The sequence below is a fragment of the Nakamurella flavida genome, assembly GCF_030811475.1.
Lineage (GTDB): Bacteria > Actinomycetota > Actinomycetes > Mycobacteriales > Nakamurellaceae > Nakamurella > Nakamurella flavida.
Genome location: NZ_JAUSQV010000001.1, coordinates 3,131,123 through 3,187,653, shown reverse-complemented (window position 1 = coordinate 3,187,653; position 56,531 = coordinate 3,131,123). Strand labels below are relative to the sequence as shown.

The 56,531-nt window shown below is 72.6% G+C and carries 58 protein-coding genes (2 of these 58 running past the window's edge); 34 read left to right on the top strand and 24 right to left on the bottom strand.

Translation table 11 applies throughout. The annotated features are described in order from the left end of the window. Positions 1–133, bottom strand: the start of a protein-coding gene (locus tag J2S58_RS14080; RefSeq protein ID WP_205257767.1) for a sterol carrier family protein. 239 nt of this gene lie to the left of the window's left edge; only the first 133 of its 372 coding nucleotides appear in the window; the start codon lies at positions 131–133; its stop codon lies beyond the left edge, outside the window. 36 nt (positions 134–169) lie between these two features. Here J2S58_RS14080 and J2S58_RS14075 point away from each other — a divergent pair, with 36 nt between their 5' ends. Beyond that, on the top strand, positions 170–835 hold the full coding sequence (locus J2S58_RS14075; RefSeq protein ID WP_205257766.1) for an alpha/beta hydrolase: 666 nt from the start codon (positions 170–172) through the stop codon (positions 833–835). An 8-nt stretch (positions 836–843) separates the two neighbouring features. On the opposite strand, the gene J2S58_RS14070 is transcribed toward J2S58_RS14075, so the two are convergent. The 7 genes from J2S58_RS14070 to J2S58_RS14040 form a co-directional block, all read right to left on the bottom strand. Beyond that, entirely contained in the window at positions 844–3,450 is a 2,607-nt protein-coding gene (locus tag J2S58_RS14070; RefSeq protein ID WP_205257765.1) for a bifunctional FO biosynthesis protein CofGH, read from the bottom strand. 279 nt (positions 3,451–3,729) lie between these two features. Then, positions 3,730–4,620: a hypothetical protein gene (locus tag J2S58_RS14065; protein ID WP_205257764.1), complete on the bottom strand. Its 891-nt coding sequence runs from the start codon at positions 4,618–4,620 to the stop codon at positions 3,730–3,732. A 38-nt stretch (positions 4,621–4,658) separates the two neighbouring features. After that, positions 4,659–5,390 carry an aspartate/glutamate racemase family protein gene (locus J2S58_RS14060; RefSeq protein WP_205257763.1) on the bottom strand — a complete coding sequence of 244 codons (732 nt, stop codon included), beginning with the start codon at positions 5,388–5,390 and terminating at the stop codon, positions 4,659–4,661. Between the two features lie 31 nt (positions 5,391–5,421). After that, complete coding sequence (gene purL / locus J2S58_RS14055; protein WP_205257762.1) at positions 5,422–7,863, bottom strand: phosphoribosylformylglycinamidine synthase subunit PurL; 2,442 nt, start codon at positions 7,861–7,863, stop codon at positions 5,422–5,424. Beyond that, positions 7,860–8,564, bottom strand: coding sequence for a phosphoribosylformylglycinamidine synthase subunit PurQ (purQ, locus tag J2S58_RS14050; protein WP_205257761.1), 705 nt, complete (start codon positions 8,562–8,564; stop codon positions 7,860–7,862). Before purQ ends, purL begins: the two co-directional genes overlap by 4 nt. Then, positions 8,561–8,854 carry a phosphoribosylformylglycinamidine synthase subunit PurS gene (gene purS, locus J2S58_RS14045; RefSeq protein WP_205257760.1) on the bottom strand — a complete coding sequence of 98 codons (294 nt, stop codon included), beginning with the start codon at positions 8,852–8,854 and terminating at the stop codon, positions 8,561–8,563. Before purS ends, purQ begins: the two co-directional genes overlap by 4 nt. Positions 8,855–8,965: 111 nt before the next feature. Beyond that, positions 8,966–9,730: a TetR/AcrR family transcriptional regulator gene (locus J2S58_RS14040; RefSeq protein ID WP_205257759.1), complete on the bottom strand. Its 765-nt coding sequence runs from the start codon at positions 9,728–9,730 to the stop codon at positions 8,966–8,968. 156 nt (positions 9,731–9,886) lie between these two features. Between J2S58_RS14040 and J2S58_RS14035 the strand changes: the two genes are divergently transcribed. The 10 genes from J2S58_RS14035 (at position 9,887) to J2S58_RS13990 (ending at position 21,180) form a co-directional block, all read left to right on the top strand. After that, the gene (locus J2S58_RS14035; RefSeq protein ID WP_205257758.1) at positions 9,887–10,624 is read left to right on the top strand and encodes a TetR/AcrR family transcriptional regulator C-terminal domain-containing protein; all 738 of its coding nucleotides are present in this window, start codon (positions 9,887–9,889) and stop codon (positions 10,622–10,624) included. Positions 10,625–10,777: 153 nt separating this feature from the next. Further along, the gene (locus J2S58_RS14030) at positions 10,778–11,548 is read left to right on the top strand and encodes a mechanosensitive ion channel family protein (RefSeq protein WP_205257757.1); all 771 of its coding nucleotides are present in this window, start codon (positions 10,778–10,780) and stop codon (positions 11,546–11,548) included. Between the two features lie 138 nt (positions 11,549–11,686). Further along, positions 11,687–12,517, top strand: a complete 831-nt coding sequence (locus J2S58_RS14025; protein WP_205257756.1) for a PRC and DUF2382 domain-containing protein — start codon at positions 11,687–11,689, stop codon at positions 12,515–12,517. 141 nt (positions 12,518–12,658) lie between these two features. Beyond that, on the top strand, positions 12,659–13,096 hold the full coding sequence (locus J2S58_RS14020; protein ID WP_205257749.1) for a YsnF/AvaK domain-containing protein: 438 nt from the start codon (positions 12,659–12,661) through the stop codon (positions 13,094–13,096). A 264-nt stretch (positions 13,097–13,360) separates the two neighbouring features. Next, positions 13,361–13,456 carry a K(+)-transporting ATPase subunit F gene (gene kdpF, locus J2S58_RS14015; RefSeq protein WP_205257748.1) on the top strand — a complete coding sequence of 32 codons (96 nt, stop codon included), beginning with the start codon at positions 13,361–13,363 and terminating at the stop codon, positions 13,454–13,456. Then, positions 13,456–15,138, top strand: a complete 1,683-nt coding sequence (kdpA, locus tag J2S58_RS14010; protein WP_205257747.1) for a potassium-transporting ATPase subunit KdpA — start codon at positions 13,456–13,458, stop codon at positions 15,136–15,138. Before kdpF ends, kdpA begins: the two co-directional genes overlap by 1 nt. Beyond that, the gene (kdpB, locus tag J2S58_RS14005) at positions 15,135–17,240 is read left to right on the top strand and encodes a potassium-transporting ATPase subunit KdpB (RefSeq protein WP_205257746.1); all 2,106 of its coding nucleotides are present in this window, start codon (positions 15,135–15,137) and stop codon (positions 17,238–17,240) included. Before kdpA ends, kdpB begins: the two co-directional genes overlap by 4 nt. Before the next feature lie 4 nt (positions 17,241–17,244). After that, the gene (locus J2S58_RS14000) at positions 17,245–17,889 is read left to right on the top strand and encodes a potassium-transporting ATPase subunit C (protein WP_205257745.1); all 645 of its coding nucleotides are present in this window, start codon (positions 17,245–17,247) and stop codon (positions 17,887–17,889) included. Positions 17,890–17,932: 43 nt separating this feature from the next. Further along, a complete protein-coding gene (locus J2S58_RS13995) occupies positions 17,933–20,500 on the top strand; it encodes a sensor histidine kinase (protein ID WP_205257744.1) in 2,568 nt (855 codons plus the stop codon). Beyond that, positions 20,497–21,180, top strand: coding sequence for a response regulator transcription factor (locus J2S58_RS13990; protein WP_205257743.1), 684 nt, complete (start codon positions 20,497–20,499; stop codon positions 21,178–21,180). The genes J2S58_RS13995 and J2S58_RS13990 overlap by 4 nt, the downstream gene beginning before the upstream one ends. Before the next feature lie 158 nt (positions 21,181–21,338). Here the strand turns inward: J2S58_RS13990 and J2S58_RS13985 are convergent, their stop codons facing one another. Next, a complete protein-coding gene (locus J2S58_RS13985; RefSeq protein ID WP_306828626.1) occupies positions 21,339–21,947 on the bottom strand; it encodes a hypothetical protein in 609 nt (202 codons plus the stop codon). A gap of 95 nt (positions 21,948–22,042) precedes the next feature. Between J2S58_RS13985 and J2S58_RS13980 the strand changes: the two genes are divergently transcribed. Next, on the top strand, positions 22,043–22,564 hold the full coding sequence (locus J2S58_RS13980) for a GNAT family N-acetyltransferase (RefSeq protein WP_205257741.1): 522 nt from the start codon (positions 22,043–22,045) through the stop codon (positions 22,562–22,564). Here the strand turns inward: J2S58_RS13980 and J2S58_RS13975 are convergent. Then, positions 22,546–23,688 carry a hypothetical protein gene (locus J2S58_RS13975; protein ID WP_205257740.1) on the bottom strand — a complete coding sequence of 381 codons (1,143 nt, stop codon included), beginning with the start codon at positions 23,686–23,688 and terminating at the stop codon, positions 22,546–22,548. The two genes, J2S58_RS13980 and J2S58_RS13975, sit on opposite strands and share 19 nt — an antisense overlap. A gap of 141 nt (positions 23,689–23,829) precedes the next feature. Here J2S58_RS13975 and J2S58_RS13970 point away from each other — a divergent pair, with 141 nt between their 5' ends. Beyond that, on the top strand, positions 23,830–23,955 hold the full coding sequence (locus tag J2S58_RS13970) for a hypothetical protein (RefSeq protein ID WP_275889495.1): 126 nt from the start codon (positions 23,830–23,832) through the stop codon (positions 23,953–23,955). Between the two features lie 31 nt (positions 23,956–23,986). Here J2S58_RS13970 and J2S58_RS13965 read toward each other — a convergent pair whose 3' ends face one another. Then, a complete protein-coding gene (locus J2S58_RS13965; RefSeq protein WP_205257739.1) occupies positions 23,987–25,252 on the bottom strand; it encodes an acyltransferase family protein in 1,266 nt (421 codons plus the stop codon). A 73-nt stretch (positions 25,253–25,325) separates the two neighbouring features. Here J2S58_RS13965 and J2S58_RS13960 point away from each other — a divergent pair, with 73 nt between their 5' ends. The 4 genes from J2S58_RS13960 (at position 25,326) to J2S58_RS13945 (ending at position 29,449) form a co-directional block, all read left to right on the top strand. Beyond that, positions 25,326–26,069, top strand: coding sequence for a CPBP family intramembrane glutamic endopeptidase (locus J2S58_RS13960; RefSeq protein WP_205257738.1), 744 nt, complete (start codon positions 25,326–25,328; stop codon positions 26,067–26,069). Positions 26,070–26,527: 458 nt separating this feature from the next. After that, complete coding sequence (locus J2S58_RS13955; protein ID WP_205257737.1) at positions 26,528–27,160, top strand: TetR/AcrR family transcriptional regulator; 633 nt, start codon at positions 26,528–26,530, stop codon at positions 27,158–27,160. A 99-nt stretch (positions 27,161–27,259) separates the two neighbouring features. After that, a complete protein-coding gene (locus tag J2S58_RS13950; protein ID WP_205257736.1) occupies positions 27,260–27,898 on the top strand; it encodes an MBL fold metallo-hydrolase in 639 nt (212 codons plus the stop codon). Between the two features lie 138 nt (positions 27,899–28,036). Beyond that, positions 28,037–29,449, top strand: a complete 1,413-nt coding sequence (locus tag J2S58_RS13945) for an amino acid permease (RefSeq protein ID WP_205257735.1) — start codon at positions 28,037–28,039, stop codon at positions 29,447–29,449. A gap of 47 nt (positions 29,450–29,496) precedes the next feature. Here J2S58_RS13945 and J2S58_RS13940 read toward each other — a convergent pair whose 3' ends face one another. Both J2S58_RS13940 and J2S58_RS13935 read right to left on the bottom strand, forming a co-directional pair. Then, positions 29,497–29,826, bottom strand: coding sequence for a putative quinol monooxygenase (locus tag J2S58_RS13940; protein ID WP_205257734.1), 330 nt, complete (start codon positions 29,824–29,826; stop codon positions 29,497–29,499). A gap of 97 nt (positions 29,827–29,923) precedes the next feature. Continuing rightward, positions 29,924–30,571: a ribulose-phosphate 3-epimerase gene (locus tag J2S58_RS13935; RefSeq protein ID WP_205257733.1), complete on the bottom strand. Its 648-nt coding sequence runs from the start codon at positions 30,569–30,571 to the stop codon at positions 29,924–29,926. Between the two features lie 151 nt (positions 30,572–30,722). Here J2S58_RS13935 and J2S58_RS13930 point away from each other — a divergent pair, with 151 nt between their 5' ends. The 7 genes from J2S58_RS13930 (at position 30,723) to J2S58_RS13900 (ending at position 36,751) form a co-directional block, all read left to right on the top strand. After that, positions 30,723–31,757, top strand: a complete 1,035-nt coding sequence (locus J2S58_RS13930; protein ID WP_205257732.1) for a Gfo/Idh/MocA family protein — start codon at positions 30,723–30,725, stop codon at positions 31,755–31,757. After that, positions 31,751–32,614, top strand: coding sequence for a sugar phosphate isomerase/epimerase family protein (locus J2S58_RS13925; protein ID WP_205257731.1), 864 nt, complete (start codon positions 31,751–31,753; stop codon positions 32,612–32,614). The genes J2S58_RS13930 and J2S58_RS13925 overlap by 7 nt, the downstream gene beginning before the upstream one ends. Then, positions 32,611–33,399, top strand: a complete 789-nt coding sequence (locus tag J2S58_RS13920) for an alpha/beta fold hydrolase (protein WP_205257730.1) — start codon at positions 32,611–32,613, stop codon at positions 33,397–33,399. Before J2S58_RS13925 ends, J2S58_RS13920 begins: the two co-directional genes overlap by 4 nt. 5 nt (positions 33,400–33,404) lie before the next feature. Then, positions 33,405–34,175 (top strand): DeoR/GlpR family DNA-binding transcription regulator, encoded by a 771-nt coding sequence (locus J2S58_RS13915; protein ID WP_205257729.1) that lies wholly within the window; start codon positions 33,405–33,407, stop codon positions 34,173–34,175. Positions 34,176–34,232: 57 nt separating this feature from the next. Then, a complete protein-coding gene (locus tag J2S58_RS13910) occupies positions 34,233–35,087 on the top strand; it encodes an alpha/beta fold hydrolase (RefSeq protein ID WP_205257728.1) in 855 nt (284 codons plus the stop codon). Then, on the top strand, positions 35,080–35,652 hold the full coding sequence (locus J2S58_RS13905) for a TetR-like C-terminal domain-containing protein (protein ID WP_205257727.1): 573 nt from the start codon (positions 35,080–35,082) through the stop codon (positions 35,650–35,652). The genes J2S58_RS13910 and J2S58_RS13905 overlap by 8 nt, the downstream gene beginning before the upstream one ends. Positions 35,653–35,722: 70 nt before the next feature. Continuing rightward, complete coding sequence (locus tag J2S58_RS13900) at positions 35,723–36,751, top strand: PHP domain-containing protein (protein WP_205257726.1); 1,029 nt, start codon at positions 35,723–35,725, stop codon at positions 36,749–36,751. Between the two features lie 4 nt (positions 36,752–36,755). On the opposite strand, the gene J2S58_RS13895 is transcribed toward J2S58_RS13900, so the two are convergent. Beyond that, positions 36,756–37,433, bottom strand: coding sequence for a hypothetical protein (locus J2S58_RS13895; RefSeq protein ID WP_205257725.1), 678 nt, complete (start codon positions 37,431–37,433; stop codon positions 36,756–36,758). Between the two features lie 223 nt (positions 37,434–37,656). Between J2S58_RS13895 and J2S58_RS13890 the strand changes: the two genes are divergently transcribed. Together J2S58_RS13890 and J2S58_RS13885 are read left to right on the top strand one after the other, a co-directional pair. After that, positions 37,657–39,747: a spermine/spermidine synthase domain-containing protein gene (locus J2S58_RS13890; RefSeq protein WP_205257724.1), complete on the top strand. Its 2,091-nt coding sequence runs from the start codon at positions 37,657–37,659 to the stop codon at positions 39,745–39,747. A 32-nt stretch (positions 39,748–39,779) separates the two neighbouring features. Further along, positions 39,780–40,451 (top strand): CatA-like O-acetyltransferase, encoded by a 672-nt coding sequence (locus tag J2S58_RS13885; protein ID WP_205257723.1) that lies wholly within the window; start codon positions 39,780–39,782, stop codon positions 40,449–40,451. On the opposite strand, the gene J2S58_RS13880 is transcribed toward J2S58_RS13885, so the two are convergent. The 4 genes from J2S58_RS13880 to J2S58_RS13865 form a co-directional block, all read right to left on the bottom strand. Further along, positions 40,436–41,203 (bottom strand): SDR family NAD(P)-dependent oxidoreductase, encoded by a 768-nt coding sequence (locus tag J2S58_RS13880; protein WP_205257722.1) that lies wholly within the window; start codon positions 41,201–41,203, stop codon positions 40,436–40,438. The two genes, J2S58_RS13885 and J2S58_RS13880, sit on opposite strands and share 16 nt — an antisense overlap. 126 nt (positions 41,204–41,329) lie before the next feature. Beyond that, on the bottom strand, positions 41,330–42,376 hold the full coding sequence (locus J2S58_RS13875; RefSeq protein WP_205257721.1) for a zinc-dependent alcohol dehydrogenase family protein: 1,047 nt from the start codon (positions 42,374–42,376) through the stop codon (positions 41,330–41,332). A 38-nt stretch (positions 42,377–42,414) separates the two neighbouring features. Then, positions 42,415–43,143: a DsbA family oxidoreductase gene (locus tag J2S58_RS13870; protein ID WP_306828614.1), complete on the bottom strand. Its 729-nt coding sequence runs from the start codon at positions 43,141–43,143 to the stop codon at positions 42,415–42,417. Between the two features lie 26 nt (positions 43,144–43,169). Beyond that, complete coding sequence (locus J2S58_RS13865; RefSeq protein WP_205257720.1) at positions 43,170–44,324, bottom strand: acetyl-CoA C-acetyltransferase; 1,155 nt, start codon at positions 44,322–44,324, stop codon at positions 43,170–43,172. A gap of 263 nt (positions 44,325–44,587) precedes the next feature. Between J2S58_RS13865 and J2S58_RS13860 the strand changes: the two genes are divergently transcribed. From J2S58_RS13860 to J2S58_RS13850, 3 genes are read left to right on the top strand one after another with little or no spacing between them, the layout of a single operon-like run. Then, positions 44,588–45,613 (top strand): 3-oxoacyl-ACP synthase III, encoded by a 1,026-nt coding sequence (locus J2S58_RS13860; protein WP_205257719.1) that lies wholly within the window; start codon positions 44,588–44,590, stop codon positions 45,611–45,613. Then, positions 45,610–48,192 carry an alpha/beta fold hydrolase gene (locus tag J2S58_RS13855; RefSeq protein WP_306828612.1) on the top strand — a complete coding sequence of 861 codons (2,583 nt, stop codon included), beginning with the start codon at positions 45,610–45,612 and terminating at the stop codon, positions 48,190–48,192. The genes J2S58_RS13860 and J2S58_RS13855 overlap by 4 nt, the downstream gene beginning before the upstream one ends. A gap of 13 nt (positions 48,193–48,205) precedes the next feature. Next, entirely contained in the window at positions 48,206–49,171 is a 966-nt protein-coding gene (locus J2S58_RS13850) for an NAD-dependent epimerase/dehydratase family protein (protein ID WP_205257717.1), read from the top strand. Positions 49,172–49,211: 40 nt separating this feature from the next. On the opposite strand, the gene J2S58_RS13845 is transcribed toward J2S58_RS13850, so the two are convergent. Then, a complete protein-coding gene (locus tag J2S58_RS13845) occupies positions 49,212–50,054 on the bottom strand; it encodes a DUF1206 domain-containing protein (protein WP_205257716.1) in 843 nt (280 codons plus the stop codon). A gap of 67 nt (positions 50,055–50,121) precedes the next feature. After that, entirely contained in the window at positions 50,122–50,346 is a 225-nt protein-coding gene (locus J2S58_RS13840; RefSeq protein ID WP_205257715.1) for a hypothetical protein, read from the bottom strand. Positions 50,347–50,371: 25 nt separating this feature from the next. Between J2S58_RS13840 and J2S58_RS13835 the strand changes: the two genes are divergently transcribed. Next, entirely contained in the window at positions 50,372–50,899 is a 528-nt protein-coding gene (locus tag J2S58_RS13835; protein WP_205257714.1) for a CGNR zinc finger domain-containing protein, read from the top strand. 4 nt (positions 50,900–50,903) lie between these two features. Here J2S58_RS13835 and J2S58_RS13830 read toward each other — a convergent pair whose 3' ends face one another. The 4 genes from J2S58_RS13830 to J2S58_RS13815 form a co-directional block, all read right to left on the bottom strand. Continuing rightward, a complete protein-coding gene (locus tag J2S58_RS13830) occupies positions 50,904–51,791 on the bottom strand; it encodes a phosphoribosylaminoimidazolesuccinocarboxamide synthase (RefSeq protein ID WP_306828608.1) in 888 nt (295 codons plus the stop codon). Between the two features lie 246 nt (positions 51,792–52,037). Further along, positions 52,038–53,450 carry an adenylosuccinate lyase gene (purB, locus tag J2S58_RS13825; RefSeq protein WP_275889500.1) on the bottom strand — a complete coding sequence of 471 codons (1,413 nt, stop codon included), beginning with the start codon at positions 53,448–53,450 and terminating at the stop codon, positions 52,038–52,040. Positions 53,451–53,548: 98 nt separating this feature from the next. Further along, the gene (locus J2S58_RS13820) at positions 53,549–54,088 is read right to left on the bottom strand and encodes a GNAT family N-acetyltransferase (protein WP_306828604.1); all 540 of its coding nucleotides are present in this window, start codon (positions 54,086–54,088) and stop codon (positions 53,549–53,551) included. 126 nt (positions 54,089–54,214) lie between these two features. Then, positions 54,215–54,571, bottom strand: a complete 357-nt coding sequence (locus J2S58_RS13815) for an ASCH domain-containing protein (protein ID WP_205257712.1) — start codon at positions 54,569–54,571, stop codon at positions 54,215–54,217. Between the two features lie 34 nt (positions 54,572–54,605). On the opposite strand from J2S58_RS13815, the gene J2S58_RS13810 reads away from it, so the two are divergent. From J2S58_RS13810 to J2S58_RS13795, 4 genes are all read left to right on the top strand, one after another. After that, the gene (locus tag J2S58_RS13810) at positions 54,606–55,079 is read left to right on the top strand and encodes a hypothetical protein (RefSeq protein WP_205257711.1); all 474 of its coding nucleotides are present in this window, start codon (positions 54,606–54,608) and stop codon (positions 55,077–55,079) included. Positions 55,080–55,353: 274 nt separating this feature from the next. Beyond that, positions 55,354–55,803 carry a hypothetical protein gene (locus J2S58_RS13805; RefSeq protein WP_205257710.1) on the top strand — a complete coding sequence of 150 codons (450 nt, stop codon included), beginning with the start codon at positions 55,354–55,356 and terminating at the stop codon, positions 55,801–55,803. 100 nt (positions 55,804–55,903) lie between these two features. Beyond that, on the top strand, positions 55,904–56,275 hold the full coding sequence (locus tag J2S58_RS13800) for a hypothetical protein (RefSeq protein ID WP_205257709.1): 372 nt from the start codon (positions 55,904–55,906) through the stop codon (positions 56,273–56,275). A gap of 112 nt (positions 56,276–56,387) precedes the next feature. Then, positions 56,388–56,531, top strand: partial view of an RrF2 family transcriptional regulator gene (locus J2S58_RS13795; RefSeq protein ID WP_205257708.1) — the start only. The gene runs 312 nt beyond the window's last position; 144 of the gene's 456 nt are visible here — the first part of the coding sequence; it begins with the start codon at positions 56,388–56,390; the stop codon falls past the right edge of the window.

Sequence of the window (56,531 nt, the reverse complement as noted above, 5' to 3'; positions counted from 1 at the left end):
CCTGGGCGAGCCACAGCAACGTCGTCCGCACCAGATCGGCGATCTCCGGCCGGGTCAGCGCGGCCGGATCGACCTCGGCCGAGCGGCGTACCGCCGCGAACGCCTGGTCCGCCGTCACCGTTCGCTTCGCCACGAGAATCCACCCTAGCCGCGGCGGGGGACGGGCCCGATGAGCACGAAGTCGCCGGACGGGGCACGCCTGTCCATCCGCCGCATTCCGAAGCGGGCCCGGGCGGTGGTGCTGCTGCTGCACGGCGGCGGCGAGGGTTCGGGTTCCATCCGCACCGGCTGGTGGTATCCGGCCGTGCTGCGGATGCACCCGTTGGACTGGGCCATCGCCCGCCACCTCCCCCACGCGGCGGTGGTGCAGCTGCGTTTCGCGGTGACCACCTGGAACGACGGCCGCGATCCGGTCCGCGACCTGCGCTGGGCCCTGGGCCGCATCCATGTGCGCGCGCCGGGCCTGCCCGTCGTCCTGGTCGGCCACTCGATGGGGGCCCGGGCCGCACTGTTCGGCCTGGCCGACCCGGCGGTGCGCGGCGCGGTGCTGCTCAGCCCGTGGATCTCGGAGGACGATCCGGCCGAGGGCACCGACGACCAGCTCATCGTGGCCATCCAGGCCGACACGGACTCCGTCGCCCCGCCGCCCCAGGCCTTTCCGTGGCTGAGCAAGGCCGAACGCCGGGGCGCCCGCATCCACCGGACCACGCTGGCCCGCACCGATCACTCGATGATCCGCCGGGCCGGTACCTGGCACCGGTTGACCGCCGATGCCGTCGACCGGGTGCTGCGCCATGCCGGGGTGGCCGCCGGTTGGGGCGGCCGGGCCCGCTGAGCGCCGGGTCAGACCGCCGACACGGGCAGCCGCAGCCGGCCACCCCGGCGGCCGGCCTCGATCCGCTCGGCGGGCACCGGACCGTAGCCGGTGGTCCGCTGCCGCGCCGGCCGGTCGATGCCTGCGGCGATGGCCTCCAGCTCGGCGACCGTCTTGGCCGAGCCGTTCTGCGAGCCGGCCATCCGGGAGATCGTCTCCTCCATCAGCGTCCCGCCGAGATCGTTGACGCCGCCCTGCAGGACGGACCGGCAGCCGGCCTCGCCCAGCTTGACCCAGGAGGTCTGGATGTTGTCGATCCGGCCGTGCAGCAGGATCCGCGCCATCGCGTGCACAGCGCGGTTGTCCCGCAGCGACGGCCCGGCCTTGGCGACTCCGGCCAGATAGATCGGTGCGCTCTGGTGGACGAACGGCAGGGCCACGAACTCGGTGAAACCGCCGGTCCGGTCCTGGATCTCACCGAGCAGCCGGAGATGGGCGACCCAGTGTGCGGGGGTGTCGACGTGCCCGTACATCATCGTCGAGCTGGACGGCAGGCCCACCTCGTGCGCGGTGCTGACGACCTCGATCCACTGCGCCGTCGGGAGCTTGCCCTTGGTCAGCACCCAGCGGACGTCGTCGTCCAGGATCTCCGCGGCGGTCCCCGGGATGGAGTCCAACCCGGACGCCTTGGCCTGGATCAGGAAGTCGCGGATGGACAGCCCCGTCCGGGCCGAGCCGTTGATGATCTCCATCGGCGAGAACGCGTGGATGTGCAGATCGGCCTGCCTGCGGCGGATCTCGGCGGCGATGTCGAAGTAGGCGGTGCCGGGCAGGTCGGGGTGGATGCCGCCCTGCAGGCAGACCTCGGTGGCGCCGACCTCCCACGCCTCGTCGGCGCGCTTGCCCACCTCCTCCAGGGAGAGGGTGAAGGCGTCCGCGTCGGTGCGCCGCTGGGCGAACGCGCAGAAACGGCAGCCGGTGTAACAGACATTGGTGAAGTTGATGTTCCGGTTGACCACGTAGGTGACGTCGTCCCCGTTCACCTGCCGGCGCAGGTCGTCGGCCAGTGCGCACAGCGCGTCCAGCTCGGCGCCGTCGGCGTGGATCAGGCTCAGCGCGTGGGCCTCGCTCAACCCGCCGGGGTCGCGCTCGGCGGCGCGCAACGCGGCCACCACCTCGGAGTCGAGAGGTGCGGTGCGGGAACGACTGTCGGCCGCGCGCCGGTCGACCATCTCCTCGCGCAGCACGTCCCAGTCCCCGTAGGCGGCGTCGAAGTCGCTCCGGGTGTCGGTGAGCCGCCCGTCGGTGTCGATCTCGGTGTGCAGGTCGACCCGGCCGGCCGAACCCCAGTCCGGGTCCGGCTCCTGCCACGGGATGCCCTGCGGCAGTGCGCCTTCCACGGCCAGTCCGGTGGCCGGATCGGCCAGGGCACGGACGTGGGGCAGCACCCGCGGGTCGATCCACGGTTCCCCGGCCAGGATGTAGCCGGGCTGGGCGGTGAGTCGCTCCCGCAGCCGGAAACCGGCGGCAGCGGTCAGCTCGGCCAGGGTGTCGACCTGCGGCCAGGGCCGCTCGGGGTTGACGTGGTCGGGGGTCAGCGGGGACACCCCGCCCCAGTCGTCCACCCCCGCGGCGATCAGCGCGGCCAGCTCGTCGGGGTCGGTCAGGTTCGGCGGGGCCTGGATGCGCATCGAGGGGCCCAGGACGAGCCGGGCCACGGCCAGCGTGGCCAGGTACTCACCGCTGTCGGCGTCGGGCGCACTGCGCATCGCGGTGTCCGGCTTGGCCCGGAAGTTCTGGACGATGACCTCCTGGATGGCCCGGAACTGACGGGCGGTCCGGCGGATGGCGAAGAGCGACTCGACCCGGTCGGCCAAGGTCTCCCCGATGCCGACCAGGATCCCGGTGGTGAACGGGATGGTGCTGCGTCCCGCGTCCTCGAGCACCCGCAGCCGGACGGCCGGGTCCTTGTCCGGGGAGCCGTAGTGGGCCCGACCCTTCTGCGTGAACAGCTCGGTGGAGGTGGTCTCCAGCATCATGCCCATGGACGGGGCCACCGGCTTGAGGCGCTGCAGCTCCTGCCAGGTCATGACGCCGGGGTTGAGGTGCGGCAGCAGACCGGTCTCCTCCAGGACCCGGATGGCCATGGCCCGGACGTAGTCCAGCGTCGAGTCGTAGCCGTGCGCGTCCAGCCACTCCCGGGCCTCCGGCCAGCGGTCCTCCGGCCGGTCGCCCAGGGTGAACAGCGCCTCCTTGCAGCCCAGGGCGGCACCCTGGCGGGCGATGTCCAGCACCTCGTCGGGCGAGAGGAACATGCCGTGCCCGGCCGCGGTGAGCTTGCCCGGGACGGTCACGAACGTGCAGTAGTGGCAGCGGTCCCGGCAGAGCCGGGTCAACGGGATGAACACCTTGCGGGAGTAGGTGATGACGCCGGGGCGGCCGGCGTCAGCCAGACCCGCGTCGCGCACGGCCGCGGCGATGCGGCACAGCTCGGTGAGGTCGTCCCCGCGGGCGTGCAGCAGGACTCCGGCCTCGACGGCGTCCAGGGTGACGCCGTCCCGGGCCCGGCGCAGCGCCCGCCGCATCGCCGAGGACGTGGGAGCGGGACTGTCGGGGGCGGACGCGGTCTCCTGCATGGGGCTCCTCCTGGTGCGCGGACCAGGACGTGTCGTGCTCGCCGCCCGTGGTCGGGGTGGACCGGTTCCGCGCTGAGCCGGTCGGCCGTGGGGCCCACCCGCCGCAGGGCGGGTGCCGTGCCGTTCGCCACCGTACCCACGCGAGGCGGACCCTCCGGCCACTCGGTCCGGACGGCGGACCCGTGCGGACCCGGCCGGGTGGGTGTGCGGTGCACGTCGGCCCTCCGTGCCGACGAGAGGAAGTGCCCGACCGCCGACGAACGGTCTCCCGGGTCGGGCTCACGTCGTGGGTGCTTTCCCCCGCCCCACCCACCAGGTGCCGTCGCTCGCCCGACGCACGGCCACCTGTTGTTCACCGCGTCCGGCGTTGCGCCAGATGTCGATGACGTCGCCCGGGTCGAGGAGGTCGACCTCGCCGGATCGGAGGACGACGTGGCCCGCGCCGCCGGGGCCGGCCGGCCGGTCCGGACCTCCCGGCCCGGGCGTCGGACCGAACTCGACGAGCGACACCACCCGAGTGGGACCGGAGTCTTCCCACACGAACGGGTTCCGCTCCACCGCCCGGACCACGGCCCGCCGCGGGGCGGACCGACCGACGACCCGGAGCAGCTTCTTGCGTTCTCCCGAGCTGCGGAACAGGATCACCCCGCCGACCGCGCTCGCCACGGACGCAGCGAGAACGCCGAAGACGAGCGCCCGGTCGTCGGCGGCAGAGGCGAAGGAGACCGAACCTTCGCCACCCCCGGTACCAGACACCTGCGCGTCCAGCCGGTCTCCGACCTGCGTCGGCTGCACCGGCCCGCGGAGCACACCCTCTCCCGTCCGTTCCACGCCGTCCTGGGTCCAGCTCACCTCGACCCGCCAGGACGGATCGTGGTGGCGCTTGCGGTGGGGTTTTTCAGTCACCTGCTCGACGGTGACGACGGTCGGGCGGGCATAGCCGAAGGCATGCGCCGACCGTGCCGGCGTCACGAGGAAAATCAGCAGCGGAAACCCGACAGCGATGAGGAGGAGACCGACCCCGATGAACCGGGCTGTGTCCCGGTCCCGCCCGACCAGGTTCGGCAGCCCGCGGAAGTTCGCCCGCCCGGTGGCCGGGACCGGCCCGGGGTCGCGGAAGTCCGACCCCGCCGCCGCTCCGCGTGCACCGGGGTGCACCGGCTCGTTCACCGGTGGACCTCGTCGATCATCGGGTCAGGGTAGGGCGATCACCGCGGTGCGGCACCGGGGGGCCAGTTGCGGAACGCCTTGGGCCGGGCGGGGGCGTACGTGCGCACCTTGGACGTGGTGAGCCCCAGCCGGACGAGGGACTCGGCCACGGTGACCGCGGCGGCGACCCCGTCCACGACGGGCACCCCGGTCCGGGCGACGACCTGCTCGGTGAGGCCAGCCATGCCGCCGCAGCCGAGCACGATGACCTCGGCCCGGTCGTCCCGGACGGCGAGTTCGGCCTGCCCGACGATGGCCTCGACCGCCCCCGCCGGGTCGCTCTCCAGCTCCAGCACGGCCATCCCGCTGGCCCGCACCGACGCGCAGCGCGCGGACAGCCCGGCGAGCAGCAGCCGGTCCTCGATGAGCGGCACCGTCCGGTCGAGGGTGGTGACCACCGAGTACGAGCGGCCCAGGTACATCGCCGTGCTCGCCGCCGCCTCGGTGATGTCCACGACGGGGACGTCCAGCAGCTCCTGCAGGCCCTCCCGGCCGTGTTCGCCGTACCCGGCCTGGATGACCGCGTCGAACGGCTCCGGGTAGGCGCGCACGGTCTCCATCACCGCGATCGCCGCGAGATGGCTCTCGTAGTTGCCCTCCACCGACTCCGCCCCGAAACCCGGGGTGAGCGCGACGATCTCGGTGCCGGGGGCGGCGGCGGCCGACGCCTGCCGGCCGATCGCCGCCGTCATCGACTCCGTCGTGTTGACGTTCAGCACCAGGATGCGCATCGAAAGCCCCCCACCCCGCCCGTCGTGACCGTCAGCCGAACAGTGCCGGCAGCGTGCCCGACCAGGCGGCCCGCAGATCGGCCAGCTCGAACCGGCCGACGCCCTGGATGTCCAGGGCGTGCCCGGCCGGGTCGTTGGCGTCGACCACGCCGATGCGGGTGAAGGGCTGCTGGCGCACCGTGCACATCTCGGTGAACCGGAGCTCCTCCGTCCGCGGTACGGCGACGAGCACCCGGGCCGTGGTCTCGGAGAACAGCTGCACGAACGGATCGGATCCGGTCGGCAGCACGAGGCGGGCCCCGGTCTCCCCGGACAGGCACATCTCGACCGCGGCCTGGGCCAGCCCGCCCTCGGACAGGTCGTGCGCGGCGGAGATCATCCCGTCACGCGAGCCGGCGACGAGGATCTCGCCGAGCCGCTTCTCGGCGGCCAGGTCGACCCGCGGCGGCACCCCGCCGAGGTGGTCGTGCACGACCCGGGCCCACTCGGACCCGTCGAACTCGTCGAGGGTGTCGCCGAGCAGCAGCAGGGTCTCGCCGTCGTCGTGGCCGATACCGGGGATGGTGCGGCGGCGCACGTCGTCGATGATGCCGAGCACGCCGACCACCGGGGTGGGCAGGATGTTCGTCCCGGCGGTCTGGTTGTAGAGGCTGACATTGCCGCCGGTGACCGGGATCCCGAGCTCGGCACAGCCGTCGGCGAGACCGTGGATGGCCTGGCTCAGTTGCCACATGACCGACGGGTCCTCGGGGTTGCCGAAGTTCAGGCAGTTGGTGACGGCGGTCGGCACGGCGCCGGTGGTGACCACGTTGCGGTACGCCTCGGCCAGCGCGAGCTGCGCCCCGGTGTACGGGTCGAGCATGGTGTAGCGCGAGTTGCAGTCGGTGGCCATGGCGATGCCGCGTTCCGGACCGTCCAGCAGCGTGGTCGCCGGGCTGTCGCCGAGCGCCTCGGAGATCCGGATGATCCCGGCGTCGGCCGGCTGCGCGAGCACGGTGTTGCCCCGCACGTACCGGTCGTACTGATCGGTCACCCACGCCCGAGAGCACAGGTTGGGCGACGCGATCATGGTCAGCAGCAGCTCACGTAGCTCGTCCGGGGAGGACGGCCGGGCGAGACCCGCCGTGGTGTCGGCGATCAGCGCGTCCTGGCTGTCCGGCCGGGCCACCGGTCGCTCGTACACCGGACCCTCGTGGGCCACGGTGCGCGGCGGCACGTCCACCACGGTCTGCCCGTGGTGGGTGATGACCAGTCGGCCGCCCTCGGTGACCTCGCCGATGACGGCGGCCTCGATCTCCCACTTGCGGCAGACGGCGAGGAAGGCCTCGACGTTCTCCGGCGGGACGACCGCGCACATGCGCTCCTGCGACTCGCTGGAGAGGATCTCCGCCGCGCTCATGATGTCGGCGCGCAGCGGCACCGCGTCCAGATCGATGCGCATGCCGCCGTCACCGGCCGCGGCCAGTTCCGACGTGGCGCAGGACAACCCGGCCCCACCCAGATCCTGGATGCCGACGACCAACCCGGCCGCGAAGACCTCGAGAGTGGCCTCGATGAGGACCTTCTCGGCGAACGGGTCGCCGACCTGCACGCTGGGGAGCTTGCGGCGGGCGTTGCTCCCTCCACCGGCGTGGGCATCACCGGAGAAGGTGTCGGAGGCGAGCACCGACACCCCGCCGATGCCGTCCAGGCCGGTGCGCGAGCCGTAGAGCACGACCTGGTTGCCGGCGCCCGAGGCGTGAGCGGTGTACATGTCCGCGCTGCGCAGCACGCCGATGCAGGCCGCGTTGACCAGCGGGTTGCCCGCGTAGGACGGGTCGAACACGACCTCGCCGCCGATGTTGGGCAGACCCAACGAGTTCCCGTACCCGGCGACACCGGCGACGATCCCGGGCACCACGCGCTGGGAGTCCGGGGCGTCGGCCGGGCCGAACCGGAGCTGGTCCATGACGGCGACCGGGCGGGCACCCATGGCCAGGATGTCCCGGACGATGCCACCGACGCCGGTGGCCGCGCCCTGGTACGGCTCGACGAACGACGGGTGGTTGTGCGACTCCACCTTGAAGGTGACCGCGTAGCCGTTGCCGATGTCGACCACGCCGGCGTTCTCGCCGATGCCCGCGAGCATCTGCGCCTTCATCGCCTCGGTGGTGGTCTCACCGAAGTAGCGCAGGTGCACCTTGGACGACTTGTACGAGCAGTGCTCGGACCACATGACCGAGTACATGGCCAGCTCCGCGGCGGTGGGCCGGCGGCCGAGGATCTCCCGGATGCGGGCGTACTCGTCGTCCTTGAGCCCCAGTTCGCGGTACGGCTGCTCCTCGTCGGGGCTGCCCTCCGCGCGCTCGACGGTGTCGATCGGGCCGGGGCCGGCCGGGGGCTCGACGAGCTCGACGGCGCCGACCGGGTCGGTGATGTCGAGGAGTTCGGCGGCGTCCGGGTGGTGCAGCGCGCCGGGTTCGGGTGCGGTCATCGGGTCGCTCCGACGGTCTGGGCGAGGGCGTCGACGGCGGAGTAGACCAGGCCGAGGCCGTCGTCGGTGGGGCCGGTCAACGGGTCGATGGCGTGCTCGGGGTGGGGCATCAGGCCGGCGATGCGGCCGTCGGCGGAGCAGATGCCGGCGATGTCGCGCAGCGAACCGTTGGGATTGCCCTGCGTGGGGCCGTCTCCGACATAGCGGAAGAGCACGCGCCCCTCGCCCTCGAGCTCGTCGAGGACGGCCTCGTCGGCGACGAACCGGCCCTCGGCATTCTTCATCGGCACGAGGATCTCGGCCCCCGGCTCGTAGCGGGTGGTCCAGGTGGACGTGGTGTTCTCCACCCGCAGCCACTGGTCGCGGCACAGGAAGCGCAGCCCGGCGTTGCGCAGGAGGGCCCCAGGCAGCAGACCGGCCTCGCAGAGCACCTGGAACCCGTTGCAGATGCCGAGCACCGGCATGCCGGCGCGGGCCCGGTCGACGACCGACCGCAGCACGGGCGCCTGGGCGGCGATGGCCCCGGCCCGCAGGTAGTCGCCGTAGGAGAAACCGCCGGGGACGACGACCGCGTCGACGTCCTTGAGATCGGCATCGGCGTGCCAGAGCGGGACGGGAGTGGCCCCGGCGTACTCGACGGCGCGGGCGGCGTCGATGTCGTCCAGGGTTCCCGGGAAGGTGATGACGCCGAACCGGGTCACAGGGCGGCCTCGGGCTCGGCCTCGGCGGATCCGGCAGCGACCGCGGACGGCGCCGGGTCGAGCCGCGTCACCGTCCAGGTCTCGATGACCGGGTTGGCCAGCAGCGTCCCGGCGATCTCCTCCAGGTCGGCGTCGCTGACGGTCCCGTCGACCTCCAGGTCGAAGTGCTTGCCCTGGCGGACGGAGGTGACTCCCGGGTGCCCGGTGCGGGCGAGTGCGGCGGTGATCGCCTTGCCCTGCGGGTCGAGGATCTCGGACTTGATGACGACGTCGACTGCCACGCGGGCCACGGCGGAACTCCTGGGTCGGCTGGTCACGGATGAGCGAGCTCGACCGCCGGGGGCGCACACCGTCGTCGGGCACGACATCGGGCGGGCGGTAGCGACCCGGGCAGCCGCAGGTCAGCCTATCGCGGGGCCGGCGGGCGTGGACCCGGCCGCCCGGTCGGCGGCCAGCCGCTCGATCAGGGCCTGCAGGGTCTCCTCGAACTCCTCCGCCGACCGGTCCTGCGCCAGCTGCGGGGCGAGCTCGGCGAGCAGCGGGTAGTCCGCCAGATCCGAGCGCCGGGGCTTCCCCGGGTCGGGATCGTCGACCGGGCCGATGTCCGCACCCTGTTGGGACACCTCGAGCAGCAGGTGACCGACCAGGAAGCTGTTGAACGCCTGGTACGCGTCCGTCGCGGCCCGGTCGGAGAAGCCGCACTGCCGCAGGGTCAGCAGGAACCCGTCGATCCACCGCAGGCTGCGCAGCGGTGGCCGGACCCAGGTCGCGGCCGACGGGCGCGTCGCCACCAGGGGGAACACCTGCGGGTGGGCCAGGGCGATCCGCCGGACACCGTGGGCCAGCTCGTGCAGGTACCGCGCCCAGTCGCTGGAGACCAGGTGCACCTCGGGGTCGCCGTAGAGCTCGTCCACCACCACCTCGACGATGCCGTCGAGCAGGGCCTCGCGCCCCGGGACGTGGTGGTAGATCGCCATGGCCTCGACGCCCAGATGGGCTCCGAGACGCCGCATCGTCAAGGCCCGCAGGCCGTCCCGGTCGATGATCTCGACGGCGGAGCCAAGGATGCGGCGCCGGTCCAGGCGGGGGGAACCCTCGCCCGGCGCGGCCGCGGGGATGACGGCGGCCGCGGCGCCGCGGGCATGGGGAGTGTCCGGATCCTGCACGACTCCCCCCTCCGACCCGGTCGACCTTACGTGTTAAAATCCGCAGCCTCGCCCAAGATCGAGTCCGTGTCCCGGCAGGATGCCATCCCGGTGAGGGAGAATTCATCGCGCCGGAGAGCACCGCACCGGACACCGGGACCGTCGGACGGGGACACCATGGGACCGCCACCCGAGGACCGCCGGGGCAGCGACGGCGGGACCGCCCGCTCGGCCGGGCGGGAGCGCCTGAGCCGCGAGCGCATCGTGACCACGACGATCGACCTGATCGAGGACTCCGGCCTGCGGGCGTTCACCATGGCCGCCGTCGCCGAACGACTGAGTGTGCAGACGATGGCGTTGTACCCGTACACCGGAAGCCGGGAGCAGCTCCTGGACGCCGTGGTGGCCGCCGTCCTGGTCGAGGTGCTACCCGGGGACGAGGTGGAGCACGACCCGGACTGGGAGAGCTTCCTCCGGCGGTCGGCCCACGGCATCCGCCACATGGCCCTGACCCACCCGCAGATCTTCCCGCTCGTGGCCACCCGCCCCCCGGAGGCCCCGTGGGTGCGTCCACCCCTGCGCAGCCTGGACTGGATGGAGTCGTTCATCGCCACGCTGCGCGGGTTCGGCTTCTCGGCCGAGGCGACGGTCGCGGTCTACCGGTCGTTCGCGAGCTTCCTGCTCGGGCACCTGCTCCTGGAGGTGGTCGGTCTCGGGGTGGACGCCGCTCCGGTGGAACCGGGCGAGGCGCCCGAGCCCGAGGCGGCGCAGGACCTGACGGGCTATCCCACGCTCGCCGACATGGAGGCACCCATGCGCGAGGACCGCTCGCAGCCGGTCTTCGACGCGGCACTGGCCGATCTCATCGCCCGGGTCGAGGCGTTCGGGACCACCGCGGTCATCGACGCACAGTGAGATCCGTCCACCGCAAGTAGTTTCCGTCTTTAGCTTGTAAATGGGACCTCGGCATGTGTAGCTTTATCCCATAAAGCACGCCGGGTCCCGGTCGAGTCGAGCAACAGGCTCCCGTCGGCGTGCATCCCTTCTGCCTCTGCTCGAGGAGCTCGCGTGAAAGACTCCCTGCTCGCCGCCCTGTCGAACATCGTCACGTTCGTCCCCAAACTGCTGGCGTTCCTCGCCATCCTGATCATCGGCCTGCTGATCGCCAAGGCGCTCACCAAGGCCCTGTCGAAGCTGCTCACCCGGGTTGGTTTCGACCGCGCCGTCGAGCGCGGCGGGATCAAGAAGGCCCTGGAGAAGAGCAAGTTCGACGCCTCGGACATCGTCGCCAAGATCGTCTACTACGCCCTGGCGCTGTTCGTCCTGCAGCTGGCGTTCGGCGTCTTCGGCCGGAACCCGATCTCGGACCTCCTGACCCGGCTCATCGCCTTCATCCCGGCGCTGATCGTCGCCATCGTGATCGTCATCGTGGCCGCGGCGATCGCCGCCGCCGTGAAGACGCTGATCCAGGGCACCCTCGGGGGCCTGTCCTACGGCAAGACGCTCGCGAACGTCGCCAGCGCGTTCATCCTGTTCCTCGGGATCATCGCCGCTCTCAACCAGATCGGCGTGGCCACCACGGTCACCACCCCGATCCTCATCACCATCCTGGCCATCGTCGGCGGCGTCATCGTGGTCGGGGCCGGCGGCGGTCTCATCAAGCCGATGCAGCAGCGGTGGGAGACCCTGCTGAGCAAGGCCGAGGAAGAGGCGCCGAACTTCAAGCAGCAGGCGCAGTCCGGGCCCAGCGCCAAGGAGGTCGCCGCGCAGGCCAAGGACCAGGCCCAGCAGGCGTACGACCAGGCCGACCGCAAGCCCGGCGCCCGCCCCACCCGCTGACACCAGCACCCAGTCCCGTCATGTGCTGCGGCAGCCCCCACGCTGACCGCAGCGCCTGACGGCCCCACCCGGGCCTGCACATAGCGCCATCCCTGCCGCCGTCCGGCGCAGGTTCGCCCCACCCGCAGAAGGATCACCATGATCAAGCAGAACCAGGCCCAGCAGCTCCTCGACGGCGGAGAGGTCGTCGGCAGCGACGGGGAGAAGATCGGCAAGATCGGCCAGGTCTACCTGGACAACGAGTCCGGCGACGTCACGTGGGTGACCGTCAAGACCGGCTTCTTCGGTTCCAGCGAATCCTTCGTGCCCACCGACAACGCCACCGTCGACGGCGACACCGTGACCGTGCCCTACGACAAGTCCAAGATCAAGGACGCCCCCCACTCCTCCGACGCCGGGGATGCCCTGAACCCCGAGCAGGAGAACGATCTGTACTCCTACTACGGCGTCGGCAACGCCGGATACACCACCGGCACCACCGACACCGAGACCGTCACCACCCAGGCGCCGGTCGTCGACACCGCCGTGGCCGGCGACACCACCGACGCCACCCCCCGGGCCGAGGACTACCTGACCCGCTCGGAGGAGCAGCTCCGCGTGGGCACCACCACCCGCGAGGCCGGCAAGGCCCGCCTCCGCAAGTTCGTCGTCACCGAGGAGCAGACCGTCACGGTGCCGGTCAGCCACGAGGAGGTCCGCATCGTCCGCGAGCCGATCCAGCCCGGCGACTCCCTGGACGGCGCCACCATCGGCGACGACGCCATCGAGGTCACCCTGCACGAGGACCAGGTCGTCGTGGACAAGGACGTCGTCGGCGTCGAGAAGGTCCGCCTGGACACCCAGACGGTCACCGAGCAGCAGCAGGTCACCGAGCAGGTCCGCAAGGAGCAGATCGAGATGGGCGACGTCACCAACACCGCCGCCGACGTCGACCCCCGCGACACGGACACCTCCCGCACCCAGCGCTGATGCCCGCGGGGCCCGGCCCCGCACGTCGTGAGACGACACCAGGTGTGGCCGGACCCTCGGGTCCGGCCACACCTGTCTCTGCGCCTACGGGCCCGCCCGCCACGGTGCGTCCGCTGTTCCAGGAACTCGAGAGGATCTGCCATGCCCACAGACCGACCCCCCTTCCCGGTCGACGGCCCCGCCCGCGAGCAGAGTGTGCTGATCCGTTCCGAGGAGCGGCTCGCGGTGACCACCCGTCGCGTGGTCGCCGGGATCGCCCGCCTGGAGAAGATCCGGGTCACCGAGACCCGCACCTTCACCGTGGATGTCGTCCGCGAGGAGGTGCGCCTGGTCATCGACCGGGACACCGCCGGGTCGGACGTCGACGACCGCGGAGCCGCCCGTCCGGCCGGGCCGGAGGGTCCCTGGCTGGTGCTGAGTGAGGAGCAGGTCGTCGTCACCAAGAACCTGGTGCCGGTGGAACGGGTCCGGCTGGACGTCACCCCCGTCACCGAGATGCGGGACGTGACCGCGGCGGTGCGCAGCGAGCGGGTCGAGGTCACCCACGTGCCTGCACCCGGCTCGGACACCATCGGCTGACCCCGGCGGGCACCACCCGCCCGGCGTCAGGAACGCGTCAGGATCGGGGCCGGCGGCGTCAGGATCGCGTCAAGAAGCCCCCGGTGGGCCCGAACCGGGCGAAGGCTCTGGGAGACACCCCGCAGCGGGGTGTCGAGACCCTGTCCAGAGCCCGGGAAGAGCCACCGTGACCGACCTGCTGTTCGTGCTGATCATCCTGATCGGCTACCTCGCCTGCCTGCTGGTGCTGCGCGCACTGGGCGGCCCGACCCGCACGGACGCCCGGTGACCGGGGCCGCGGTCACCGTGCCGCTGCTCGTCGTCTCGGCCGCACTGCTGGTCTACCTGGTCATCGCCCTGCTGCAGCCGGACCGGTTCTGATGAGCCCCGCTCTCGCCGCCGGCCTCCAGATCGCCCTGCTGGTCGCCGTTCTCGCGATCGCCTGGGCCCCGCTGGGTGACCACATGGCACGGACGTTCACCAGCCCGCGGCACCTGCGCATCGAGCGGGGGGTCTACCGGATCACCCGGGTCGACCCGGAGACCGACCAGACCTGGGGCGCCTACGCCGCGAGCGTGCTGGCGTTCTCCGTGGTCGGCATGCTGTTCCTCTACGGGCTGCAGCGGATCCAGGGCGTGCTGCCGCTGTCCAACGGCCTGTCCGGGGTCAGCCCGGCCGTCGCGTTCAACACGGCCGTCTCGTTCGTGACGAACACGAACTGGCAGTCCTACGTCCCCGAGACCACCATGGGGCACCTCACCCAGCTCGTCGGGCTGGCCGTGCAGAACTTCGTCTCCGCCGCGGTCGGGCTGGCCGTCGCGGTCGCGCTGATCCGCGGCCTGGTCCGCGCCGGAGGTGGCCGGCTGGGCAACTTCTGGGTCGATCTGACCCGCGGCTGCCTGCGCATCCTGCTGCCGCTCTCGGTCGTCCTGGCCCTGTTCCTGCTGACCCAGGGCGTGATCATGTCCCTGCACGCCTCGTTCACCGCGACCGGCCTGGACGGCACCGCGCAGCAGATCGCGCTGGCCCCGGTCGCCTCGCAGGAGGCGATCAAGGAGCTCGGCACCAACGGCGGCGGCATCCTCAACGCCAACTCCGCCCACCCGTTCGAGAACCCCACCCCGCTCACCAATCTCGCCCAGATCGCCGCCCTGCTGCTCATCCCCGTCGCCCTCACCCGGACCTTCGGCACCATGGTCGGCGACCAGCGCCAGGGCCGCACCATCCTCGGCGTGATGACCCTCCTCTGGGCCGCGCAGCTCGCCCTGGTCACCTGGTCCGAGAGCAGCCCCCGCGGCACCGCCGCGCTGGCTGCCGGCGCGATGATGGAGGGCAAGGAGACCCGCTTCGGCATCCCGTCCTCGGTGTTGTTCGCGGTGAGCACCACCGGGACGTCCACCGGTGCGGTCAACTCCATGCATGACAGCTTCACCGCGGCCGGCGGCGGCGGGCTCATCCTCAACATGCTGTTCGGCGAGGTCGCCCCCGGCGGTGTCGGCACCGGGCTCTACGGGATGCTCGTGCTCGCGATCCTGGCCGTGTTCATCGGCGGGTTGCTCGTCGGCCGGACCCCGGAGTACCTGGGCAAGAAGATCGGCCGCCGGGAGATCACCACCGCCGCCCTGTCCGTCCTGGTCATGCCCGCCCTCGTCCTCGTCGGGACCGGCCTGGCCGTGTTCCTGCCGTCCACGTCCGGCGCCCTGGGCAACTCCGGGGACACCGGCACCCCGGGCTCGATCCACGGCTTCTCCGAGGTGTTGTACGCCTTCGCATCCGCCGCCAACAACAACGGCAGCGCGTTCGCCGGCATCACCGTCACCAACGACTTCTTCCAGATCGCGCTGGGCCTGGCCATGTTCCTCGGCCGCTTCCTGCCCATCGTGTTCGTCCTGGCCCTGGCCGGGTCGCTGGCCGCCCAGAAGCCGACCCCGGCCGGCGCCGGCACCCTCCCCACCCGCGGCCCGCTGTTCGGCGTGCTGCTGGTCGGCGTGGTCGTCCTCGTCGCCGCCCTCACCTTCTTCCCCGCCCTCTCTCTCGGTCCCATCGCGGAGGCCCTCGCATGACCGGCACCACCACCCTCGACCCGTCCCCGACCGGCACCGCCACCGGAGACGGAGCCGGTGACAAGCGGGCGCCCTCCGGGGTGTTCGACCCGCACCAGCTCGTCGCCTCCCTGCCCACCGCCTTCCGCAAGCTCGACCCGCGCCACCAGGCCCGCAACCCGGTGATGTTCGTGGTGCTGGTCGGCTCCGTGCTCACCACCGTGCTGGCCGTGCTGCAGCCCAGCGTCTTCGCCTGGCTGGTCACCGGCTGGCTGTGGTTCACCGTGCTGTTCGCCAACCTGGCCGAGGCCGTCGCCGAGGGTCGCGGCAAGGCCCAGGCCGCCAGCCTGCGCCAGGCCAAGCAGGACACCGTGGCCGTGCGGCTGCGCGCCGACGGCAGCACCGAGGAGGTGCCCGGGTCATCCCTGGGCCTCGGCGACCGGGTCGTGGTGGTGGCCGGCCAGGTGATCCCCGGCGACGGCGACATCGTCGAGGGCATCGCCACCGTCGACGAGTCCGCCATCACCGGCGAGTCCGCACCGGTGGTGCGGGAATCCGGCGGTGACCGCAGCGCCGTCACCGGCGGCACCACCGTGCTGTCCGACCGGATCGTCGTGCAGATCACCACCCGGCCCGGGGAGTCCTTCGTCGACCGGATGATCGCCCTGGTCGAGGGGGCGTCCCGACAGAAGACCCCGAACGAGATCGCGCTGAACATCCTGCTCGCCGCGCTGACGATCATCTTCCTGCTGGCCGTGGTGGCCGTCGGGCCGATGGCCGCGTACGGCGGCGAACTGCAGGACCCGATCCGGCTCATCGCCCTGCTGGTCTGCCTCATCCCCACCACCATCGGCGCGCTGCTGTCGGCCATCGGCATCGCCGGCATGGACCGCCTGGTGCAGCGCAACGTGCTGGCCATGTCCGGTCGCGCCGTCGAGGCCGCGGGCGACATCGACGTGCTGCTCGTGGACAAGACCGGCACCATCACCTTCGGCAACCGGCGGGCGACCGCCCTGCACCCCGCTGCCGGGTTCACCGATCTCGAGCTGGCGCAGGCGGCACGGTTGTCGTCGCTGGCCGACCAGACCCCCGAGGGCCGCAGCATCGTGGCCCTGGTCGCCGAACGGTTCGACCTGCCCGCGGAGGCGACCGCGGCCGAGGCGGTCGGCACCTTCGTCCCGTTCGCCGCGCAGACGCGGATGAGCGGACTGGATCTCGACGGTCGGCAGATCCGCAAGGGCGCCACCGGGTCGGTGGTCTCGTGGGTGCAGGAGGCCGGTGGTTCATCGGCGGACCTGCCGGAGGTGCGCGAGGTGGCCGACCAGGTCGGTCAGCGGGGCGGAACGCCGCTCGTGGTGGCCGTCCTGGAGAACGGGAGCGCCCGCGTCCTGGGGGTGATCGAACTGTCCGACGTGGTGAAACCGGGCATCGCCGAGCGCTTCGCGGACCTGCGGGCCATGGGCATCCGCACCGTGATGATCACCGGCGACAACCCGCTCACCGCCGCGGCGATCGCCAAGACCGCCGGGGTGGACGACTTCCTCGCCGAGGCCACCCCGGAGGACAAGCTCACCCTGATCCGCAAGGAGCAGGAGGGCGGACGGCTCGTCGCGATGACCGGCGACGGCACCAACGACGCCCCCGCCCTGGCCCAGGCCGACGTGGGCGTGGCCATGAACACCGGGACGTCGGCGGCCAAGGAGGCCGGCAACATGGTCGACCTGGACTCCGACCCGACCAAGCTGATCGACGTGGTGCAGATCGGCAAGCAGCTGCTCATCACCCGCGGCGCGCTCACCACGTTCTCCCTGGCCAACGACCTGGCCAAGTACTTCGCGATCCTGCCGGCGCTGTTCTCCGGCATCTACCCGCAGCTCGACGCGCTGAACGTCATGCGGCTGGCCAGCCCCACCTCGGCCATCGTCTCCGCCGTCGTGTTCAACGCCCTGATCATCGTCGCGCTCATCCCGCTGGCCCTCAAGGGCGTCCGCTACCGGGCGACCACGGCAGCGAAGCTGTTGCAGCGCAACCTCCTCCTCTACGGACTGGGCGGGGTACTGGTGCCGTTCGTCGGCATCTGGCTCATCGACCTGCTCGTCCGGCACATCCCCGGGATCGGCTGACACCATGCGCATCACCTCCGCACTCCGACAGCTCGGCGGCGCCCTCCGCGTGCTGCTGCTGCTCACCGTCGTCCTCGGCGTGCTGTACCCGGCGTTCGTCTGGGGCGCGAGCCGCCTGGGCACCGCCGCCGCCGAGGGTGCCCCGCTGCGCGACTCCAACGGCTGCGTGGTCGGCAGCGAGCTCATCGGCGTGGACCCGCAGGTCCCCGCGGGCACGCCGGACCCGTACTTCCACCTGCGGCTCGACGGCGACCCGACCGCCGACGACACCGCTGTCGGCGCGCTCACCCCCGGCGATCCGTCCGCCGCGGACGCCAACGACATGGGGCCGAACAACGACACCCTGCTGGCCTTCGTGCAGGAACGGCGCCAGGTCATCGCGGACCGGGAGGGCGTCGACCCCGCCGCCGTGCCCGCCGACGCGGTGACCGGTTCCGCATCGAGCATCGACCCACAGATCAGCCCGGCCTACGCCACGCTGCAGGTCGCGCGGGTGGCCCGGGTGACCGGCCTGCCCACCGACCGGGTGCAGGCGCTGGTCGACGAGCACACCCAGGGACGCCAGCTCGGCTTCCTCGGCGAGGAGCGGGTGGACGTGCCCGCACTGAACGTCGCGCTGGGGCTCACCGCCCCGACCTGCACCGGGTGAGCCGGTGACCACCGGAGCCGGCGCGGCGGAGCAGGATGCACCCATGTCTCGCGGTGAAACGGCTCGGGGGGAACCAGCTCGCGGCGAACTGCGCATCTACCTGGGCGCCGCCCCGGGCGTCGGGAAGACCTACGCGATGCTCGGTGAGGCCCACCGCCGGGCCGAGCGCGGGGCGGACGTCGTGGTCGCCGTGGTCGAGACCCACGGCCGGGCCCAGACCGCCGGTCTGCTCGACGGTCTCGAGATGGTGCCGCGGCGGACGGTGGAGCACCGCGGCGTCGCCCTGGCCGAGATGGACCTGGACGCCGTCCTCGCCCGGCGGCCTCAGGTGGCCCTGGTCGACGAACTCGCCCACTCCAACGCCCCCGGTTCGACGAACCCGTTCCGCTGGCAGGACGTGCAGACCCTCCTCGACGCGGGCATCGACGTGCTGTCCACGGTCAACGTGCAACACCTGGAGAGCCTGAACGACGTCGTCGCCCGGATCACCGGCACCGTGCAGCGCGAGACGGTGCCGGACGACGTGGTCCGCCGGGCCGAGCAGGTCGAACTGGTCGACATCACCCCGGAGGCGTTGCGGCGCCGTCTGTCCCACGGCAACGTCTACCGCCCGGAGCAGGTCGACGCGGCGATGACCAACTACTTCCGGGCCGGCAACCTGACCGCACTGCGCGAACTGGCCCTGCTCTGGGTGGCCGACCAGGTGGACACCGCACTGGCCCGCTACCGCGACGAGCACCACATCACCGCGACCTGGGAGGCGCGGGAACGGGTCGTGGTGTCGGTGACGGGTGGGGCGGAGTCCGAGACCCTGATCCGCCGGGCCAGCCGCATCGCCTCCCGGGCGGGCGCGGAACTGCTGGTGGTGCACATCGTCCGCGGGGACGGCCTGGCCGGCGCGCCGCCGACCGCGATGGGGCGCATCCGCCGACTCGCCGACGCCCTCGGGGCGACCACGCACACCATCACCGGGGACGACATCCCCGGAGCCCTGCTCGATTTCGCCCGCGGGGTCAACGCCACCCAGCTGGTGCTCGGCACCTCCCGGCGGTCCCGGTGGGCCCGCATCCTCACCGAGGGGGTCGGCGCCCGGGTGGTGCAGAACTCCGGGCCCATCGACGTCCACCTGGTCACCCACGACCAGGCCGGTTCCGCACGTGCCATCCCCCGGCGTCCCCGCCGCCGCCGGCTGCTGGGCTGGGCCGCGGCCGTGGCCGGCCCGGCCGCGATGACCGGGGTGCTGCTCGGCCTCGGCCAGGTCGCCACCTTCGCCAGCCAGGGCGTCCTGTACTTCCTGGTCGTGCTGGGCGTCGCCCTCCTGGGCGGGATCCCCCAGGCCGTCCTGGCGGCGGCGTTCTCCGGGCTGCTGCTGAACTACTTCTTCACCGATCCGCGCTACACCTTCACCGTCGCCCAGCCCGACAACCTGGTCACCCTGCTGGTGCTGATGGTGGTGGCCGTGGCGGTCGCCGCCCTGGTGGACACGGCGGCCCGGCGCACCCGGGAGGCCGGGGCCGCCTCCCGGGAGGCCGAGCTCCTCACCCTGTTCTCCTCCTCGGTCCTGCGGGGCGCCGACCTGTCCGCCCTGCTCGACCGGGTCCGGGAGACCTACGGGCAGCAGGCGGTCAGCCTGCTGCGGCGAGAGGAGGACGGGCGGCTCACCGTGGCCGCGACGACCGGCCCGACCGGACCCGTCCCGGTCGAGACGGCCGACACCAGCACCGAGCTGCTCGACGGCGCCTACCACCTGACCCTGCGGGGCCCCGAACTCTCCGGGCGGGAACGCCGGGTGCTGCGGTCCGTCGCCCACCAGGCCGTCGGGCTCCTGCAGCAGGCCGAGCTGGCCCGCCGCGCCGACTCCGCCGCCGGCGTCGCCGAGGGCGACCGGCTGCGCCGGGCCCTGCTCTCCGCGGTCAGCCACGACCTGCGCACCCCGCTGGCCGCGGTCAAGGCCAGTGTGTCCAGCCTGCGCAGCACCGACGTCGCCCTCGCACCCGAGGACGCCGACGAGATCCTCGCCGGCATCGAGACCTCCACCGACCAGCTCGCCGCGCTCGTGGACAACCTGCTCGACTCCTCCCGACTGGCGGCCGGGGTACTGACCCCGCAGGCCGTCCCGGTGTCCTGCGAGGAGGTCGTCCAGCGCACCCTGCTGGAGCTGCGCCGCACCGATCGGGAGCGGATCGTCATCGACGGCGGCAACGACGTCACCGGCAGCACCGACGACGAGCTCGTGCCCGCCGTGCTCGCCGACCCCGGACTGCTCGAGCGGGTGGTGGCCAATCTGCTCACCAACGCCCTGCGGTACGCCGGGGACGACGCCGCCATCACCGTCTCGGCGGCCGAGCTCGGCGGCCGGGTCACCCTGCGCATCGCCGACACCGGACACGGCCTGCCCCGTGGCTCCGCCGACCACCTGTTCGAGCCCTTTCAACGACTCGGCGACCGGGACACCTCCACCGGGGTGGGCCTCGGCCTGGCCGTGGCCCGCGGGTTCACCGAGGCGATGGGTGGCACGCTGACCGCCGAGGACACCCCCGGAGGCGGACTGACCATGCTCGTCGACCTGCCCGCGGCGTCCGCGGCGGACTGGCGGGGGGCGGCGCGATGACCCGGGTCCTGGTCGTCGACGACGAGCCGGCCCTGCTGTCCACCCTGCGGATCCACCTGTCCGCCCGGGGTTTCGCGGTGACCACCGTCGCCGACGGCGCGTCCGCCCTGCGCGCGCTGGACGCCGTCGACCCCGAGGTCATCGTGCTGGACCTCGGGCTGCCGGACATCGACGGCACGGCGGTGCTGGCCGAGATCCGCCGCCGGGGGCGGACTCCCGTCATCGTGCTGTCCGCCCGGGCCGACAGCGCCGACAAGGTCGACGCCCTGGACGCCGGCGCGGACGACTACGTCACCAAGCCGTTCGGCATGGACGAGCTGCTGGCCCGGCTGCGCGCCGCCGTCCGCCGGGCCGCCGTCGCCGCACCACCCGGCGGCGACGACCCGGTGGAGACCGCCGACTTCACCGTCGACCTGGCCACCAAGCGGGTGCTGCGCGGCGGGGTGCCCGTCCACCTCACCCCCACGGAATGGTCGATGCTGGAGATCCTGGTGCGCCGTCGCGGCCGCCTGGTCACCCAGACGGACCTGCTGCAGGAGGTGTGGGGCCCCGCCTACGCCACCGAGACCCACTATCTCCGCGTCTATCTCGCCCAGCTCCGCCGCAAGCTCGAACCCGACCCGGGGCATCCGCGCTACCTGATCACCGCTCCCGGGCAGGGGTACCGGTTCGAGGTGTGAGCCGAAGGCACCCGCGTCCCGGGACATCGCCCCTTCGCCACCCGCGCCCGCGGTGTCGGCGCATCCTACGGACGCGCCCCGGATGACCGTTCGCGTCCCGCGCTTCCGGCGCGTTCACGTATCCCGGGCGCGAACACCGGTGGACGCGCCGGCGCGGCTCAGCCGGGCGCGTCCAGCCCCCGCTCCCGGCGGTACCGCGCCACCCCCGCGGCAGCCAGCCGGCCTTGATCGTCGGGCACCTCGAGGTCGACCAGCACCGAGGAGAGCCGCCACCCGCCCAGCGGTTCGGCCCAGAGCACCGAGCGGGCGACGTGCTGCACCGGGGTCAGCCGGTACGGGCGACCGGACCCGTCGTCGTCGCGCGGCCAGCCGCCGGACGGGGTGCTGACCAGTTGCAGACGGCGCACGTGGCCCCAGGTCGCCGACCCGTCCACGGGCCGGGTGATCGGATGCTGGTGGTGGATCAGCGCTCCGTGGATCTCGATCGTCGCGGGGACCGGGACCGGACTGCGCGCCACGACGTGCGCACCGCCGATCCGGGCTCGGACGGCCACCCGGCCGGCCTCGTCGCGGTGCACGGAACAGTCCGACGTCCCGGCGAGCAGCGGCGGTCCGGCCGCGGCCCGGACGACGACCCAGTCCGGATCAGCGCCGAGGGACACTCGGAACGGGGCTCCGAGGAACAGCGGCGGGCCGCAGCACGCGTGCTCGGCCGGACCCACCAGGACGGGGAGGACGACGGAGGATCTCCGTCGACGCCCGGTCACGCGCCGGGGGTGCTCATCTCTGCGGTGCTCGAAGCGATCATCACGCCAGGGTGGGCGCCATCGTCCGGTCGCGCAAGCCGCACATACTCAGGGGCATGTCCGTCACCCGCGTACCCGTCGCCTGCATCGCCGTCCCCTGGGACGATCCCCGCGCCGAGGCCCTCCGCGTCGCGATGACCGCGGAACTGGACATCCGGTACCCGGAGATGGCGGCCCGGCCCGCGGACGATCCGCTGAAGGCGACACTGACGGTCGACGGGGCGGACGTGATCACCACGATCCTGGCCGTGCTGCCGGACGGGACGGCGGTGGGGCACGGGGCGCTGCGCCGGCTGCAGATCCACGGGCGGCCCGAGGTGGAGATCAAGCGGGTGATCGTGCACGCCGAGCACCGCGGGAAACGGGTGGCCGCCGCGGTGATGACGGCGCTGGAGGAGGCAGCCCGGGCGACCGGCGCGCCCCGGGTCGTCCTGCACACCGGGGACCGTCAGCCCGAGGCCGTCGCGCTGTACCGCTCGCTGGGGTACCGGTCCATCCCGCTGTACCCGCCGTACGACCGGACCATGCCGCAGTCGTTCTGCTTCGCCAAGGAGTTGGCTCAGCCCGGCCCCTCCTGATCGGTCGGCTGGTCGAGCGGCGGCTCCTCGGGCGAGAACGCGTCGGGGGGCAGCGCGTCGCCGAAGCGCGGGTCGGTGGGCTGGCCGCCGGGGAACGCCTCCTCCGGCGGGAGCACCCCGGTCGGCAGCTCCCCTGTCGGCAGCTCCCCTGTCGGCAGCTCCTCCGTCGGCAGCTCCTCCGTCGGCGCAGTTCCAGTGGCCGCATCCGTCGACGGCTCCTCGGTGGGGACGGCATCGGTGGGGACGGCGCCGGTCGATGCGCCCGTGGTCCCCGTGCCGGTCGGTTCGACCAGGCTCACCCCGTCGGCGGACAGGAAGTCGATGACGGCGACGCCGGTCGTCCCGCCCCCGAGGTCGACCACCTTCTGGACCCGGCGCAGCTCGCCCGCTGAGGTCACCCAGTACTCCAGCGGCTGGTCGTCGGCGGGGGCGGGGACCGCCGACGGGTCCGCGGGCGAGGCGGTGGTCGGGGACGTCGCCGACTCCGCGGGTGAGGACGCGACCCCGGTCTCGGCGTCGGCGCTCGGCCCGGCGTAGACCGCCACCGGGACCCCGTTCAGCAGCTCGGACCGCAACCACAGGGCGTCGGACTGCTCGAGCAGATCGGCGTTCTCCGGCTGATCGGCACCCAGGTTGGTGATGACGGCGAGCATCGTGTTGAGCGTCGAGGTGGTCGGGTCGAGCGGGGTCAGCGGGGTGGCCTCGTCCGGGATCGGCAGCGGCAGGTCGTCGCGGGTGGCGTCGGCGACCCCGATGGTCGCCGGGGTCCAGCTGACCAGGCCGAGCACCGAGCGGACCTCGTCCTGGATCTGGTCGACCTTGGCGTAGCCGAGGTGCTGGGTGAAGTCGTAGTAGCCGACCACGTCCAGGGCCGGCTGGTCGGTGGCTGCGGGCAACTGCACCCGCACGCCGCGGGTGCCGGTGGTGTAGTTGACGAACCGGATCTGGGCCAGTTGGCCGGCCTGTTCGGCGGTCAGCCGATGCGGGGGTTCGATCGCGACCGCACTGGGCGTGCCGTCGGTGGTGCACCCCGCCACCGCGAGGAGGACGGCGACGACGAGGGCCAGCACCCGGCCCGGCCGACGCACGGGGCGGCCCGGGGCGGACGGCCTGCGGAGTCCCATCCCTCCAGTGTCCCCGCCCCGCTGTGTGACTGGCGGCAGGTCGCAGGTCACCGTCCGTCTCTCCGCCCGCGTGTGACCCAGGACACCCGACCCGGGCGGGCCACGGGGCATCCCCACCCGGGCGACGGGCGTCCGAAGACCATGACCCCGATCACCAGCACACGCACCCTCGACTCCGCCGTCACCGATCCCGCCCCGGCCGTGGTCGCGCACGACCTGTCCTGCGACCCGGGTTGCCCGTTCTGCCTGGGCCCCGAGACCGACTGACCGCGACCCCCCGGCACCCCGCTGACGACGATCAGCCCGTCCGGGTCCTGTCCCCCACCGGCGCACCCGCGGCCCCCGACGGCACAGCCCGCCGCGTCCGCCACCGGCGGCCGAACAGGTAGATGACCGGCAGCGTGCAGAGCAGTGGTCCGACGATCGACACCGGCCGCATCAGCCACCACGACAGCGTCGGCACCGTCATCTCGGTGTCCCGGCCGAAGATGGTCCACTCGATGGCCCGGGACAGCGCCATCCCGGTGGTGTGGAACAGGAAGAGCGGCAGGGCGAAGCGGGTGAACAGGGCCGTGGTCCGGGCGAACAGGCCGCCGTGGCCCAGGGCACGGACGACCCGAGGCCGGATCCACTCGGCCACGCCCAGCTGGAACACCGCGAGGGCCAGGATGCAGACGGTCGGCGGAGCCATGTTGGAGCCCTGGCCGGGCACGCCGACCATCGAGCCCGGGTACAGCCCGGAGAAGACCAGCCCGACCAACGCGAACAGACCGGACAGGGTGAACACCCGGGAGCCCTGGCGGGCCCGGGGCGACTGCGCCGCCCAGTCGACCGTCCCGTCGACGTCGCGGGGTGCGGAGTCCAGGCCCGTCACCCGCCGGTAGAAGTACCCGAGCTGGAAGCAGAAGCCCCAGACGAAGACCATGTTGAGCCACTCGACGTACGGGATGTCGTAGCGGAAGCGCAGCAGGTCGACCACCACCGCGAGGCCGGCCAGGACGACCAGCACCAGTGAGTCGTACCGGCGGTGCAGCCACACGGTGATCGGCATCATCAGCACGAAGAACAGGTACGTCGCGACGAACCACAGCGGTGAGACCACCATGAGGACCGCGCGGCCCATCCAGTCCAGGTCGAAGACCGTCCCGACCACGATGCCCAGCACCACCCAGGTGACGAGCAGGGCTGCGGACGGGACCGCCAGACTGCCGGCCTGGCGCCGGGCGAAGTGCCAGAACCGCTCCCCGCGGGCCGACGACCGTTCCCACGACTTGAGGTGCACGTAGGCGCCGGTGATGAAGAAGACCGGCAGCACCTGCAGCAGCCAGGTGGCGATCCACAGACCCGACGTGAACCCCAGCGGACTGGTCGCGAACGGACCGTCGTCTCCCCAGATCAGGATCGTGAAGCACCAGTGCCACAGGATGACAACGAGCAGCGAGAAGGACCGCAGGAAGTCCGCGTACGGATCGCGACGGGGCCGGGCGGGCGGGGCGGCGTCCCCGACGGCGGCAGGCGACGGGGTGGACCCGGCCGGCACGGCAGCGTCCGTGGACTCGCTCATCGGCCGACCCTCCCACCTTCCCGCCCCACCGGGCGTGCAGCGGATCCCCCGCCGACGGGTTCACCATAGGAGCATGGGAGTTCTCCTCGATGCCCGCCGCGCACCCGCCACCGGCACCGCCGGACGGCGCTGGTGGATGCTCGCGGTCGTCATCGCCGTCCTCGCCCTGAGCAACGTGATGTCCAATCGCGTGCTGCCGACCTGGGCCTACGTGCCCTGGAACGTCAGCGTGGCGGTGCTGCTGCTGGTGCTGGCCCGGGCGGGCGGCGCCGGACTGGGCGCGGTGGGCCTGGGCGTCCGGCACTGGCACCGGCCGGTCGCGGTCGGTCTCGCGCTGGCCGGGCTGACCGCCCTGCTCTTCGCCGTGGCCATGGTGCTGCCGGCGACCCGGGAGGCGTTCATCGACCGCCGGGTCCAGGAGTGGGGGGTCGGCGGGATGCTCTACAACACCCTGGTCCGGATCCCGCTCGGCACCGTGCTGCTCGAGGAGGTCGCGTTCCGCGGCGTGCTCCCCGCCCTGATGGGCGCCTCGCCCGCGGTGCGGTGGCGGTGGGGACCGGTGCTCGGCGCCTCGACCCTGTTCGGCCTGTGGCACATCCTGCCGTCGCTGGGCATGAACACCGGGAACGCCGCGGTGGCCGATGCGCTCGGCGGGAGCCAGCTGGTGACGACGGTGCTGGCCGTGGTCTCGATGATCGCCGCGGGGATCGCGATGTGCGCGTTGGTGCGCCTGGGCAAGGGCATCAAGACGACAATCCTGCTGCACTGGGCGACCAACTCCCTGGGGTTCCTGGTCGCCTGGTTGATCATCCACTGACGTCCGACTCCCCCGAGGGGGCGCATCCGGGACGATTCTCCGGCGTGTCGCACGATCCGTCGCCGTCCGTCCCGGGACGCCGTCACGACGGCGCCTGCCCCGTCCGGGTGAACCTTTGATGTCCCTGATCCTCGTTGCGAAGATTGCCGGTGCGTCCTGACCGAGTCCGGACGGGTGATCGCGCCCTTCGGGTGAGAACCCGACAAATCGCGCCACTCTTGGCTACCGAGGGCATGTGAGCGACCACCTATGGTCACGAGACCCCCAGGTGGGTAGTCTCTGCATCACTCTCCGTCACAGCTGAAGATGGGCGCCGTCCTCCGTCCGGAGCACGACCCACCGTCCGCCGGACGGCCGTGATCGAGCACCCGAGGAGCTGGTATGACGTCGACCGCCCGACACCCGGACCCGTCGTCCGTCATCGAGCCCACCACCGCCCACCACGGTCGGGCCCACGCGTGAGCACCCCCTCCCGCACGACGCAGCCGGCCGCCCGGCGACTGTCGGTCAACGACGTCATCGCGGTCGGCCTGGACCGCCGCCGGGTCGGGAAGCGCCAGCACATCCTGGCCGTGGCGTGCGACCTGCTGCTGCGGGAGGGACCCGGTGCCGTCACGGTGACCACCACCGCGCAGCGCGCCGACGTCTCCCCGCCGACCGTCCGCAAGCACTGGCAGTCCCGCGAGGACCTGGTGGGCGACACCCTGGACTACGCCCGCATCACCGATCCCCGCGGCGCGGGGGCCACCGAGGCCGGGCGGCTCTTCGAGTTCCTGGACCGACTGCGGCGACAGCTGCAGGACACCCCGATCGGCGGGGCGTCACTGGCCGAGCTGGTCGGCCGGGCCCCGCGCAACACCATCAGCGCCGACAACCTGCTGAACTACGCCACCGCACAGCGCCGTGCACTGGACGAGGCCATCTCCCCGCAGCGCCTCGTGGTCGACGACATGGTCGTGGCCCGCATCCTCGGCCCCATCGTGTTCCAGGTGCTGGTGATGCGCGCGGAGGCCTCGAACGCGTTGCTCGGACGCCTGGTCCTCGAGGTCGTCGAACCCGAGGGCAACCGGCGGAGCCGCCGACCGCTCTGACGGCGACCGGCGGGGCAACCGGCCCGGCGGGCAGGGCAGTATCGGGTCGGACGTCGGCCCGATCGGGCCGCCGCCCACCGGTCATCGAGAGGAACAGCCATGCGCATCACCAAGTACGGCCACAGCTGCCTGCAGGTGGAGGTCGACCGGGCCAACCTGCTCATCGACCCGGGCACGTTCTCGGCGGGATTCGAGCAGCTGACCGGACTGACCGCGGTGTTGATCACCCACAAGCATCCCGACCACCTGGACGTCGACCGGGTGCTCCCCCTGCTGGCCGCCAACCCCGACGCGGTGGTGCTCGCCGAGGCCGACAGCGCGGCCGTGCTCACGGAGGCGGGCGCCCGGGTGCGCACGCTGACCGAGGGCGACAGCCTCGACCCCGACGAGATCGGGACGAGCCTGACGGTGGTCGGGCGCGAGCACGCGGTGATCCACCGCGACATGCCCGTCATCGGCAACGCCGGGTACCTGGTCGGCGGCCGGCTCTTCCACCCGGGCGACTCCCTGGTCGTGCCGGACCAGCCCGTGGAGATCCTCGCGCTGCCCGTCTCCGCGCCGTGGATGGCCGTGAAGGAGGCCATCGACTACCTCCGCGCCGTCGACCCCCAGGTCGCCGTGCCGATCCACGAGAAGGTGCTGGCGGCCACCGGCATGGTCTACGGCCTGCTGCAGCAGTTCGCCCCGGCCGACACCCGCTGGCTCGACCTCGACGACGGGCAGCCCGCGGAACTCTGACCGTTCCGCCCCGGACGCACGATTCGTCCCGGCGGGCGGCACCACGATGATCGGCACCGACATGCGTCGGTGCCGAGCCGGGTGTCTACTCCGTCCGGGACCGGGGACGCTCCCGCACCCCGTCGGGAGGAGAACGCGATGGTCCAGGTGGATCCGGCGAAGGACGTGGCGGCGGGATCGCTCGGTACCAGTCTGAAACCCCGTCACGTCACGATGATCTCGATCGCCGGGGTGATCGGGGCCGGGCTGTTCGTCGGCTCGGCCACCGCGATCAACATGGCCGGGCCGGCCGTGATCCTGTCGTACCTGTTCGCCGGCACGCTGGTGATCCTGGTGATGCGGATGCTCGGCGAGATGGCCACGGCCAACCCGGACACCGGCTCGTTCTCCACCTATGCCGAACGCGCGCTCGGGCGCTGGGCCGGGTTCTCCGTGGGCTGGCTCTACTGGTGGTTCTGGGTGCTGGTCATCCCGGTGGAGGCCACTGCCGGCGCCCTCATCCTGAACCACTGGATCGGTGGCCCCCAGTGGCTGTGGGCATTGGTCATCGTGGTCGCGCTCACCGCGTCGAACCTCATCAGCGTGGGCAACTACGGCGAGTTCGAGTTCTGGTTCGCACTCGTCAAGGTCGTGGCCATCGTGGCGTTCATCGCGCTCGGACTGGCGGCCATCCTGGGCCTGCTGCCCAGCAGCGACACCAGCGGCATCGCCCATCTGTGGGACACCGACGGGTTCATGCCGCTGGGCTTCGGTGCCGTCATCGCGGCCATGCTCACCACGATGTTCTCGTTCATGGGCACCGAGATCGTGACCATCGCCGCGGCCGAGTCGGCCGACCCGGAGAAGGGCATCACCCGGGCGACCAACTCGGTGATCTGGCGGATCGGCCTGTTCTACCTGGGTTCGATCTTCATCGTCGTCTGCCTGGTGCCGTGGAACACGCTGGACCCGGCCGTGGGCTCGTACCAGTCGGCGCTGAACGTGATGGGCATCCCGCAGGCGGACGAGATCATGAACGTGGTCGTGCTGACGGCGGTCGCCTCGTGCCTGAACTCCGGCCTCTACACCGCATCCCGGATGGTGTTCTCGCTCTCGCAGCGGGGTGACGCGCCCCAGGCACTGAGCCGGGTGACCGGCAACGGGGTGCCGCGCAACGCCGTGCTCATCTCGATGGTGCTCGGCTTCCTCGGGGTGATCGGCAACTACGTCCTGCCGGAGACCCTCTTCGGCTACCTGCTCGCCACCACCGGCGCGGTCGCCCTCTTCGTCTACCTCACCATCGCGGTCACCCAGCTAATCAGCCGCCGGGGGATGGACCGTCGCGGTGAGGGGGCGCCGGTGCGGATGTGGCTGTTCCCGTGGCTGACCTATCTGGCCATCGGGTTCATCGTGTTCGTGCTGATCATGATGGTGGTGTTCCCGGAACAACGGACCGCGGTCGGACTCTCGGCCCTGTCGGCCGCGGTGGTGATCACCTGCGGGGTGATCGTGCAGCGCCGGCACGGGGCCAGCAATCCGGCCGGCAGCCGGACCCCGCCGATCGGACACTGACCGCCCGGTCGGGGGTGGCCGCGGCGCACCCCCGACCCGGTCCGGGGTCAGCCGCGGTCGGGAACCTCGAGCTCCCCCATCCGGCCCCAGTCCTCACCGGGCACGGTGAAGTTGATGATGCGCGGGGTCTCGGCCAGCGCTTCGGGCATGTCCTTCATGGCCTGCTGGAAGTGCGCCGAGTTCACGTGGGCACCCGCCGCGTCGTCCTGGAACGCCTCGAGCAGGACGAACTCGTTCGGGTCGTCGATGCTGCGCGACCAGTCGAACCACAGGTTGCCCGGCTCGGCGCGGGTGGAGGTGGTGAAGTCGGCGACCCGATCGAGCCACCCGTCGACGTGCTCGGGCAACACCTTGAAGCGCACCGTGATGACGATCATCGTCTGCTCCTTCGTCTGCGGGCCGGGCCGGCGGTGGCCGCGGCGCGTTCCGGTCTCCGATCATGACATCCGCCCACGACGACCGCCGTCGGGACGCCTACCGGACGGCGGTGGGCCCGGGCAGATCGTGCAGCCGACCGATCGCCGCCACCGGGTCGGCGTCGGCGAACACCAGGGACCCGGGGATCACCCCGTCCGCCCCGGCCGCGGCGAGCCCGGCCACGGTGTGGGCGCGGATGCCGCCGTCCACGAACACCGGCCGGGTGACCGATCGGCGGAGCTCCCGGATGCGCTCGGGCGTGGCCGCGTCCAGTCCGACACCCTTGATCCCGATGGCGGTGCCCATCAGCAGATAACGGTCGACGAGACCGGCGAGAGCGACCGCGCCGACCACGGGCTCGTCCACCTCGACCCCCAGCGACGCCCGGGCCCCCTGTTCACGGATGGCGTCGAGGGTGGCGTGCACATCCGGGCACGGCCGGGTCTGCACGGTGACCATGTCGGCGCCGACGTCGATGAACCGCCGGGCCCAGCGGTCGGGGTCGGTGACGTTGAGATGCACGTCCAACAGCAGATCGGTCCGGCGACGCAGCGCGGCGACCAGGTCCGGGCCGAACAGCAGCTCGTCGACGTTGTGCCCGTCGAAGACGTCGACGTGGAATCCGTCCGCGACGGGGCCGACGAGATCGACGGCCCGGCCGAGGTCGAGCAGGTCGGCCGACCAGAGCGAGACGTAGGCCTGCACGGGGATCCTCCGGGGGTCGGGGTGCGCCGGCCGGACAGCCGGATCGCTTGACAGCTGACTTTGCTTCTGTTTCGGTTGTGTTCTTCTTCTTTCGGTTCTCCCGCATCAGATCAGCGCGGGGACCGCCCTGTCAACGCCCCCGGAGGCTGCCGTGACCGCACCTGTCCGTCTCGCCGTGATCGGGTGTGGCCGCATCGCCCAGATCGCCCACTTCCCCGCCCTGGAGAAGGCGGACGGCATCGAACTGGTCGCCGTCTGCGACCCCGCGGAGGACATCGCGCGGGCGGTGGCGACGCGATACGCGGTGCCCGCGGCGTACAGCGATCCGCGGCAGGTGTTCGACGACCCGACGATCGAGGCCGTCCTGGTCGCCGCCCCGGACCGCTTCCACCACACCCTCGCGGCCGACGCGCTGACCGCCGGCAAGCACGTCCTGGTGGAGAAGCCGCTCTGCTCCACCGTCGAACAGGCCCGCGAGTTGGTGGACCTCGTCGACCGGACCGGGCTCGTGCTGCAGGTCGGTGCGATGAAGCGGCACGACGCGGGCATGCAGTTCGCCCGCCGGTTCGTCACCGAGGAACTGGGGCAGGTGCGGACGTTCACCGCCTGGTACCGGATCGGTGATCTACGCGCCGGCATCGAGGCCACCCTGTTCCCCCGGGTGTACGCGGACGCCGGGGTGCGGCAGGTCGAGGCCGGCTTCAAGGCCGATAGGAGCCGCTATCTGCTGGCCACCCACGGAGCCCACATCTTCGACACGGTCCGGTATCTCGCGGGTGAGGTGACGTCCGTCGTCGCCCGCCACCGGGACGACGGGACCGATCAGGCCTGGCAGATCATCCTCATCACCGACACCGGGGCGATCGGCACCGTCTCGCTGACCGTCGACGTCCCGGGGCAGCCCAGCGAGGGGATCGAGGTGTTCGGGTCGGACGGCACCGTGCGCGTCGACACCCACTTCCCGTTCTACCGGCGGGCCTCCACCGTGCACGCCTACTCCGCCGGTCGGACGGTGGTGCCGGAACTGGTCGACGGCGACGCCTACGAGCGGCAGGCCGAGGCGTTCGCCGCCACCGTGCGCTCCGGCGGGCGTCCGGTGCCCGACGTGCGCGACGGTCTCGCCGCGGTCGACCTGATCGACGCCGTGGCGCAGGCGGCGGAGACCGGCCGGGAGATCCGGTGCTGAGCGTCACGCCCGGGGGCGGGTGGGCCGACCGGCTGGGCATCTTCGCCCGCACCTTCCGGCGCGCGACCCCCGACCAGGTGGCCCGGGCGGTGGCCGACGCGGGATACCCCCTGGCGCACTGGAACTTCGCGGCGATCGGCCGGCCCACCCTGGCCGACGGCGTCACTCCCGACGAGGTGACCGGGGTGCGCGCCGCGTTCGACGCGGCCGGGGTGGGGATCCCCAGCGTCTCCGGGACGTTCAACGTCATCCACCCGGACGCCGAGCTGCGGGCGGCGCAGGTGCGGTCGGCGGTACGGCTCATCGGGCTCGTCCCCGCCCTCGGCGCCGACGTGCTCACCCTGTGCACGGGCACCCGGGACGCCGACGACATGTGGCGCGCCCATCCGGGCAACTCCGGTCCCGACGCCTGGGACGATCTCCGCCGCACCCTGGACCCCCTGCTGGAGGCCGCCCGCGACGCGGGGATCCGGTTGGGCGTGGAACCCGAGCCGGGCAACGTGATCACCGACGCGGCTCGCGCGGCCCGACTGCTGGCCGAGCTGGGGCCGGACGCTCCCCTCGGCATCGTGCTGGATCCGGCCAACCTGATCACGCCGGGGACGATCGCCCAGCAGGACGAGATCCTCCGTGAAGCCATGGATCTGCTCGGTGACCGACTGATCGGCGCCCAGGCCAAGGACGTGGTGGCCCAGGGGTACTCCGCCGCCGGGGCCGGGATGCTGGACTACCCGGCGGTGCTCCGGCAGCTGGCCCGGGGGCCCGCGGTGCCCCTGATCGTGCAGGACGCGAGCGAGCAGGATGCCGCCCGCGTCCGCCGGGACCTGCTGCGCTGGCACGACGAGGCCGGACGGTGACAGGCGGCGCGTTCGGCGGTGTGTCGTTCCGGGTGGTCGGGGACGGCCCCCCGGTGGTCGTGCTGCACGGGTTGGGCGGGGATCACCGGCAGGCCCTGGATCTCCTCCCGCCGGATCTGCGGGCCACCCGCATCGCTCCCGACCTCCCGGGGCACGGCGACACCGACCTCGACGACCGCCCGGTCGGGTTCGCGCCGTTCGCCGACCTGACCGCCGCCCTGCTGGGCGATCTCGCGATCTCCGGGCCGGTGCCCGTCGTGGGGGTGTCGATGGGCGCGGGTGTCGCGGTAGCCCTGGCCACCGCCCGGCCCGACCTGGTCGACCGGCTGATCCTCGTCCGGCCGGCGTGGCTCGACCGGCCGCCGACCCATCTGGCGGTCTTCCGTGTGGTGGCCGATCTCCTCGGCACCCTCGGCCCCGGGGCCGGCGCCGAGGCGTTCACCCGGACCGAGGAATTCGCGGCGGTGCGGGCTGTCTCGCCGACGATGGCCGCGTCCCTGCTGGGTCAGTTCGACCGCCCGCACGCCGTGGCACGCCGCCGGGTGCTGGCCACCCTGCCCGTGGACGCCCCGGCGACCGCGGCGGCCCATGCTCAGCTCGGTGTCCCCACCACGGTCGTCGCCGCGCCCGGCGATCCCGTGCACCCCGAGGCGCTCGCCCGCACCCTGGCCGGGTGGATCCCCGGCGCGGAACTGGTGCTGGTGCCGGCCAAGGGACCGGATCCCGCTGGTCAGCTCGACCATCTCGCGGCCGTGCGGGTCGCCGTGGCCCGCGGCCTACGCTGACCGCCATGCCGCGACCCGACGCCTTCGCCGAGGAGCGTCGCCGGCGGATCGCGCAGACCGTGGCCGCCGACGGCCGGGTGCGCCTGGCGGACCTGGTGCGCGAGTACGGCGTCACCGAACCGACGATCCGCCGGGACCTCAGCGTGCTGGAGGAGCGGGACCTGCTGCGCCGCACCCACGGTGGCGCGATCGCCGTCGGGACGGATCATGCCGAGCCCAGTGTGACCGACCGGAGCCGGCGGAACCGGATCGCCAAGGACGCCATCGCCGTGGCCTGTGCCGCCGAGATCGGCGCCGGTGACGCGGTCTTCCTGGACACCGGCACCACGGTGCAGGCGGTGGCCGCGCGATTGACCCAGCCCGGCCTGAACGTGCTGACCAACTCGGTGGGGGTGGCCCGCGTGCTGGCCGACCGTGCCGACGTGCGGCACACCCTGCTCGGCGGACAGCTGCGCACCCTCGGCGACTCGGTGACCGGCCCGATCGCCCTGGAGAACCTGGCCCGGTTCACCGTCGGGGTGGCCGTCCTCGGGGCCACCGGGGTGACCGGGGCGGGCATCTCCGTCGCCGACCTCGGCGAGGCGCAGATCAAACAGGCCGTGCTCGACCGGGCCCGCAAGGTCGTGCTCGCCGTGGACAGCAGCAAGTTCGGCATCACCGACTTCGTCGGGGTCTGCGGTCTCGACCGCATCGACGTGCTGGTCACCGAAGTGGCGAACGAGCAGGTCCGGGACTGGTGCGCGGAGCACGGGGTCGAGGTCCGGCAGACCCCTTGACCGCTTTGGCTACGTGCTCTAGCTTTTAGCTACAGCCAATAGCCAATGGAGGACGTCGTGATCGATCACCTGGAGACCCCCGAGGGCACCATCGTCTACGAGGTCAGCGGAGCCGGGCCGCTCGTGGTCCTGGCCCACGGCATGGGCGACAGCCGTCACTCCTACCGCTTCGTCGTCCCCGAGCTCGTCGCGGCGGGGTACCGGGTCGCCAACGTCGACATCCGCGGATGCGGGGACTCGACCGCGGAATGGCCGAGCTACCAGCGCGCCGACATCGCCCGCGACCTCGTCGCCGTCGTGCGGAAGCTGGGCGGTCCGGCCGTCGTCGTCGGTCAGTCCATCAGCGGCGGGGCCGCCACCATCGCCGCCGCGACCGCCCCCGATGTCGTCGTCGGCATCGTGGAGCTCGCGCCGTTCACCCGCGCACAGTCGGTCGACCTGGTCGGGCTGATCCGGAACAGCCGCCACCGCGCGGGGACCGTCCAGCTCGCCAAGGTGATGATGACCGGCAGCCTGCCGGGCTGGCTCACCTACCTGGACGCGGCGATCCCGACGAAACCCGCCGATTGGGCCGCCGAACGCGGGCGGATCGAGACCGCGTTGCGCAGGCCGGAGCGCATGGCCGCCCTGCGGGCGATGACCAGGACCTCGCCGAAGGACGCCGGCGCCCGCCTGGCCGACGTGCACTGCCCCGTCCTGATCGTGGAAGGCAGCGCCGACCCGGACTGGGCCGACCCCCGGGCCGAAGCGGTCAAGATCCTCGGGGACCTCCCGGACGGAGTGGGCGAGATCGCCGTCATCGACGGCGCGGGCCACTACCCGCACACCGAGACCCCCGCCCAGGTCGTCGCCCTGCTGCTGCCCTTCCTGCGCCGGACGCTGACGGACACCGCCCCGGTCGACCATGCCTAGGGCGGGCCTGGACCCCGCGATCGTCACCGCCGCTGCGGCCGCACTGGCCGACGAGGTCGGCCTCGCGCACCTGAACATGAGCCTGGTCGCCGAACGGCTCGGTGTGCGCGGGCCGTCGCTGTACAAGCACGTCGACGGGTTGACCGACCTCATCCACCGCATCGCCATCCTCGCCGCGACCGAGCTGGGGGACGAGCTCCGGGAGGCCATGCAGGGCCGGGCCGGCGGCGAGGCGCTCACCGCCGCGGCCGAGACCATCCGCGCCTACGTCAAGCGGCGCCCGGGCCGGTACGCCGCGACGGTGGGCATCCGTCCGACGGGCCCGGACGATCCGCTCACCGGCGCCCTGGAACGCACCCTCGCCTCGTTGGCCGCCGTCCTGCACGGATACCGGCTGGACCCGCGCGACCGCATCCACGCCCTGCGGATGCTGCGCAGCATCCTGCACGGGTTCGCGACCCTGGAGGCATCGGACGGCTTCCAGATGTCCACCGATGTCGACGAGAGCTTCAGCTGGATGGTCGACTTCGTCGACCGGGGCCTGCGCACCTCGACGGCGCCGTGACCACCCCGCTCCCCCCTCCCTGATCCGCCCGGGCGGCGACGTGCCCGCGGTGCCGTCCTACGCTGCCCTGATGGACCCGGTCACCGCGCTCCGCCGCATCGCCTTCCTGCTGGAGCGGTCACGGCAGCCCACGTACCGGGTGAAGGCGTTCCGGACCGCAGCGGCGATCCTGGGTGACCTCACCGTCGAGGATCTCGATGCCCGGGTACACGCGCGCACCCTGACCGAGCTCGCCGGCATCGGGCCGAAGACGGCGGCTGTCGCCTACGAGGCCGCCGCCGGTGACACACCCGCCTACCTGGTCGGTCTGCAGGACGAGATGGGCGAACTGACCGAGGCGGGGCACGAGATCCGGGGCGCGCTCCGCGGCGACCTGCACACCCACAGCGACTGGTCGGACGGCGGCAGTCCCATCCAGGAGATGGCCGTCACCGGGCTCGAACTGGGGCACGAGTACCAGGCGATGACCGACCACTCCCCCCGGCTGACCGTGGCCAACGGACTCACCCCGGCCCGGCTGCGCAAGCAGCTGGGCGTCGTCGGGGCGGTCAATGCCGCGCTGGACCAGGAGAACAGCGGCTTCCGGCTGCTCACCGGGATCGAGGTCGACATCAACGAGGACGGCACCCTGGACCAGGAGCCCGAGCTGCTGGCCGAGCTCGACATCGTCGTCGCCTCGGTGCATTCCAAACTGCGGGCCGACTCCCGCACCATGACCACCCGGATGCTCCGCGCCATCGACGACCCGCACATCGACATCCTCGGGCACTGCACCGGGCGGTTGGTGACCGGTGGGCGCGGCACCCGCCCGGAGAGCGACTTCGACTCGGCCGCCGTGTTCGCCGCCTGCGCCGAGCGGGGGGTCGCGGTCGAGATCAACAGCAGGCCCGAGCGTTTCGACCCGCCGCGCCGACTGCTCCGCGAGGCGGTGGACGCCGGATGCCTGTTCAGCATCGACACCGACGCCCACGCCCCCGGCCAGCTCGACTGGCAGGTCTACGGCTGCGAGCGGGCCGAGGAGTGCGGAGTGCCTGTCGATCGCATCGTCAACACCTGGCCCGTCGAGCAACTGCTGGAATGGGCCGGACGGGACCGCTGACTGGTCAAGCGGGGTCGGCGGACGCCGTGGAGGGCGGGTCGTCCGAGGGGTGCCGAGCGAGGAAGCGGTCGGCCAGGGCGGAGTGACGTAACCCGGCCACCGCCCCGACAGCCGTCATCACCGCCCCGATCCCGAAGACCGCCCAGAGGAGAGGCGAGGCGTTGAGCAGCATCTGGCCGAGGAACATCACGGTCAGCCCGACCTGGGACCAGGCCGCGAACCGTGCATGACGGACCGTGTGGGCAAGCAGCCGCGCCAGGGGGAGGGTCCTCATGTCGATCAGCGCCTGACCCATCACCTGCTTGTTGAGCCTTCGACGTTCGCGGGAGGTCAGTGCGAGCAGTGGGGAGTTCCATCCCGGGGGAGCGCCGTGGCGTCGCTTGCTGACCGCGCGGGCCATGATCCCGCCGACGGCGATCAGCACACCGAGACCCGCCACGATCAGCCCAACGGTGGTCTGCCACGGGGCGGGCTGGTGCGCCCATCGGCCCGCGCGCTCGTCCGCCCGAGCCAGCAGGACGCCACCCAGACCCCCCACAACCACCAGCGGGACCAGGCTCCCCCAGAGGAAGAGCCGAGTGCGGCGTGTGCCGTCGCGACGGAGGTCCTCGGAACGAGGCCCGGGCTGGTCGGACAGCAGATCCAGTGCCGCCCGGGTCCGTTCCTCACCGGTGGTGCTCATCGGGTCCCCCGCCCCCTCACGTGATGATGCAGCTTCCCACCCAGGACGACCGGCCTCACATCCCCCAGGGGGATCCATTCCCCGGGCCCGCGCTTCGCTCCGACAGTCGCAAGGCTCTGCACCCGCCTCCAGGGCATCCTCGCGGATCTCTTGCCGCCACCGGGGGTGCACGCGATGATCGGCGGGCCCGGCGCTTCCCGCGACCGGCGGTAGGGAGAACCCCATGGCCGACCGCACCAGCCCCCGGATCGCCGATGCGCCGGAGGGGAATGCGCGGTCGTGGTTCCGCCGGTCGGCCGGGGACAGCCGGGACGTGGTGCCGGCGGACCGGGCGGTGGTCGTCCGGCTGGTCGCCGGCAGCGCGCTCATGCTGTTCCTCGAGCTGGCCCTGATCCGTTGGCTGGGCGCCAATGTCGTCCATCTGAGCTACTTCTCGAACTTCGTCCTGCTCGGCTCGTTCCTCGGCATCGGGCTGGGCTTCCTCATCGCCCGCAAGAGCTGGTCGATCCTGCCGGCCGCGCCGGTGATCCTCGCGATCCTGGTGATCGGCGTGTATCTGGAACCGGTCACGATCGACCGCGCGGGCGACCAGATCATCTACTTCACGTCGCTGGAGACGTCCGGGCCACCGGCCTGGGCCGTGCTGCCGCTCATCTTCATCCTGGTCGCCGCGGTGCTCGCCGGGCCGGCCGAGGTCGTCGGGCGCTGCTTCAGCAAGCTGACCCCGCTGACCGCCTACCGCTGGGACCTCGTCGGGTCCGTCATCGGCATCGCCTCGTTCACCGCGCTGTCCTTCGTGCGGGCGCCGTCCGTGGTGTGGGGCCTGGTCGTGGCGATCGGCTTCGTCGCGTTGATCCGGCGCTGGCCGCGGATCCTGGCCGTGGTCGCCGGCGGCGGCATGGTGGCGATCCTGCTCGTCGAGACGCTGACCTCCGGGGTGTCCTGGTCGCCGTACTACAAGGTCACCACCGAGGAGAACTACAACGCCGACGGCAGCCTGAACTGGGTCAACATCGCCGTGAACGGGGTGCCCCACCAGCTCATGCGGGACGCGAACCTCAAGCTGGAGGAGGAGTCCCAGTACGGGCTGCCGTACGAACGGTCCCCCGGCAACCCGCTCGGCAACGTGCTCATCATCGGGGCCGGGTCGGGCTCGGACGTGGCCATCGCCCTGTCCAAGGGCGCCCAGCACATCGACGCCGTCGACATCGACCCGCGCATCCTGCAGATCGGCGCCGAGCAGAACCCGAACCAGCCGTACTCCGACTCCCGCGTCACCCGGTACGTCAACGACGGCCGCGCGTTCCTGCAGACGACCGACACGAAGTACGACCTGATCCTCTTCGCCCTGCCCGATTCCCTCGCCCTGGTCACCGGCGCCTCGCAGATCCGGCTGGAGAGCTTCCTGTTCACCGAGCAGGCGCTGGCCTCCGCCCGCGAACACCTCACCGAGCAGGGCACGTTCGCGATGTACAACTACTACCGCGAGGACTGGCTGATCGACCGGTTGGCCGGGACCGCTCAGGCCGCCTTCGGCCACGCGCCCTGCGTGGACAAGGTCGGCGCCGGACAGGCCGTGGTCACCGCCTCGCTGGACGAGGCCAACCAGGCGTGCGGGACGCCGTGGGTGCCGGCGGGCGCCGTCATCGCCCCGGCCACCGACGACCGACCGTTCCTCTACTACCAGGGCGGGGCGATCCCGCCGATCTACCTGTGGACGTTGGCCGGGGTGCTGCTGCTGTCGCTGATCGGCGTGCGGGCCCTGGGCGGTCCGTTGCGCACCATGCGCCCGTACGCCGACCTGTTCTTCATGGGCGCGGCGTTCCTGTTGCTGGAGACCAAGAACATCGCCACCTTCGCGCTGCTCTTCGGCACCACCTGGGTGGTCAACGCATTGGTCTTCGGCGGCGTGCTCATCATCGTGCTGGCCGCGGTGGAGACCACCCGACGGCTCAGGACGCCACCGCTGCCGGTGGTCTACGGGGCCATCGCCGCCGCGCTCGCGGTGGCGTACCTGGTGCAACCCGACTGGCTGCTCAGCTGGCCGTTCGTCCCCCGGCTCATCGGCGCGGTGCTCCTGGCCTTCGTCCCGATCTACCTGGCGAACATCGCCTTCGCCAAGCGGTTCGGGGCCACCGAGGACCCGGCGGACGCCCCGTCGGCGTTCGGCATCAACCTGCTCGGCGCCATGCTCGGCGGCTGCCTGGAGTACTTCGCGCTGCTCACCGGCTACCGCAACCTGCTCATCGTCGTCGCCGTGCTCTACGGGCTGGCGTTCCTGCTGACGCCGAAGCGGGGCCTGGTCACCGTGTGAGCGCGGGGCCGCCGACGGCGGATCATGGACCGATGGATCACACGACCCCCGTCGACCTGGAGACCTGGCCCCGCCGTGAACAGTTCGCGTACTACACCGGCGAGGTCGCGGTCTCGTACACGATCACCGTCGAGGTGGACGTCACCGAGTTGCGGGCCGCGCTGAGGACGGCCGGGCGGAAGACGTATCTCGGCCAGGTCTGGGCGGTGGCGGCCGTGGTCAATCGGCGTCCGGAGTTCCGGATGACGATGGTCGACGGGGCGCCCGCGGTGTGGAACGTGGTGCACCCGGCGTTCACCGTCTTCAACCCCGCCCGGGAGACGTTCGCCATCGTCTGGTCGCCCTGGGACGAGGACTTCGCGGTGTTCCACGACCGGGCCGCCGAGGTCCTCCGGACCCATCGCGACGCCGAGACCTTCACCCCGCAGGACGATCTACCCGCCAACATCGTCGACGTGTCGAGCCTGCCGTGGACCTCGTTCACCGGTTTCACCCTGCACATCGCCGGCGGCTGGAACTCCCTCACGCCCGTCTTCACCCTGGGGAAGTTCACCGAACGCGAGGGCCGCACCCTACTGCCGATGGCCGTGCAGGCCCACCACGCCGTCGCCGACGGGTTCCACACCGCCCGGCTCATCGAGGATTTCCGGGCGCTGGTGGCGGAACCGTCGTGGGTGGGCCCGCCGGGTCACCAGACCGTGTAACCACCGTCGATGACGATGTCCTGACCGGTCATGAACCCCGCCTGGTCGGACAGCAGGAACAGGTAGGCGCCGACCAGGTCGTCGATGTCGGCCAGCCGCTTCATCGGGGTCAGCGAGGACCACTGTTCGTGCTGTGGCGCGAGTTCCGGGCTGCGGACCAGCTCGGTGAGGGTGTAGCCGGGGCTGACCGAGTTGACCCGGATGTTCCGGTCGGCCCATTCGGCGGCCAGGCTCCGGGTCAGCCCCACCACGGCCGACTTCGAGGCGTTGTAGGACACCTGCGGCTGCGGGCGCACCACGATGCCCGCGCACATCGACGCGGTGTTCACGATGCTCCCGCCCCCGTCGGCCAGGAACGGGAACTGCTCCCGCGCACACAGGAACACCCCGGTCAGGTTGACCGCGATGACCCGGTTGAAGTCGACCAGACTCATCGACTCGGCCGGCTCGTTGAGCACGATCCCGGCATTGTTGACCGCGCCGTCCAGACCGCCCAGGTGCTCGGCCGCCCCGCGCATCGCCGCACGGACCTGGTCCTCGTCGGTGACGTCGCAGCCGATCGCGGTGGCGCCCAGTTCGTCCGCCACGGCCGTCACCGCGTCGACGTTCCGGTCCAGCAGCACCACCCGGGCGCCGCCCTGCACCAGCGCCGTGGCCACCCCCTTGCCGATCCCCGAGGCCGCGCCGGTCACCACCACCCGCTTGCCGTCCACCGGGCGGCTCCTGTCCGCCACCGAACGTGATCCGCTCATGCCGTCACCTCGACTCCGTCGTCGCGTCGTGTCCGGGACCGCCGGTGGCCCCGCGGGTCCGACGCTAGGAGCCGGCGCCGCACCACGCGGCGGCGGGGGGCCGGCACCGGCCGGCCGTGGCCGCCGTCAGGGGCGTACGAGAACCTTGATGGCCGTCCGCTCGTCCATGGCTCGGTAGGCCTGGGCGATCTCGGTGAGCGGGAGCTCCAGGGTGAACACCGGGGACGGGTCGAGGGTGCCGTCCAGAACATCGGCGAGCAGTTCCGGAATGTAGGCGCGGACCGGTGCGACGCCGCCGCGGACGGCGATGTTGCCGCCGAACGCCTTGCGGATCGGGAACGACTCGGTCAACCCGGCGGGCACTCCGACGTAGCCGATGGTGCCGCCGGGGCGGGTGGCGCCGAACGCGGTGTCCCAGGACTGGGTGGTGCCGACGCACTCCAGGACGTGGGCCGCGCCGAGGCCGTCGGTCAACTCGCGGACGGCGGCCACCGCCTCGTCCCCGCGCACCCCGACGATGTCGGTGGCGCCGAACCGGGTCGCCATCTCGGCGCGGTCGGCGTGCGAGGACAGCGCGATGATCCGTTCGGCCCCCAACCGGGACGCGGCGAGCACGGCGCTGAGCCCGACGGCGCCGTCACCGACGACGACCGCGGTGCTGCCCCGGGTCACCCCCGCAGCCAGCGCCGCATGGTGCCCGGTGCCCATCACGTCGGACAGGCTCAGCAGAGCGGGGACCAACGGGCTGTCCGCGGAGACCGGCGCCCAGACCAGGGTGCCGTCGGCCTGGGGCACCCGGACGAACTCGCCCTGCCCGCCGTCGACCAGGTGGCCGTTGCGGTCGTCGGCGCCCCAGCCACCGCCGTGCAGGCAGGAGGTCTGGATGCCGGCTTGGCAGTTCGCGCAGGTGCCGTCGCTCCAGACGAACGGGGCGATGACGAAGTCACCGGCCTTGACCGTCCGCACCTCGGCACCGACCTCCTGCACCACACCGACGAACTCGTGGCCGATCCGGCCGGACGCCTCCCGCACCCCGCGGTACGGCCACAGGTCCGACCCGCACACGCAGGCCGCGGTCACCTGCACGATCGCGTCGGTCGGGTCGATCAGCTCCGGGTCGGGGACCTGGTCGGCGGAGATGGAACGGGCGGCGTGCAGGACGGCAGCGAGCATGCGGGCGGAGCCTCTCGGGAGAGATCGGGTGGGGCGGGTCAGACGGTGCAGGAATCGCCTTCGCAGCCGGGCGCGGAGCCGGCGGCGGCGACCATGGCCAGCGGGGCGGGCTGCCGCTCCGACCAGGCCTGGGTCAAGGCCTGCCCCAGGAGTTCCGCGGGCTGGGCACCCGAAACGCCGTACTTGCCGTCAATGACGAAGAACGGCACCCCGGTGATGCCGAACTGCCGGGCCTGGGCCAGGTCGGCCCGGACGTCCGTCGCGTAATCGTCACCGGCCAGCACCGCGCTGACCTCGTCGCGGTCCAGCCCGGCCTCGACGGCCAGCTCGGTCAGGGTGGCGTGGTCGCCGACGGGCAGGCCGCGGGAGAACGTCGCGTCGAACAGACGCTCCTCGAGATCGCTCTGCACGCCGCGGGCCCAGGCCAGGTGGAGCAGCCGGTGCGCGTCGAAGGTGTTGCCGCCGCACAGCCGGTCGAAGTGGAAGTCCAGGCCCTCGGCGGCCGCCGTGCCCGTCATGTCGGTCAGCATCTTCTCCGCCTGCGCGAGCCCGGTGCCGTACTTCGCCGACAGCCGCTCGGCCTGGGTGCCCGCCTCCTCGGCCGGCGCGGAGGGATCCAGCTGGAAGGAGTGCCAGCGGATCTGCAGCTCGTCGGCGTGCGGGAAGGCGGCCACGGCCGTCTCGAACCGGCGCTTGCCGATGTAGCACCACGGGCAGACGACGTCGGACCAGATGTCGATGTTCACCTCGGTCACAACGGCGCCCACCCCCGGGGCATTCCGACGGGCGGAGGTCAGAGCCGTTCGAGGATGGTGACGTTGGCCTGCCCACCGGCCTCGCACATGGTCTGCAGGCCGTACCGGGCGCCACGACGCTCCATCTCCCCGAGCAGGGAGGTGGTGAGCCGGGCCCCGGTGGCGCCCAGCGGATGCCCCAGCGCGATGGCGCCGCCGTTGACGTTGACCCGGTCGGGGTCGGCTCCCGTCTCGGCCAGCCAGGCCAGCACGACGGGGGCGAACGCCTCGTTGATCTCGATGAGGTCGATGTCGTCGATGCTCAGGCCGGTGCGGGCCAGGGCGTGGGCGGTCGCCGGGATCGGCGCGGTGAGCATGAGGATCGGGTCGTCGCCCCGGGCGGAGATGTGATGCACCCGGGCCCGCGGGGTCAGGCCGTGCTGGGCCACCGCCCGTTCGGAGGCGACCAGGATCGCCGCGGCCCCGTCGGAGATCTGGGACGCCATCGCCGCGGTGATCCGCCCGCCCGCGGTGATGGGCGGCAGCGAGTCGACCTTGGCCCTGTTCGGCTGCCGCGGACCCTCGTCGGCGCTCACTCCGGCCAACGGGGCGATCTCGGCGTCGAAGAAGCCTGCCGCCTGCGCGGACAGGGCCTTGACGTGGGAGGACAGGGAGAAGTCGGTCAACGCCTCCCGGGTCAGCGCCCACTTCTCGGCGATCAGCTCCGCCCCGTGGAACTGCGACACCGGGGCATCCCCGTACCGGCGGACCCAGCCGACGGACCCGGAGAACGGATCGGGGTGGCCGAACCCGGCGGCCGCGGTGGTGGCGTACATCATCGGGATGGTCGACATGTTCTGCACGCCGCCGGCCACCACGAGATCACTGGTCCCGCTCATCACCGCCTGCGCGGCGTAGGACAGCGCCTGCTGCGAGGACCCGCACTGCCGATCGATCGTCGTCCCCGGGGTGGTCTCCGGCAGCCCGGCGGCCAGCCAGGCCGTGCGGGCCACGTCCATGCCCTGCGGGCCGATCTGGTCCAGGCAGCCGAGGATCACCTCGTCCACCGCGGCCGGGTCGATGCCCGTCCGCTCCATCAACGCGGACAGCACATGGGCGCCGAGGTCCGCGCTGTGCACGGCGGCCAGGCCCCCGTTGCGCTTGCCCACCGGGGTCCGGACGGCATCGATCAGATACGCCTGCGCAGCAGCCATCCTGTGGATGCTAACCATCCGTCCGCGGGCTCGCCCCTCGCGCGGGAAGGTGGGCATCCGGCCCGAACGCCGGGTGAACACCGCCCGAACAGCCCCCGGCGACGTGACCGGTGCCACTCGCGGCACCCGCCACGCCGACGCCCGCCGTCGCGCCCGTTACCGTGGACACCGACTTGCCCCAGAGACGGCGGTGGGTCCCCGGACTCGTCGTGCACACCGGCCGACGCAGAAGTCCTCCTGTCTCTGTCCTCGAGAGGATCTGCATGGCCGGCAATGCCATCCATCGGTTCGCCAACACCACCGTGCTCGCCGTGTGTGCCATCGACGCCCCGCGCGTGGTCACCTCCGCCGAGATCGACGAGCGCCTCGCCGACGTCTACACCCGCGTGAGCCTGCGCCCCGGGATGATGCAGCGCCTGGCCGGCATCGCCGAGCGGCGCTGGTGGGAGCCGGGCACCACCTACGCCGACGGCGCCGCCATGGCGGGCGCCAAGGCGATGGCCGAGGCGGGCGTCAACCCCTCGCAGATCGGCCTGATGGTCAACACTTCGGTCAGTCGCGCGCACCTGGAGCCGTCCACCGCGGTCGCCGTGCACCACGCCCTCGGCCTGCCCAGCTCGTGCCAGAACTTCGACGTCACCAACGCGTGCCTCGGCTTCGTCAACGGCATGCAGCTGGCCGCCGCGATGATCGAGAGCGGGCAGATCGACTACGCGCTCGTGGTCAACGGCGAGGACGCCCGCGAGATGCACGAGTCGACCATCCGCCGCCTGCAGGAGGGCGACGGCGACGCCCGCGAGGTCTTCGCCCAGTTCGCCTCGCTCACCCTGGGTTCCGGCGCCGCCGCGATGGTCCTCGGCCGGGCCGATCTGCACCCCGAGGGGCACCGCTTCCTCGGTGGCGCCACCCGCGCCGGCAGCGAGCACCACATGCTCTGCGTCGGCGACATGGACGACATGCGCACCGACAGCACCGGCCTGATGACGGCCGGCATGGAGCTCTCCACCGCACTGTGGGAGGAGTCGGCCGCCGACTTCGGCTGGGACGGCGGCATGGACCGGTACGTCATGCACCAGGTCAGCAACGTGCACACCAAGTCGATCATCGACGCGCTCGGCCTGGACGCCGACAAGGCCCCGCTGACCTTCCCGACCCGCGGCAACATGGGGCCGGCGGCGATCCCGTTCACCCTGGCCACGGTGGCCGACGAGCTCACCCAGGGCGACCGCGTGCTGCTGATGGGCATCGGGTCCGGCCTCAACGCCTCCTTCGCCGAGATCGTGTGGTGATCGGGCACCTCCGCGCCCGTTCCGCCTCCCGGCCGCCCGCCGGCCTGCCCGGGCTCGACCCGGCGTGGTCGCGACTGGTCCGGGCACGGGTCGGTGACGGCAGTGATGGCGGTGCGAAGGGCGCTGAGCGCACGTTCCACGTCCTGGACAGCTGGGCCGACCGACCCGTCCCGGACGTCCCCGAGGTCACCCTGCTGTGCGTGCACGGCAACCCGACCTGGAGTTACCTCTGGCGCCGGCTCGTCGAGCAGGCCCCGTCGACCTGGCGGGTCGTCGCCCCGGACCAGCTCGGCATGGGCTGGTCCGAACGGCTCGACGGCCCCCGGGTGCTCGCCGACCGGGTCGCCGACCTCGGGGCGCTGACCGAGGCGCTGCGCCTGCGCGGCCCCGTCGTCACCGTCGCCCATGACTGGGGCGGCATCGTCTCCCTGGGCTGGGCCCGGGAGCACCCCGAACTGCTGGCCGGGGTCGTACTGACCAACACCGCGGTCCACCAGCCGGGCACCTCGGCCGGGCCCCCGCTCATCCGGCTCGCCCACGTCCCCGCCGTGAACGCGGTGGCCTGCGTGGCCACCCCGCTCTTCGTCCGGGCCACCACGTCGCTGGTCCGCCCGTGGGCCCCCAAGGACGTCCGGGACGCCTTCGCGGCGCCGTACCGCTCCCCCGCCCAGCGGGCCGCGGTCGGTGAGTTCGTCGCCGACGTGCCGTTCGCCGCCGACCACCCGAGCCGGCCCACCCTGGACGTCATCGCCGAGGGCACCCGCGACCTGGACGTACCGGCCCTGCTGCTGTGGGGGCCGAAGGACCCGGTGTTCCGCGAGGAGCACCTGCGCGACCTACTCGACCGGCTGCCCCAGGCGCAGCTGCACCGCTTCGAGACCGCCGGCCATCTGCTCGCCGAGGACGCCCCGCAGTACGTCGACGCCACGGTGAGCTGGGTGAGCGGCCTGCTCGACGGTGCTCCGGAGATCCCCGCCGCGCTGCCCTCCGACGCCCCGTCGGTCTTCGACCGGCTGGAGGCCCGGCGCGAGGACGACGAACCCGCCGTCACCGAGGTCGGCGGCCGCTCCATCACCTGGCGCGAGCTGCACACCCGGGTCACCCGGATCGCCGCCGGTCTGCGCGGCCACGGTCTGCGTACCGGTGACCGGGTCGCCCTGCTCGTGCCGCCGTCGATCGAGCTGACCGTCGCCCTGTACGCGGTCTGGCGGGCCGGCGGCGTCGTCGTCGTCGCCGACAAGGGGCTCGGCCTGCGGGGGATGGCCCGGGCGCTGCGCAGCGCCCGCATCGACCACCTCATCGCCGACACCCCCGGCCTGCTCGCCGCCGCCCCGATGGGTCTGCCCGGCACCCGGATCAGCGTCCGCGAGCCGTCCGGCGTCGTGCGCCGAGCCGGGTCCGTCAGCTGGACCCTGCCCGGGCTGGAGCACTACGGGGACCTGCACCCGGTGGACCCGATCGAGCCCGAGCTCGATGCCGAGGCCGCCGTCCTGTTCACCTCCGGCGCCACCGGCCCGGCCAAGGGCGTGCTATACCGGCACCGGCAGCTCCGGGCCCAGCTCGCGCTCATCCGCAGCACCTACGGGCTCACCGCGGACGACCGGATGGTCGCCGCGTTCGCGCCGTTCGCCCTCTACGGGCCGGCGCTGGGGGTCCGCTCGGCCGTGCCCGCCACCGACGTGACCAAGCCGGGGTCGCTCACCGCGCGGGCCCTGGGCGACGCGGCGCGGGCGATCGACGCCACCGTCGTCTTCGCCTCCCCCGCCGCGCTGCGCAACGTGCTGGCCACCGCCGAGCTGGCCAACCGCCGTCAGCGCCACGCCCTGGCCAGGGTGCGGCTGCTGATGAGTGCGGGAGCGCCGGTGCCCGCCGACGTGCTGCACGCCCTGGCCGACCTGCTGCCGCACGCCGATCCCCACACGCCGTACGGGATGACCGAGGCCCTCCCGGTCGCGGACATCTCGCTGGCCGGCATCGACGCCGCCGGCCGCGGTGACGGGGTCTGCGTCGGGCACCCGCTGGCCGGGGTGCAGGTGCGCATCACGCCGCTGGACGCCGACGGCGTCTCCACCACCGAGTTGACCGACCGGCCCGGGATCACCGGGGAGATCTGGGTGCGGGCCGCCCACGTCAAGGACAGCTACGACGCGCTGTGGTTCACCGACCAGCTCGCGGCCGCCCACCCGGGCTGGCACCGCACCGGCGACGTCGGGATGCTCGACGAGCAGGGTCGACTCTGGGTGCAGGGGCGGTTCGTCCATGTCATCACCGGCCCGGACGGCCCCGTGACCCCGGTCGGCATCGAGCAGCGCGTCGAGCTCGAGGTCGGTGACGAGGGCACCCCGGCCGCGGTCGTGGGTGTCGGGCCGGCCGGCACCCAGCAGGTCGTCGTGGTGCTGTCCGGGCCCGGCGAGCTGCGGGTCGGGACGGGCCTGGCCAACCGGGTGCGGGCCGCCGCCGGAGTCCCGGTGGCCGCCGTGCTGCGCCGCGAGTCCCTGCCCGTGGACATCCGGCACAACTCCAAGATCGACCGCTCGGCCCTGGCCCGCTGGGCCGCCGACGAGCTGGCCGGCGGATGACGGTCGCGGGCGGATGAAGGTCCTGCTCACCGGGGCCAGCGGGATGATGGGCCGGGCCACCGCGCACCGGCTGATCGCCCGCGGTGACCAGGTCACCGTGCTGCAGCGGAACCCCGCCGGGCTCGACTGTCGCGAGGTGCTGGGATCGCTCACCGATCCCGCGGCGGTCGCCCGGGCCGTGGCCGGTCAGGACGCCGTGCTGCACATGGCGGCCAAGGTGGACGTGGTCGGCGCGGCCGCCGAGTACCACCGGGTCAACGTCGAGGGCACCGCCACCGTGGTGGACGCCTGCCGTACCGCCGGGGTCGGGCGGCTGGTGAACGTGTCTTCCCCGTCGGTTGCGCACGCCGGCGAGCCCCTGGTCGGGGTGGGCGCCCAGCCCGCCGACCCGGCGACCGCCGGCAGCCACTACTCCCGTTCCAAGGCCCGCGCCGAGCAGCTCGCCCTCGCGGCGGACTCCCCCGACCTCGCCGTCATCAGCGTCCGGCCGCACCTGGTGTGGGGCCCGGGCGACACGCAGCTGGTCGGCCGCATCGTGCAGCGCGCCGCCCGCGGCGGACTCCCGATCATCGGCACCGGAGCCGCCCTGATCGACACCACCTACGTCGACAACGCCGCCGACGCGATGGTCGCGGCGCTCGACGCCTGCGGCCCCGTGCACGGCGAGGCGTTCGTCGTCTCCAACGGCGAGCCGCGTCCGGTCGGCGAGATCCTCGACCGGATCTGCCTGGCCGCCGGGGTCCCGGTCCCCGCCCGGTCGGTGCCGCTGCCGTTGGCCCGGGTGGCCGGCACCGTCGTCGAGGCGGCCTGGACGGTGCTGCGTCGCCGGGACACCCCGCCGCTCACCCGGTTCCTCGCCGAGCAGCTCGGCACCGCGCACTGGTTCGACCAGCGGCGGACGCGGCAGGCGTTGGACTGGGTGCCGCAGGTCCCGCTGGACGCGGGGTTCGCCCGGCTCACGGAGTCCCTGCGCGGCTGATCGGGACGGCGGGTCGTCACGGACCCGGTGGCGCCGACCGTCATCTCCGGCGCTCCACCGCCCACACGAAGCAGTACACGCCGAACGCACCGATGGCGGCGGCCTTCAGGGCGAGCAGGGCCTCGGAGGCCGGGGAGAGGTCGATCAGCCGCAGCACCGCATCCAGGCCCGGGTGGTGCGGGCGGTGCCCCTGCACCACCGTGACGATCATCAGGAAACCGATGAGGCCGAACGCCAGGCCCTTGCCGATGTAGCCGGCGACGCCGAGGACGACCACCCAGCGCCCCACTCCCGGACGCAGGTCCTCCAGAAAGCCGCGGGTCCAGCCCCGCCAGACGGCCCGACCGGCGATGACCAGCAGGACCACTCCGATGACGGTGACCAGCGCGGCGACCATGGCTGGGGTCAGCAGGTCGCGGTGCTCGCGGACGCGGCCGTAGCGAAGGGCCCGGCCATCCAGGGCGACACCGACGGCGCTGACGCCGAGGTACAGGTACGACCCGGCACTGATGATCGAACCGGCCCGCCCGGCCCACGCCCGCCACGGCCGCTCGCCGGTCTGCCGGCGCCAGATCGCCTCGAAGACCTGCCAGACGACCAGGGCGAACAACCCGACCGCGGCGAACCAGAGGGAGAACTCGCCGAAGCCGGTCGACGCCAGATCGGTGAGCGCGCCGGTCTGCGTGTCCGACCCGCGGTAGCCCATCCACGCGACCCGGACCGCGATCCACGCGATGGTCAGATGGACGACGCCGTAGGCGCACAGCCCGACGGCGACGAAGCGGTGGAAGGTCGCGCTCCGGTGGACCTGCCGACCCGCCTGACCGGCCGCCGACCGCAGCCGTCCGGTCTGCCCGGGGGCCGTCGGGGTCGCTCCGGCCACGACGCTCCCTCCGACCGGCCCCGATGGCCGACGCGGTCACGGTAGCGCGGCCGGTGTGGGGCTTCGGCTAGGTCGTCGACGGCGCCCACCGGGCCGGCACGGTCCGGCTGGCGGCGACGGGCGGGGCGTCCGGGGCGGCACGGGTGTCGACCCGACGGGCGCCGCATCCGCACCGCACGTACAGCACCCAGCCGGCGACGACCCGGTGGATCGAGTCGGTCGTCCAGGCGTGTTCGTGGGGGGTCGGGCGGAGGGCGGAGACGGGGGGATCCAGGAGGTCGGGTTCGGTCATGCCCCCACCGTGCTGTAATGCCCTTGTGCATCTCAACCCTTACGGGGAGTACGCCGTGCTGCTGGCCGCCTCCCTGGCCAACGACTGGCCCGGCGACCGCGACGGTGTCGTCCGGCGCGCCCGGGAGTTCGGGATGACCAACCCGTTCCCGGTGGCCCCGTACGACCACCCGGGTGCTCGGACCGTGATCGACAGCTGGCTCCGCGTCGTCGACGCACCCGACCCGGACGTGCGGGCGGCGGAGCTGAACCTGCAGATGGCGGCGGTGACGGCCTATCCGCGGATGACCAACCACGACGGGGAGGGCTGGCACCTGCACTACCGGGACGAGGGTCAGGACCTGCCCGGCATCCTGGCCGCGGTGATCGGCGTGGGGACCGCGCTGCACCTGGTCACCCGGGGCATGCACCGGCTGGGCCGCTGCCGGGCCGGGAGGGACCCCGGCGATCCCTGCCGCAGCGTGGTCGTCGATGTCACCCGCAACGGGCGTCAGCAGTACTGCTCGGTGCGCTGCGCCAACCGCGCCGCAGTGCGCCGGCACCGCGCCCGCTGACCCCTCAGCCGATCCAGTCGGCGAACGACGAACCGGAGATCCGCTCGTAGGCCTCCACGTACCGGTCGCGGGTGGCCACGGCCACCTCCGCGGGCAGGGGCGGCGGCGGGCCGTCGGCGGCGCGGTCCCAGCCGGAGTCCGGGGAGGTCAACCAGTCGCGGACGTACTGCTTGTCGAACGAGGGTTGCACCCGACCCGGCGCGTATCCGTCGGCCGGCCAGAAGCGGGACGAGTCCGGGGTGAGCACCTCGTCACCCAGCACCAGGGTGTCGCCCCGCAGCCCGAACTCGACCTTGGTGTCGGCCAGCAGCAGTCCGCGGCCGGCGGCGTGCTCGGCCGCCCGGGTGTAGAGCGCGAGGGTCAGGGCCCGGAGCTGTTCGGCGCGCTCGGCACCGACCTCGTCGACCACGGCCTGGTAGGTGACGTTCTCGTCGTGGGAGCCCAGGGGGGCCTTGCTGGCCGGGGTGAAGATCGGCTCGGGCAGCCAGGACGCCTCGTCCAGCCCGGCCGGCAGCTCGATCCCGCACACCGCCCCGGTCCGCCGGTAGTCCGCCAGTCCCGATCCGGTCAGGTACCCGCGCGCCACGCACTCCACCTGCACCATGTCCAACCGCCGGACCAGCAGGGCCCGACCGCGGACCTCGGCGGGGATGCGCTGGTCCTCGACGGCCACCACGTGGCCGGGCACGAGGCCGGCGAGCAGCTCGAACCAGAACACGCTCATCGCGGTGAGGATGCGGCCCTTGTCGGGGATGGGGGTGTCCAGCACGTGGTCGTACGCGCTGATCCGGTCACTGGCCACCATGAGGAGCAGCTCGTCGTCCACCTCGTACAGCTCACGGACCTTGCCGGAGGAGAGGTGACGGTAGTCCGACAGCACCGGGTTCGACACGCGGGCAGCCTATCGGCCGGGCCGGGCGCGGGGGCTTGGTCGGTCGGTGGACGCACCCGCCGCGGCACGTCCACCGACCTCGGTGAGGCCCGCAGCCGCGCACCGGATGTCGGTGGCGTCACGGGTGTCGGACGGAGAAGTCGATCCTCGTCCCCGCCGCGGGAGCTCATCCGACCCTGGCGGCCTCAACCAAGGTAAGGCTAACCTGCCCCGGTCCGTGAAGGCAAGCCTGGTCCCGGGAGCGGGTCAGAGGATGGCGCCGGGCCGGTAGGCGGCCGCCGCCGGGTCCTGTGCGGTGAGCTCGGAGATCTGCGCGACCACCGCGTCGACCTGGCTGCCGGCCAGACCGGTGAACGACAGCGGGTCGGCCAGCAGCGCGACGAGGGCGTCCCGGTCCAGCGGGAGCCGGGCATCGCCCGCCAACCGGTCGACCAGGTCGTTGTCGGTGCGGCCCTGCTCCCGCATCTCCAGGGCCACCGCGACCGCGTGCTCCTTGATCGCCTCGTGCGCCACCTCCCGGCCCACCCCGGAGCGCACCGCGGCCATCAGCACCTTGGTGGTGGCCAGGAACGGCAGGTACCGCTCCAGCTCCCGCGCGATGACGGCCGGGTAGGCACCGAGGTCGCGCAGGATCGTCAGGAACGTCTCGATCAACCCGTCGAGGGCGAAGAACGCGTCGGGGAGGGCGACCCGGCGGATCACCGAGCAGAAGACGTCACCCTCGTTCCACTGCGCCCCGGCCATCTCGGCGGCCATCGAGGCGTAGCCGCGCAGGACGACGGCCAGCCCGCAGACCCGTTCGCAGGACCGGGCGTTCATCTTGTGCGGCATGGCCGACGAGCCGACCTGCCCGGGCTGGAAGCCCTCGGTGGCCAGCTCCGCCCCGGCCATCAGCCGCAGCGTGGTGGACAGCGAGGCCGGCGCCGCGGCCAGCTGGACCAGCGCGGAGAGCACGTCGTGGTCGAGCGACCGCGGGTAGATCTGACCGACGGAGGTGAGCACGGTGCCGCCACCCAGCTCGGCGACGACCTCGGCCTCCAGGGTGGCCACGGCCGCGGCGGAACCGAGCAGGTCGTCCATGTCCTGTGCCGTGCCGACCGGACCCTTGACGCCCCGCATCGGGTACCGGGCCAGCAGATCGGTGAGCCGGTGGTGGGCCTGCAGCATCTCGTCGGCCGCCGAGGCGAACCGCTTGCCCAGGGTGGTGGCCTGCGCGGGGACGTTGTGCGACCGGCCGGCCATCACGGTGTCCCTGTACTGCGCGGCCCGCGCGGCGAGCCGGTCGAGCACCGCGAGCGACCGGCCCCGCAGCAGGGTGAGCGAGGCCCGGATCTGCATCTGCTCGATGTTCTCGGTGAGATCCCGGCTGGTCATGCCCTTGTGGATCTGCTCGTGCCCGGCGAGCGCGTTGAACTCCTCGATGCGCGCCTTGACGTCGTGCTTGGTGACCCGCTCGCGCGCGGCAATGGAACCGAGGTCGACCTGCTCGATCACGGCCTCGTAGTCGGCCAGCACCTGCGGGTCCACCGTCAGCCCGGCCCGGCCCTGGGCCCGCAGCACGGCCAGCCACAGCCGTCGCTCGGCGACGATCTTGTTCTCCGGCGCCCAGATCGCCACCATCTCCGGGGAGGCGTACCGCTGCGCGAGGACGTCCTCCAGGACCGGCTTGGCCGGTCGGGTGGGGCGGGCGGCGGCGGGACTCTGCGGGGCGGGTGTCGTCACGGACCCCATTCTCCCCCGCGCCCGACGGTGTCGGATCAGGAGGGCGGCAGCACCCGGACGAACGCCCGCAGGGTGCCGTCGCCGTGCTCGCGCGTCTCGGCGAAACCCAGTGCGCGGTAGAACATCCCCACCGCGGGATCGTCGTCGGTGAGCAGGACGGTCTGCCGGACGTGCGCGTAGGGCTCGAGGACGGCCCGGACCAGCCGACCGCCGATGCCGGTCCGCTGGTCGTCGGGATGCACGAGCAGGTCCTGCAGGTAGCAGATGCTGGCCCCGTCGGTGATCACCCGGGCCAACCCCACGAGGGCCGCACCCCGGCGCGCCAGCACGACCCGGGACGATCCCGTGACCGCGGCGAGGAGACCGGCGGGGTCGCGGGTGTAGGCGGTCCAGCCGACGGCGTCGTACAGCGCGGTGAGCTCGGCGACGTCGACATCACCGTCAGAGACGGCGATCTCGATCTCGGGGCCCGGTGTGGACACGGCGGGCAGGCCGAGCAGCGCGCGACCCCGGGGCGCCAGCAGATAGCCGACGTCCAGCGACTGCGTCAGGCCCAGCTCCTTGAGCCGCCGCACGTCGCGCTTGAAGTCCGCCGTGGGGCGGCCGAGTCGGGCGGCGAGGTCGGGGGCGCGGACGGCGGGGTGCTCGGCGATGAGCCGCAGCGTGGGCCGGGTCCAGGCCCCGAAGGTGGAGGTGGTGTCCTACCGGTCCAGCCGGGCGAGCAGGGTCGAGCGTTCGTCCTCGGTCAGCGCCGCGTCCTGCCGCAACGCGATCCGCGGGTCGGCGCCCGCGAAGCGCAGGCCGATGCGGAAGACCGGGCGCTCGGGGTGGTCGGCGAGCCGGCCCAGCAGGTCGGCGCGGGTCGCCGCGCCGGCCCGGTGGGCGTCCCGCGCGGTGATCGACCGCAGCGGGACGGTTTCCACCTCCGTCACCTCGACCAGACCGACCTTCGTCCGCATCCGGGTGCCCACCCGCAGCCGCGGTCGGTCCCAGCGCCGGAACGCCAGGTCGATGTCGCCGCTCACCAGCGCGTCCAGCTCGGTCGGGCGGATCAGCACGTCAGCGCCTGCGGGTCGGGGCGTCCGGTTCGACGTGCACGTCGTCCACGGTCACGTTGACGACGACCTGGTCGGCGCGTTCGTCGACGACAACCGCACCTGGTTCTGGCCCGTGGTGGGGGTGGTCAGCCTGGTCGTCCTGCTCCTGGTGGTGCGCTGGTTGATCGCCGTGCTCTTCTCCACGGACCGGTCCGGGGACGTCGTGCTCCCGGGTGACCGGGCGCACGGCACCACCACCCTGGCCGCCGGCGCGCTGACCGCGGCGACCGAGCGCGAGATCGAGTCGTTCACCGGGGTGCAGAGCGCCGCCGCCCGGCTCATCGGCGATCCGACCGCCCCCGAGCTCGTGGTCGACGTGACGCTCAACCGGGACGCCGACCCGACCGCCGTGCGCCGACGCATCGAGGACGAGACCATCGGCCACGTCCGGCAGGCCATGGACCAGCCGAACCTGCCGGCCACCGTGGACATCTCGATCGGCAATCGGACGATCGACAAGGTCCGCTGACCCCGGCACGCCGGTGCCACCGGGTCCGCACCGACCGCGGTCGGACCCCGCGGTGGCGCCGTTGCTGCCGGACGACACACCACCGGGGTGCCCGCCCCGCTGTCGTTCTCCTTCGGGGTACCTCCTGCGGCCTACGCCGGGCGCGCCGGATGCGGCCGATCGGCAGACGCCGACCCGACAGCGCGATTCCTAACCTGGGAACCAGCACCGGGTGATCCGCCCGGACGCCCACCGGGACCGCGACGAGCCGGCCCCCGCCCCCCAGGGACTTCCGATGATCCAGACTCAGTCCGTCCTGCCCACCCCCGCCCCCCGCCGCTGGTCGGTGGCCCGGACCGCGCTGAGCACCGCCGGCCTGGGTGCCGTCCTGGTCGCGCTCACCGCCTGCGGCCCGGGCGGCGCCGACGCCGGTCCGGCGGTCACCGGCACGCCGAACGTCGTCGTGACGACCGGGGCGCCGATCGGCATGCCGACCCCGACCCCCGGCGCGCCCCTTTCCGCCGACAGCGACTTCACCCCGTCGTCCACCACCGGCACCGTCACCTCGGACCCGAGCGGGTTCATGGACATGCAGTTCCCGGCCGGCGCGACCGACCAGCAGTTCGTGGACGGGAACGGTGACCACGTCAACGTCTCCCGGAACACCGGCGGTGGCCACAGCTCGGTCAGCAACTCCTCGTGCGACGCGTCCGGCTGCGAGACGCAGGTCATCGAGAACAACTGAGCGAACCGGCCGCCGCTGTTCGCCCACCGAGAAGCCCGTTCCGGGACAGCGGGGATCGGCCTAGCCTGCGACCATCAGCCATACGTTCCGGGAGGTCCCGATGGGTCGAGGTCGACAGTCCACGCGGTTCGAGCCGGCCGGGACACCGCCGGACGCGATCACCGTCCCCGACCTGTCCGGGATGCTCGTCTCCGCGGCCCTCCGGCAGGCCGCCGACCACCACTTCCGCCTCGCCCTGGCCGGCCCCCACCCGCCGTTGACCGAGCTCCGGTCCTCCGGTCGCTGGGTGGTCAGTACGCAGGAGCCGGTCGGCGGGTCGGGCCGGTTCGCCGGGGACAGCGTGGTGGTCGCCCTCACCCACCAGGGCGGCCCGGACAGCCACGACCGCGAGCCCAGGAACCCCCTGCCGCAACGGCTCTCGGACCGGGCTCCGCTGTTGCAGGACGAGGCGGACGCCGAGGTCACCGGCTGACCGGTGCCGACCGCACGCCGACCCGACCGCCCCGCGCTACCCTGGCGGCGGTTCCGATCCGGAGCCGCGTCGCCCTGCGCCCCTCCGAGTGGCTGGACCGTGGACCCCTGACATGCACGTCACCGCCCGCTCCGACTACGCCGTCCACGCGATGCTGCACATCGCCGCCGCCTGGCCGGGTCAGGTCAGCGTCCAGACCATCGCGACCGCGCACGGCCTCCCGCGCAAGTTCCTGGAGACCGTGATGGCCACCATG

Coding starts and splice junctions, on each gene's coding strand:
- J2S58_RS14075 (WP_205257766.1), top strand. CDS start 170: ATGAGCACGAAGTCGCCGGACGGGGCACGCCTGTCCATCCGCCGCATT.
- J2S58_RS14070 (WP_205257765.1), bottom strand. CDS start 3,450: ATGCAGGAGACCGCGTCCGCCCCCGACAGTCCCGCTCCCACGTCCTCG.
- J2S58_RS14060 (WP_205257763.1), bottom strand. CDS start 5,390: ATGCGCATCCTGGTGCTGAACGTCAACACGACGGAGTCGATGACGGCG.
- purL (WP_205257762.1), bottom strand. CDS start 7,863: ATGACCGCACCCGAACCCGGCGCGCTGCACCACCCGGACGCCGCCGAA.
- J2S58_RS14035 (WP_205257758.1), top strand. CDS start 9,887: ATGGGACCGCCACCCGAGGACCGCCGGGGCAGCGACGGCGGGACCGCC.
- J2S58_RS14025 (WP_205257756.1), top strand. CDS start 11,687: ATGATCAAGCAGAACCAGGCCCAGCAGCTCCTCGACGGCGGAGAGGTC.
- J2S58_RS14020 (WP_205257749.1), top strand. CDS start 12,659: ATGCCCACAGACCGACCCCCCTTCCCGGTCGACGGCCCCGCCCGCGAG.
- kdpA (WP_205257747.1), top strand. CDS start 13,456: ATGAGCCCCGCTCTCGCCGCCGGCCTCCAGATCGCCCTGCTGGTCGCC.
- kdpB (WP_205257746.1), top strand. CDS start 15,135: ATGACCGGCACCACCACCCTCGACCCGTCCCCGACCGGCACCGCCACC.
- J2S58_RS14000 (WP_205257745.1), top strand. CDS start 17,245: ATGCGCATCACCTCCGCACTCCGACAGCTCGGCGGCGCCCTCCGCGTG.
- J2S58_RS13995 (WP_205257744.1), top strand. CDS start 17,933: ATGTCTCGCGGTGAAACGGCTCGGGGGGAACCAGCTCGCGGCGAACTG.
- J2S58_RS13990 (WP_205257743.1), top strand. CDS start 20,497: ATGACCCGGGTCCTGGTCGTCGACGACGAGCCGGCCCTGCTGTCCACC.
- J2S58_RS13980 (WP_205257741.1), top strand. CDS start 22,043: ATGTCCGTCACCCGCGTACCCGTCGCCTGCATCGCCGTCCCCTGGGAC.
- J2S58_RS13975 (WP_205257740.1), bottom strand. CDS start 23,688: ATGGGACTCCGCAGGCCGTCCGCCCCGGGCCGCCCCGTGCGTCGGCCG.
- J2S58_RS13970 (WP_275889495.1), top strand. CDS start 23,830: ATGACCCCGATCACCAGCACACGCACCCTCGACTCCGCCGTCACCGAT.
- J2S58_RS13965 (WP_205257739.1), bottom strand. CDS start 25,252: ATGAGCGAGTCCACGGACGCTGCCGTGCCGGCCGGGTCCACCCCGTCG.
- J2S58_RS13960 (WP_205257738.1), top strand. CDS start 25,326: ATGGGAGTTCTCCTCGATGCCCGCCGCGCACCCGCCACCGGCACCGCC.
- J2S58_RS13950 (WP_205257736.1), top strand. CDS start 27,260: ATGCGCATCACCAAGTACGGCCACAGCTGCCTGCAGGTGGAGGTCGAC.
- J2S58_RS13945 (WP_205257735.1), top strand. CDS start 28,037: ATGGTCCAGGTGGATCCGGCGAAGGACGTGGCGGCGGGATCGCTCGGT.
- J2S58_RS13940 (WP_205257734.1), bottom strand. CDS start 29,826: ATGATCGTCATCACGGTGCGCTTCAAGGTGTTGCCCGAGCACGTCGAC.
- J2S58_RS13915 (WP_205257729.1), top strand. CDS start 33,405: ATGCCGCGACCCGACGCCTTCGCCGAGGAGCGTCGCCGGCGGATCGCG.
- J2S58_RS13905 (WP_205257727.1), top strand. CDS start 35,080: ATGCCTAGGGCGGGCCTGGACCCCGCGATCGTCACCGCCGCTGCGGCC.
- J2S58_RS13900 (WP_205257726.1), top strand. CDS start 35,723: ATGGACCCGGTCACCGCGCTCCGCCGCATCGCCTTCCTGCTGGAGCGG.
- J2S58_RS13895 (WP_205257725.1), bottom strand. CDS start 37,433: ATGAGCACCACCGGTGAGGAACGGACCCGGGCGGCACTGGATCTGCTG.
- J2S58_RS13890 (WP_205257724.1), top strand. CDS start 37,657: ATGGCCGACCGCACCAGCCCCCGGATCGCCGATGCGCCGGAGGGGAAT.
- J2S58_RS13885 (WP_205257723.1), top strand. CDS start 39,780: ATGGATCACACGACCCCCGTCGACCTGGAGACCTGGCCCCGCCGTGAA.
- J2S58_RS13880 (WP_205257722.1), bottom strand. CDS start 41,203: ATGAGCGGATCACGTTCGGTGGCGGACAGGAGCCGCCCGGTGGACGGC.
- J2S58_RS13875 (WP_205257721.1), bottom strand. CDS start 42,376: ATGCTCGCTGCCGTCCTGCACGCCGCCCGTTCCATCTCCGCCGACCAG.
- J2S58_RS13865 (WP_205257720.1), bottom strand. CDS start 44,324: ATGGCTGCTGCGCAGGCGTATCTGATCGATGCCGTCCGGACCCCGGTG.
- J2S58_RS13860 (WP_205257719.1), top strand. CDS start 44,588: ATGGCCGGCAATGCCATCCATCGGTTCGCCAACACCACCGTGCTCGCC.
- J2S58_RS13850 (WP_205257717.1), top strand. CDS start 48,206: ATGAAGGTCCTGCTCACCGGGGCCAGCGGGATGATGGGCCGGGCCACC.
- J2S58_RS13840 (WP_205257715.1), bottom strand. CDS start 50,346: ATGACCGAACCCGACCTCCTGGATCCCCCCGTCTCCGCCCTCCGCCCG.
- J2S58_RS13805 (WP_205257710.1), top strand. CDS start 55,354: ATGATCCAGACTCAGTCCGTCCTGCCCACCCCCGCCCCCCGCCGCTGG.
- J2S58_RS13800 (WP_205257709.1), top strand. CDS start 55,904: ATGGGTCGAGGTCGACAGTCCACGCGGTTCGAGCCGGCCGGGACACCG.